This window comes from Sorangium sp. So ce1335 (assembly GCF_051521615.1).
Classification (GTDB): Bacteria; Myxococcota_A; Polyangia; order Polyangiales; family Polyangiaceae; genus Sorangium.
The window spans coordinates 3,333,701-3,391,371 of the sequence record NZ_CP150363.1 but is presented as its reverse complement, the minus strand read 5'-3'; the positions used below and the strand labels follow the sequence as shown (position 1 = coordinate 3,391,371).

Here is a 57,671-nt window from a genome sequence, read left to right as displayed (position 1 = left end):
GCACGCGCAAGGAGCTGGAGGACATCTACTTCGTCACCAAGGAGATCTTCCCCGGCGGCCTGAACCCGCGGCTCGAGGACATCATCCAGGCGGCGAACCCCTACTGGGAGGTGATGCAGGTGAACACGCGGCGCGAGCACTACCAGCGCACCACCGCAGAGTGGCTCCGCCGGCTCAGGCTGAACGAGAAGACCATCCGGTCGACGTGGGGGGACAAGGTCTTCGACGACTACGATCGTTACCTGTCGACGTGCGTGAACGCGTTCGACAAGCACTACAGCTCCCTCGCTCAATACGAGCTTCGCAGGATCGACTGAACCATGACGGACAAGACCAATCTGCTCGAGATGTTCAAGACGGTTGCCGCGCGCGTGGACAAGCGCGAGTTCCCCAACGTCACCGCGGCGTCGGTGATCACGGAGCTCGGCATCGACTCGCTCTCGATGATGCAGATCGTCGGAGAGATGGAGACCGAGCTCGGGATCATGATCCCGGACGAGGATCTGGTCGAGCTCATCACCGTGGGCGACCTCTGCAACAAGGTCGGAGAGCGGCTGGAGGCGAGCGCATGAGCCGGCTCGAGGAGAAGATCTTCCGGGAGTACATGACGTTCTTCGAGAAGGCGGAGCGCGAGCGCCGCTGGAACGTCTTCCAGGACATCCCCTGGGATCGCGTGAACAAGGAAGCGAGCGAGGAGCTCGCGCTCTGCGCGGAGACCTTCTGCTCGGTCGAGATGTACCTGCCCGACTACGTGTCGAACGGCATCAACCTCGTGCGGAGCTACTTCGGCCAGGCGTGGTTCCAGGCGAACTGGGCCTACGAGGAGTCGAAGCACTCGCTCACGCTGATGCAGTACCTCCTCCGTTCGGGCAAGCGCACCGAGGAGCAGCTCACCGACCTGCAGCACAATATCTTCGCGAAGCAGTGGAACCTCCCGTTCCACACGCCGCGGCAGATGACGTTCTACGGCTGCGTGCAGGAGATGGCGACGTTCGTCATCTACGTGAAGCACCGGGAGCGGGCGGCGGTGGAGAACGACGAGTGCCTGCGGACGATCTACGACTACATCGCCCGCGACGAGATCGCCCACTGCCGCTTCTACCAGAGCGTCATCAAGGTGCTGCTCGAGGAGGACCGGCAGGGGACGCTCGCGGACATGGCGCACGTGTTCGCGAACTTCGAGATGCCGGGCGTCGGGATCGTCCCCGATTACGACTCGCGCATCCTGAAGATGCGCGAGGCCGGCGTCGATCGAAACGTGTTCATCCAGAAGGTCTACATGCCGATCCTGAAGTACCTCGGCGTGGGCCGGCACGAGATGCTCGCCGCCCAGCGCGCCGCGCTCGACCTGCGCCGCGGCGGGGAGCGCCGCCGCGACACGTCGATCGAGGGCCTCGCAGGCGCCCCGAGCCTGAGCGACGCCCCCCAGGCGCTCTCCGCCTGAGCCCCTCTCCCTGGCCCTTTCCCCCCGACGTAGAGAGAAGAGCATCCCGATGCGAAGGCGCGTCGTCGTGACCGGTATCGGCGCCGTCTGCCCGCTGGGCAACGACGCCGCGACCACCTGGCAGAACCTCCTCGCCGGTCGCTCCGGCGTGGACTACATCCGCGACTTCCCCGTCGACAAGCTCCGCAGCGACATCGCCGCCAGCGTGAAGGGGTTCGACGTCGGGCAGTACCTGTCGCCCAAGGAGGCGGACATCTACGGCCGGGTGACCCACCTGAGCCTCGCGGCGGCGGTGGAGGCGCTGCGCGAGGCGGGCATCGCGCCGATCCAGCGCGCCCCTGCGGCGGAGGATGAGGGCGCGCCGTCGCCGGGCTCGGCGGCGGGCTCCGCGGCGTCAGCGGCGGACGGCGGGCTCGACAGGACCCGGGTCGGATGCCTGATGTCGACCGGGATGGGCTCCGTCGAGATCTTCGAGGAGCAGGTCGCCCGCAGCGCGGCCCGCGGACCGCGGGCCGTGTCGCCCTACTTCATCCCGGGCGTCATGCCGAACGGCGCGGCGGCGCTCATCTCCATGCGCTACGGGCTCATGGGACCGTCGTACAACCTCGCGAGCGCGTGCGCGACGGGCACGCACTCGATCGCCACCTCGGCCCTCATGATCGAGGCGGGGGAGGCCGACGTGATGGTCGCCGGGGGCGCCGAGGCCGCGACGCGGCTCAACACCGTGGCGGGGTTCGGCAACGCGAAGGCGCTCGCCCGGGCCATCGACGGCGACCCGACGCGCGCGAGCCGCCCGTTCGACCGGCGCCGCCAGGGCTTCGTGATGGGCGAGGGCGCCGGCGCGCTCGTGCTCGAGGAGGAGCAGCACGCGCGGGCGCGCGGCGCGAGGCCGCTCGCCTACGTGGCAGGCTTCGGGATGACCACGGACGCGGAGCACCTCACGCGGCCGCACTCCGGCGGGGTCGGCCTCGCGCTCGCGCTGGAGCGCGCCCTCACCCGGGCGGGCGCCGCGCCGGAGGCGATCGGCTACATCAACCCGCACGCGACATCGACGCCGCAGGGCGACGCCGCGGAGGTGCTCGCGCTGCGGCGCGTCTTCGGCGAGCGCCTCGCGCGCATCCCCATCTCGGCGACGAAGTCGATGCTGGGGCACCTGCTCGGCGGCGCCGGCGCCGTGGAGACGATCGCTGTCGTGTGCTCCCTCCGCGATCAGCTCCTGCACCCGTCGATCAACGTGGAGGAGATCGATCCGGGCTGGTCCCTGGACATCGTGCGGGAGCGGCGAGGGGTCGACCTGCGCTACGCGGCGAAGTGCTCGGCGGGGTTCGGCGGGCACAACTGCGCGCTCGTGCTGGAGCGCGCGTAGGCGCTCCGGCGCCCCGGCCGCCCCGGCTGGCGGTCCCCTCCGCCCGGCGCTAGGTGGGCTCCATGGCAGCCCACACGAACCGCCTCGCGAACGAGTCGTCGCCATACCTCCTGCAGCACGCGCACAACCCGGTCGCGTGGTACCCGTGGGGCGCCGAGGCGCTCGACCTCGCCCGGAGGGAGGACAGGCCGATCCTCCTGTCCATCGGCTACGCCGCCTGCCACTGGTGCCACGTGATGGAGCGCGAGTCGTTCGAGGACGAGGCGATCGCCCGTCGCATGAACGAGCTCTTCGTGAACGTCAAGGTCGACCGGGAAGAGCGGCCCGACCTCGATCACATCTACCAGCTCGTCGTGCAGCTCATGGGCCGGAGCGGCGGCTGGCCGCTCACCGTGTTCCTCACCCCCGATCAGCGGCCGTTCTTCGCGGGCACGTACTTCCCGCCGAAGGACAAGCTCGGCATGCCCGGCTTCCCGAAGGTCCTCGACGCGGTCGCTGACGCGTACAGGAACCGGCGCGACGAGGTCGAGCTCCAGGCGCAGGAGATCACCGAGGCCATCGAGCGCACGCAGCGCGCGCCCGCGCGCGCCGCGGGGACAGCGAGCGCGGCGAGGCCCGCGATCGACGCCGAGCCCGCCTCGTCGGACCTGCTGCGGCGCGCGTCGCGAGCGCTCCTCGCGCGCTTCGACAACCGCCACGGCGGCATCGGCACGCGACCGAAGTTCCCGAGCACGATGTCGCTCGACGTGCTGCTCCGCCGCGGCGCGCTGGAGGGCGACCGCGTCGCGGCGGAGAGCGTCGAGCTCACGCTCGACAGGATGCGTGACGGCGGCATCTGGGATCACCTGCGCGGCGGCTTCCACCGCTACTCCACGGACGAGCGCTGGCTCGTGCCCCACTTCGAGAAGATGCTCTACGACAACGCGCTCCTCCTGCGCCTCTACGTCGACGGCTACCGCGCGTTCAAGAAGCCCATCTACGCCGAGACGGCGCGCGAGATCGTCGGCTACCTGTTCGCCGAGATGCGCGACCCGGAGGGCGGGTTCTACGCGTCGCAGGACGCAGACTCCGAGGGGAGCGAGGGCAAGTTCTTCGTGTGGACGCTCGACGATCTGCGCGCGGCGGTCGGCGAGGATCAGCTCGCGGTCGACATGGCCCGCCTCGTGTTCGACATCACCGAGGAGGGCAACTTCGAGGACACCGGCGCCACGGTGCTCTCGCAGCACCGCACGGTGGAGCAGGCCGCGGCCATCCTCGACGCAGACGACGGCGCCGCGACGCACCTCGATCGGTGCCGCGAGGCGCTCGCGCGCGCCAGGACCAGGATGCTCGCCGCGCGCGAGGCGAGGCCCAGGCCGGCGCGCGACGACAAGGTGCTCGCGAGCTGGAACGGGCTGCTCATCGGCGCGCTCGCCGACGCGGGCCGCGCGCTGGATGAGCCCGCCTGGGTCGACGCCGCGGCGCGCGCCTTTGCTGTGCTCGAGCGGAAGCTCGTGCGCGGCGGGCGCGTCGGCCGTTACCTCAAGGACGGCGCGCCCGGCGGCGCGAGGGCCGAGCGCAGCGGCGCTGCAGCGGGCGACGTGCGGCCGGGGTTCCTCGACGACCAGGCGTACCTCGGCAACGCGGCGCTCGACCTGTACGAGGCCACCTCCGATCCGCGCTACGTCGGCGTCGCGCGCGCGATCGCCGACGCGATGATCGCGCACCACTGGGACGAGGCGGCGCGCGGGTTCTTCTTCACGCCCGACGACGGCGACGCGCTCATCGCCCGCACGCAGGACATCTACGACCAGGCCGCGCCGTCCGCCGTCTCGATGGCGGCGCAGCTCTGCCTGCGCCTCGCCGAGATCGCCGACGAGCGCTACCTCGCACCGGCCGAGCGGCAGCTCGAGGCTCTCGCGCCGGCGGCGCACGAGAACCCGTTCGGCCTCGGCCAGACCGTGTGCGCGCTCGACCGCCTTGCGCGCGGCAGCGTCACGGTCGTCGTCGTCGGCGAGGCGAGCTCGGCGGCGACGGGCGACCTCGCCCGCGAGGCGTTCAAGGTCTACCTGCCGAACCGCGCGGTCGTGGTCGTGGATCCGGCGCGTCCGGAGAGCGCCGCGGCGGTGAAGGTCGTCGCCGAGGGGAAGCCGGCGCGCCCCGGCGCGGCCGTGGCCTACGTCTGCCGCGGCCGGACGTGCTCGGCCCCGGTCGCGGGGCCGGCCGAGCTCAGGGCTCTCTTGGGGTAGTGCGGCACGCGCGGAGCTCACACGCCCCGCGCCCCGGGATGCTCTTGCACGAGCACCCGGACACGGGGCCCGGCGCGTGGGTCTGCGCGCACCCGCGCCCGAGGCCCTCGGCGCGCTCCTCGCTCGGCGCGCAGATCTCCACGTCCAGCCTCGAGTCGTCGTCGAAATCGGTGACGAAGGTGCACTCGCACTGGTAGGGCGCGCCCTGCTCGGGGCGGCACGCGAACGAGAGGACCGCGAACAGCAGAGCTCCCGCGCGCGCCGCTCCGACCCGGCAGCTACGGCGTGACCGTGCCGCCACTTCCGCCGCCGGCGTTGTTGCCGCCCGTCTTGTCGCCGCCGCCCGTGTTGCTCTCCCGGATGTGGAACTCGACGCGGCGGTTCTTCTGGCGCCCGGCCTCCGTGTCGTTCGTGTCGATCGGCCGCCTCGGCCCGAAGCCCGCCGCCGTGAGCCGGGCCGGGTCGATGCCGCCACGCTCGATCAGGTACGTCCTCACCGAGTGGGCGCGGTCGTTCGAGAGCCTCTCGTTGAGCTGGTCCGGGCCGCGGTTATCCGTGTGGCCTTCGATCGCGACGAGCGTGATCTCCGGGTTCACCTTGAGCAGCCGGACGACCTCGTCGAGGATGCCGTAGCTGTTCGGCAGGATCCGCGCGCTGCCGGTCGCGAACTGCACCTGCTTCAGGATCTGGATCTCGCTCGACCCCGTGATGCGGCGGATGAACTGCGGGCAACCGTTCTTCGTCGGCTCGGGGCTCGGCTGGCCCGGCTCCTTCGGGCAGGCGTCCTTCGCGTCCGCGATGCTGTCCTCGTCGGCGTCGTCCTCCGGACAGCCGTCGGCGTCGTTGATCTTGTCGAAATCCTCGGGCTGATCCGGGCACTTGTCGCTGACGTCCGGGATGCCGTCGCCGTCGCGATCGGGCAGCGCCGGGCAGCCGTCGCTCGGGTTCGGCGGCTTGCCGTCCTCGGGATCGGTCGGGCAGAGATCGATGTCGTCGGGATAGCCGTCCTTGTCCGTGTCCGCGGCGCGCGGCGGGGGCGCCTGGAAGCGCCTGCCGGGCGACGCGGGCTCGACGTCCGAGATGCCGAACGCGTAGCCGATGACCCCGACCAGGCGGAAATCCGGCGCATAGCCGCCGCTGAGCCGCGTGCCGCCGCCGAGGCCGAGCCACCCCTTCTTCTTCTCGTCGAGGGCGAGCCGCCCCTCGGCCATCCACTCGAGCGGGGTGTTGTCTCCGGTGAACGTCGTGCTCCGGCCGAGGCCGGTGGATCCGAAGATCTGCGCGCCGAGCCGCAAGGTCCCGTTCCGCAGCGGAACAAAGCCGCCGACCCCCCAGCGCCACTCGCTCGCCACGTTGAAGTCGTTGAGCGAGGAGAACGGACGGAACTGCACCCCTGTGTTGAGGACGAAGAACATCGACTTGAGGTCGATCTCGCCCGAGAGCCCGACCAGCGCGCTCGTGCTCTTGTCGCCGGAGAACGAGTACCCGTGGCCCGTCGGCACCCACGCCGCCGCGTTGACGCCCAGCTTGAAGGAGCGATCGTCGGAGCGGTACAGGATCGCCCGCCCCTCGAGCCGCATGTCCATGATCGCGGCGGTCGACGGGCTCGCCGCGTCCCGCGCGCCGGCGATGGACGAGTCGTTCGTCTGGTTGCTCGTCTGGAGGGCGATGAACGGCAGCCCCACCTGGACGCTGAAGCGGTCGAGGAACTCGACGCCTCCGTTGAGGTACCCGATGAACTGCGAGGAAACCGGCGCGCCGTGCTCTCTGCTGAACCGCTCCGCGGAGCGCTCGTCGTTCAGCATGTTCTCGACCCGGAAGGGGTTCAGGCCGAAGCCCAGCCCGAACTGCCCGAAGAAGCGCGTCTCGGGCGCCACCTGCGGCCGCCAGAGTGCGATCGAGTCCTCGGGAGCGCCGGCCATGGTGAGCCGGTCCAGGTAGAACGTTCTGGTCTGTGCGCTCGCAGGGAGCGCGCCAAGGAACAACGCTCCCGCCGCAGCAGCGCCCAGCGCGCGGCGCTTGACGCTCCGCGCAGTCACGTGCGGCTTTTCCCCCTTGTGTCCTCCGGTGCGCGCCAAATTCCCTCCTGTGACCCGTCTAGAACGGCCGTCGCGGTCGATCGGAGGCTACACGCTAACCCAGGTACCTAGAAAGGTGAGAGAGAACGGCGAAACGGGGCCGCGCCGCGTCGTCTGGTGTTGACCTGAGCCGTATGCCGTGCTTTCTTGCGCGCCCGCTTGACGTGCGGCCAGGACGCCGCCGTTCGCGGTCCAGAACGCCAAGGGACCACCAGCCATGAAGCGCACCTACCAGCCCCATAACACCCGCCGCGCCCGGACCCACGGCTTCCGTGCGCGTATGGCGACCGCCGGCGGTCGCAAGGTCATCAACAACCGCCGCCGCAAGGGCCGCGCCCGGCTCGCGCCCACCATCTACAAGAAGTAACGCGGCGTGGCGACGCCAGCGCGCCTGCGCTCGTCGGCGTCCGCCGCTTCCTTCCCGCGCGCGAAGCGCATCCGCAAGCGGGCCGATTTCGTCCGCATCCAGAACGGCGGCCACCGCGTCACCACCCGCCATCTGCTGATCCTCGTCGCGGCCCCCGTCGCCGCGAGGCCTCGCGGCGGGCCCGCTTGCGGAGCTTCGCTCCGCGACGCGGCCGCGTCGCCGGTGACGCCTCGCCTGGGCCTCGTCGCCTCGCGCAAGGTCGGCGGCGCCATAGCCCGCAACCGCGCGAAGCGCCTGCTCAGGGAGGCATTCCGGAGGTTTCCGGAGCTCTTCCCGGACCACGTCGACATCGTGGTGATCCTGCGCACCGGCGCCGGCTCGCTCGGCCTCGAGGACGTCCTCGCCGAGCTGCGCAGCGTGGTCCCGGTGCTCCGCCGCCGGGCGCGTGACGCGGTCGCCGCCGCGCCGCCGAGCGCCGGCGCGCCCGCCTCCGGGACGCGCGGCGCGGACGAGCGCGGCGCGGAGGATCCGGCTGGGCCGGCGCGCCCCCGATCCCGATGATGATGCCGCGCAGCCTTGCGCCGTGGTGCGCCGAGCCCCAAGCTCCCTGCTCTCCCACGGGTCACCGCATGCTGGCGAAGCTCCTCCTCGCGCTGATCCGCGTCTACCAGATGACGCTCTCCAGGGTCATCGTGGCGTTGATGGGGCCGGTCTGCCGGTTCGAGCCGTCCTGCTCGCGGTACGCCGCGGCCTGCATCCAGGGGCATGGCGCCCTTCGGGGGAGCTTGCTTTCGCTCAGACGACTGTGTAGGTGTCACCCGTTTCATCCGGGCGGGTTCGACCCTCCTCCTCCACCTCGTCTCCGCCGTGGTGCGGCGGCCCAGGCGCTGCCGCAACGGGACGCTGACCGGCGGGATGCGGCGCGCTGTTCGTCTGCTTGCACAGATCGCACAGAGTGCACGGAGCTCGCCTCGCACGCCTCGCCTGCCCGGCAGGCGGGCTTCAGCGGCCGGGTCAATCTCATGGACTGATCCCGCGCGACCGTCGACTCGGCCCCGGCGGCGCGGCGCCCGACACGTCACGGAGCGAAGCCCATCCGGAGCGACCCTGGGCGGCCTCGTGAGGCGTCACGAGATCCAGGCCGCCAGGGGCGCGGGTCGAGATCCTGGGACCGACGAAGGACTTCATGGAACGCAGCAATATCGCCAAATGGCTGTTCCTCGGCCTCGCCATCTTCCTGTTCCTCCAGTACGGCAGGCCGCTCCTCTTCGGCAGCGCCGAGGAGCAATTCCAGCCGCTCGACGTCAACGACAGCACGGCCCCCGCGGAGCGCGCTCCCGCGGAGACATGCGTCATCGATGGACCTCGCTTCAAGGCCGAGCTGTCCACGCGGGGCGCGTCGGTGCGGCACCTCTGGATGACCGACCCGAAGTACACGGTCGGGAACGGCGAGCCCAGGCCGATGGACCTGGTCACCACGTCGCTCGAGTCGAGGATGCCTCTCAGGACGGACCTGCGCCTGCCCGGCGGCAACGCGCAGCAGGTGCCGTACGATGACCTGGACTGGAAGCTCTCGGCGCAGGACGGCAAGAGCTGCACGTTCACCTATACCGACGACGCGACGCGGCTGACCAAGGTCGTCGCCGCCACCAGCCGCCCCTTCGAGCTCACGCTGCAGGTCACTGTCGAGAACCTCGCGCAGGAGCCGCGCAGGCACCGGTTCGCCGTCGAGCAGACCGCGTGGCGCACCCAGAAGGAGACCGAGGGCCACCTCGGCCTGATCTCGGAGTGGATCACCGAGACGGTCGCCGCGACAGACCAGAAGACGGAGCGCCAGCACCCCGACGCCTTCGAGCCGGAGGATTTCAAGGACCCGGAGTTCACCCCGGAGCGCTGGCGGCGCACGCCCGGGAACGCGCGCTTCGTCGCGGTCTCCAGCAGCTACTTCAGCAAGATCGCGGTCCCGCTGGAGGGGCCCGGGCAGCCGGCGGCAGAGACGCAGATCGAGGAGGTCTGGGACACGTCGAAGCACCCGCAGAAGGCCCAGGATCCGAGCTTCGGGCACGTCTACCGCGCGCGGCTCGCCTATCCGGAGCACGAGCTCGCGCCCGGCGGCGCGGTGACCTACAAGGTCCTCTCGTTCACCGGCCCGAAGGAGCGCGACCTGCTCGCCGCCGTGGGCCATGAGACGAGCGAGGTCATCAACCTCGGCTGGTTCTCGCCGATCGCGAAGCTGCTCGTCTCGTACCTCTACGTCCTCTACCGCGCCGTCGGGAGCTGGGGCTGGGCGATCTGCCTGCTCACGATCACCGTCCGCATCCTGCTCTTCCCGCTGAGCATCCAGCAGATCAAGAGCGCCGCGGCGATGCGCAAGCTGAAGCCGGAGATGGACGAGCTCAACGCGAGGTACAAGGACGACGCCACCCAGCGCGGCCTCGCGATGCAGGAGCTCTGGCGCAAGAACAAGGTCGCGAACCCGGTCATCGGCTGCTTCCCGATGCTGCTCCAGATGCCCGTGTGGTTCGCCCTCTACACCGCGCTCCAGACGGCGGTCGAGCTCTACCACACCCCGTTCGGCCCCGTGATCCCGGACCTGTCGGCCCCGGGCAAGTACTTCATCATCCCCATCGTCCTCGGCGCGTCGAGCTTCATCCAGCAGAAGCTCATGCCCCCGCAGGGCGACCCGGCGCAGCAGAAGATGATGCTCTACCTGATGCCCGGCATCTTCACCGCGATGATGCTCTTCCTCCCGGCGGGCCTCGGCGTTTACATGCTGACGAACACCTGGCTCGGCATCGGGCAGCAGGTGCTCGTCGAGCGGTACCTGAAGGCGAGGGACGAGCGCGCCGGCGGCATCGAGGTGCGAGAGGTCGCGACCGCGGAGCCCCAATCCGCGATGAAGAAGACTCCCGGCGACGACGACAAGTCGGCGCCTGCTCTCGGAAAGGGAAAAGCACGTGTCCGTGGATAGTGAAGCTGCCGAAAGGGGAATCGACGCGGCGGACGTCGATGTCGACGCAGAGGCGCAGGGCGCAGGCGACGCGGCCGAGTTCGTGGAGGACGGGCGCGCCGACATCGCGCTCGACTTCGTCATCGACGTGCTCGCGGCGATGGGCATGGACTGCACCGTCGACCTCCTCGAGAACGAGGAGGAAGATCCGCCCGAGGAGATCCGCCTCGAGATCGAGGGGAAGGACGCTGGCCGCGTGATCGGCAAGAAGGGGCAGACGCTCTCGGCGCTGCAGTTCCTCGCCAACCGCGTGATCAACCGGCCCGGCAAGAAGCGGCGCCACGTGATCATCGACGCCGAGGGGTACCGGCAGCGCCGCGAGGACACGCTCTCTTCCATGGCGCGCCGGCTCGGCAAGCAGGCGGTCGAGGAAGGCAAGATCATCACCTTCGAGCCGATGAACCCGCAGGACCGCCGCGTCGTTCACCTGGCCCTGGCGAAGTTCCCCGGCGTCGTCACGAAGAGCGACGGCGAGGGAGAAGCCCGCCGCGTGCAGATCATCCCCGTCCGTCGCTGAGCCCGCCCGGACAGAACGCGACGCGCATCCGCGCTGTTGCCGCCGTTGACAGCAGATCGCCCGCATGCATAATGCCGCACCTCTCCGGTACCCCCCGGGGAGGTGCGCGAGCATGCGCTCGCGTCCATGCTCCCGGAACCGCAACCGGGCTGCATCTGCGTTCATCGCGTGAAGCACACGGCCGCGCGCGGCCTCCGCTCCGCCGGACGCAGCCAACGAACGGCGGCGGCCCTGCCCCTAGAGCAGGGGACCGCGAAGACGGATCCCCGACCCTTTGAAGGATTGACCGACCATGCAGACCTCGAACATCCTCGCGAAGATCGAAGCTCCCCTGTTCCGCGAGGGGATCCCGGATTTCCGGGTCGGCGACACGGTGCGCGTCCACTACCGGATCGTCGAGGGTGAGAAGGAGCGCATCCAGGTGTTCCAGGGCGTCGTGCTGAAGCGGCACCGCGCCGGGGTCCGGAGCACCTTCACCGTGCGCAAGGTGAGCTTCACGGTCGGCGTCGAGCGCATCTTCCTCCTCCACAGCCCCCGCATCGACAAGGTCGAGATCGTCTCGCGCGGCGTGGTCCGCCGCTCGCGGCTCTTCTACCTGCGCAGCCTCGCCGGCAAGGCCGCCCGCGTCCGCGACGCGAAGGACTGATCCTCACCGGCCGGCGTCCCGGTCGCAGAGAGACCCCCGCAGATCGCGCTGCCCTGCGGGCAGCCGCCCTCTGGTATCGCGCGCGTCCGCTCCGGCGGCGCGGCGCCGGGGCCGTTGCGCGCTGCGCGGCGATATGCGCTCGCGCGCGGGCCGCATTGGCGGCCGTCAGCAAGGATTCCCGCATACTTCTTCTTGATCCTCGGCCGAGCGCCCACGGTATGCTCGCGGCGGCGGTGCCCCCGGCGCCGCGAAACCCGAGAAGGATCACCATGCTCTGTCCGCGTTGCGGTGCGCCCGCGACCCCCGCCGATAAGTTCTGCGCTGTCTGCGCCTCGCCGCTCGCCCCGTCCGGGCCGGGAGCGTTCGGAGCGCCGCCGCCTCCGCCGCCGCCCCCGCCGCCCGCGTTTCCTGCTCCGGGCTTCGGCTCGCCCCCCGAGCCTCCCAACTTCGGTTCGCCGAGCGGCGGTTTTGGTCCGCCCCCGCCGGCGCCGCCCTTCGGGGCTCCGGCTCCTCCTGGCTCGCCTCCCGGCTTCCCGCCGCTGCCGCCCGAGGGCGGCGGCTCCGGCTTCGGGCCGCCTCCCCCCTTCGGGCCGAACGCGGGCGGCTTCGGCGGCCCCCAGCCGCCTCCTCCGCTGCCGTTGAAGCCGCCGCCGTTCCCGCCGGAGCCGCCCGCGTTCGGCCCGCCGGCCGGCAGCTACGGCTCGTCGCCGGGATTCCCGGAGCAGCAGCAGGGCGGCTATCCGGGAGCCCCTCGGCCGCAGCAGGGCTTCGGCCCGCCGCAGCCGCAGGGCGCGCGCTGCGTCCAGGGGCACGCGATCCCGGCAGGCGGCTCGTTCTGCATGGAGGGAGGCCACCCGATCGCCCTCGACGGCATCCAGATGAGCGGCGACGCCTTCAACCAGACGGCCTACCCGCCCAACCAGGGCGGGGCCTACCCGCCCAACCAGGCCGGGGCCTATCCGCCCAACCAGGCCGGGGCCTACCCGCCCAACCAGGCCGGGGCCTATCCGCCCAATCAGAGCGGGCCGCCCGCACCGCCGCCCCTGGGGCAGCCGGGCGGCCTCGGCGGGGCGTACGAACCCCCGCCCCCGCCGCCTCCGCCCCCGCCGCCCCACCAGGGCATGCCGCTGCCGGCGCCGCCGCCGCCGTACGTGTCCGCGCCGCCGGCGGTGCGCCAGCCGTCCGTGCCGCCGCGGGCCGGGAGCATGGGGCAGGAGCGCCGCACGCTCGCGGGCTTCCTCGTGAGCTTCCAGGACGACCCGCTCGGCAGGTTCTGGCCGCTCTGGCAGGGAAAGAACGTCGTCGGCCGCGCCGAGACCGGGCAGAAGGTCGACATCGAGATCGCGCACGGGACGACGTCGACGCACCACGCGACGATCGAGGTCGACGGCGGTCGGCTCCTCCTCGCCGACCTCGGCTCCACCAACGGCACGTTCCACAACGAAGAGGCGATCGGCTTCCAGGGCCGACGCGAGCTGCGCGACGGCGACAAGATCCGCTTCGGCGGCTTCAGCGTCATCCTGTTCAGCGTGGCCGCGCGCGCTTGACGGGCCCCATCGCACGAGGAGAGCCGTTGCCACGCCCGGCCCCCTTCCCCCGCGACGTTCGACCGGCACCTGGCGCCCCGGCCAGGCTGCGTGAAAACCAACCGGATAGCCGCCGCCAGCGCGCGGCGGCCGCCCCGCTCGCGCGGGGAGCGCTCCTCTGCTCCCTCGCGCTCGCTGGAGATCCCCACGCATGATCCCCTCTCATGACGCGACTCGCCCGATCCACTCCATGAGCGCCCCCGCCCGTCGCGGGGGGCGCGGGGCAAGAGCCACGCTCTGCGCCCCGCTCCTCGCGCTCGCGGCCGCCGTCCTCGCGCTCCTCGCCGGCCAAGGCCGCGCCGAGGCCGCCCCCGAGGCGCACCTGCTCCGCGTCGACCCGCGCGCGAGCACCGTGGACGGCTCGCCCGTCCTCACGACCGTGCTCGAGGTCGTACAGAACAAGCGCCTCAGCGACCTCACCCGCAACTGCGCCGCGCTCACGGGCGACGCGAACCTCGACTGCGTCGCCGACGCCCTCGAGCAGCCGTCGGCGCTCTACTCGTCCTTCGACTTCCCGGACAAGAACGCGATCTTCTCCGTCACGGTCGACGGGACGGATCTGCCGGCGAAGTTCGAGTCGAAGGCGCGGTGGGGCGACAGCGCCGGCCAGCCGGGCGTCGGGACGGCGTGGCTCATCCTGATCGACGCCGCGTCGAGCATGGGCGCCCGCTTCGACGAGGCGAAGGCGGTCGCGAGCGCGTTCGTGAACGCGATGCAGCCGAACGACATCGTCGACGTGATGTTCTTCAACGATCGCGGCGTCGTCGAGGACTCGAAGTGGGTGAGCAACAAGCAGACGGCGGCGCAGTCGATCGCCGGCGTCACGCGCACGTACCCGACGCAGGGCCGCACGCGCCCGCTCTTCACGATCATCAAGAACGCCGCGACCGACGCGTTCAAGGAGCTCGGCAACGCCGGCCAGGGGGTCCAGGTGCCGATGCACCAGGCGATGGTCGTCCTCTCGAACGGCTCCGCGGGCGCGGATCCGAGCTCGAACGCCGCGGCGGCGACCCTCCTCCGCGACTACCTCACGAAGGGGCGGTTCCCCGAGAACAACGACGTCCTGCCGAAGACGCCGGTGCCGATCGTGTCGATCTGGTTCCCGAGCCGGCTCGTCGAGGAGTTCTCCGCGAACGCGCGCGAGTTCATGGAGGCGCTCGCGAACACCGAGATCGGCGGCTTCTTCAGCGTGGTGCGCGACGGCCAGCAGCGGCGCGCGGCCAACATCGTCAACGCGATCCGCACCCGCTTCAACAAGATGCACATCGTGAAGTGGCGGGTCTCGTGCGTCGCGCCGAGCATCACGCAGACGTTCAAGCTCGCGTTCATCAACACCGATCCGCCGATCGCTGGCGACGCCACGTTCCAGAACGTCCCCGTCGGCATCGATCCCACCGCGTGGCCGCTCGACATCGACCGCGAGGCGACCGATCGCGCCGCGAAGAAGGACCCGCTCCACCCCGGCGGCACGGTCAAGATCTTCGGCAACTTCTGCTGGGGGGGCAACACGCAGCGCGCCGAGATCTACATGGTCCCGAAGAACCAGGCGGCGCCGCAGTCGCTGCAGGGCGGGAACATCGAGGACGCGAAGAAGGCCCAGCGGACGCTGATCGAGGGCGGGATGCGCGGCAAGGCGATCTCGGCGGGCGACAGCGTCGTCGAGTTCGAGCTCCCGGACACGGACAAGTTCCTCGTGGGCAAGGGCGACCAGATGACGGCGCGCCTCATCGTCTACGACAACCAGGCGCGCCGGACGAGCGCGGTCACGGCCGACAAGATCCTCACGCTGAAGGCGAAGGAGGCGCCGCTGCCGTACCTGCTCATCGGCGGCGTGACCTTCGGCGGCGTTGTCATCGTGCTGCTGCTCGTCTCCATCTTCCGCGGCGGCGGCAACCGTCGCCGCGGCGCGGTGGCCGCCGCGCCGCCGCGGCCCATCGTGGCCGGCGGCGGGCCCGCCATGCCGCCGTACGCGCCCGCGCCGCCTCCGCCGGGCGACTTCGGCTACGGCGGCGGGCCGATGATGCCGCTCCCGGGCGGGGCCAGCCGGGCGACGCTCTCGGGCCCGGCGGGCATCTTCACCGTGCTCCCCGGCCCCGAGGTGCGCGCCGGACGCGACGGCGCCGCGTGCATGATCGCGCTCTCGGAGCCGCGCGTGTCCGGCACCCACGCGAGCCTGAAGCTCGAGGCCGGCCAGCTCTTCGTGCGGGACGAGGGGTCCAACAACGGGACCTACGTGAACGGCCAGCGCGTCGCCGCGGCGGTGTGGACGCCCGTGCCTCCCGGCGCGTCCTTGCGGTTCGGCCCCGTCGAGTTCAGCGTCCGTTTGGAGTAGCGTGTCCGAGGCCCGGCCTCACGCCCCGAGCGACGCTCCCCCATGATGCCCCCGACCGAGTCCTCCCTGCACCTCAAGATCGAGTTCGCCCAGGCCAGCGATGCGGGTCGAGATCCAAACAAGCAGGTCAACGAGGATGCGTGCGGTTACGCCGAGACCCAGTTCGGTCACCTCTGCGTCCTGTGCGACGGCATGGGGGGGCATTACGGGGGGAGCGAGGCGAGCCGCACCGCGATCACGACCATCTTCGAGGTGATCGAGCAGACGCCGCCCACGGTGGATCCGCGGGCGGCGCTCAAGGTCGCGATCGAGGAAGCGGGGCGCCGCGTCTACCAGCTCGGCGGGCCGGCGGAGAACCGCGCCCGGCCCGGCTCGACCGTCGTGGCGATGGTCCTGCACGACAGGGGCGTCGACATCGCGCACGTGGGCGACAGCCGCGCGTACGTGATCCGGAGCAACCAGATCTATCCCCTCACCCGCGACCACTCGATGGTGCAGGGGATGCTCGACGCGGGCATGATCACCGAGGCGCAGGCGATCGGCCACCCCGACGCGAACAAGATCACGCGCGCCCTCGGGATGAAGCCGGAGGTGGAGGTCGAGGTCCGGCCCGAGCCGATGGAGCTGTACCCGGGAGACGTGCTGATCCAGACGAGCGACGGGCTCACCGATCTCGTGCTCAGCGCGGACATCCTCGGGTGCACGCGGCAGGCGCTCGCGTCCGGCTCGGTGGACCACGCGTGCAGGATGCTCGTGCAGCTCGCGAACCACCGCGGCGGCCACGACAACATCACCGTGCAGATGGCGCGGGTCATCGAGACCGGCAGCCGCTCGCTCACGATCGCGCAGGGGCCGCCGGGAGCGAGCGGCGCCGGGGGCGATGAGCCGCGCCCGTCGGGTCCGCAGGAGACCGTCGCGATGACGGCCGGCAGCACGCCCCTCCCTGGCCTCGCGGCCGCCGGCAGCACGCCCCTCCCTGGCCTCGCGGCCGCCGGCAGCACGCCCCTCCCTGGCCCCGCGGCCGCCGGCAGCGCACCGGCCCCCGGGGGCAGCGCGCCTGCGCCGCGTCCGACGCCGACCAGCAACGCGCCCACCGTGGTTCCGACAGGCAGCACGCCCACGCCGCATCCGGTGGCGGCGAGCGACGTGATCACCGTCGTCCCGACGGGCAGCGACCGCAAACCCCCCGTGGCCCCGCAGGCCGCCGGCAGCGCGCCGCAGCTCCACCCGACGCCCCTCGACAGCGCGCCCGCCGCTCCCGCGGTCCGCCCGACGGTCACCGACGACGTGCCCGGCGTGGCCCCGCAGGCGGCCAGCGGCGCGCCGCAGATCCTTCCGACGACCATCGACAGCGAGGCTGGCGTTGTCGCGACGATCACCGACAACCTGCCCCCCGTGGCCCTGCAAGCTGCTGTGGCCCCGCAGGCTCCCGGCGGCGCGCCGCAGGTGCACCCGACCCTCGACAGCGCGCCCGCCGTGCATCTGACGGCCAACGACGGCGCGCCCACCGTGAGCCCGACAGCGGCGGACGCCGCCTCGGCGCTGCCGCCGACCGTGCCGGGAGCGCCTCCGCCGGCGCCACACCTGAGCGCGCCCGACGCGCCCGCCGTGCTGTCTCCCCTGCCCGTGAGCGCGCCCGCCGCCCCCGCGCCACCTCCGATGGCGCACGCGCCGCCCCCGATGGCCCACGCGGCGCCTCACCCAGGCCCCTTCGGCGCGGCGCCTCACCCAGGCCCCTTCGGCGCGCCCCCTCACCCAGGCCCCTTCGGCGCGGCCCCTCACCCGGGCGCCGTCCACGGCGCGGCGCCTCACCCGGGCGCCCCCCCTCACCCTGCCCCGTTCGGTGCAGCCCCCCCTCCGAGCCCCTTCGGCGCGCCCCCTCACCCGGGCGCCGCCCATGGCGCGGCGCCTCACCCGGGCGCGCCACCTCACCTTGGTCCTTACGGCGGGGCGCCTCACCAAGGCGCTCCCCACGGCGCCGCGCCTCACCAAGGCGCTCCCCACGGCGCCGCGCCTCACCAAGGCGCTCCCCACGGCGCCGCGCCTCACCAAGGCGCTCCCCACGGCGGGGCGCCTCACCAAGGTGCTCCCCACGGCGGGGCGCCTCACCAAGGTGCTCCCCACGGCGCCGCGCCTCACCAGGGCCCCTACGGCGCCGCGCCTCACCCGGGTGCCGCCTTCGGCCCGCCCCCTCCCACGATCGCCGCCCAGGACGCTCCTCCCGTGTCGGTGGGCTTCGCGGGGCATCACGCGGCGGCACCGGGCGGCCCCCTCGCCGCCGCCCCGCACCCTCACCACGCCCCCGCGCCGCCCAGCGCGCACGGCTACGGCGCGCCTGCGCCGAGCTTCTCTGGCCCCGTGTCTTCGTCCGCAGCGCCAAGCGTCCCGACCACCGTGCGCGCCCAGCGAAGCGTCACCGTCGCCGCCATCGCCGCGCTCTCGGCCGTGATCGTCGTGCTGCTCGTCATCCTGCTCTGGAAGCTCACCGCCGGCTGAGCGCGACGACGGAGACACGTCCGCACGCTCGCCCGTACGCCCCGATCGCGCCAGGTCACGCCCGATCACGCGCGTACACGCGCGCGATCACCCAACGACGGTCGGTGTCGCCGGATGAGCACCGCGCGCGGCGATCTCGGCCACGGAATGCAATTGAAGAAGGGCCATATTCCGGATTAACCTGGCTCTCCGGAGGTCCCTCCATGCCTGGAGACCAAGAGCTCGAGTACGGACACGACATGGATGGCACACCTGCGGACATGGACGACGAGCCCGCGTCGACCCGCACGCCCTCTCTCGAAGAGGCGCGCGCCGGCTTCATGCTCCTCGATCTGTGATGCGCCGAGCCGCCCGGCTCCCGCCGCCCCCCCGCTCCACGCTGAAGCGCTGTCCGCCCGGAAGGCGAAACCCTCTCACCGAGCCATGATCACCGCGCCGCGCCCGTCGAAGCAGGCGCGACGCTCTCCCCAGGTTCCTGCGCGGCTCCCCTCCCCACGTCCCGGCGCACTCCACGCGCCTGGCGCGCGCGAGCGCCGTCGACGGCGCGCCTCTTTCCTTGCTCTCCCTGGCGGCCTGTGGTGAAACGCGGCCCGCATGATCCCGGGGCTAGGTAAACAAAGCATCACGATCGGCAGCGCTCCCACCTGCGACGTGGTGCTCGTCGCTCCCGGCGTCCTGCCCGAGCACGCGCGCATCCTCAACCAGGGCGGTGGCAAGCTGCTCTTCGTCTGCGCGCAAGGGCCCGCGTCGGCGAACGGACGCCCGCTCGCGCCGGGAGAGCAAGTCCCGTTCGACTTCCGCACCCAGTTCGTCGTCGCGCAGGCGCCCGTCCCCCTCGATCACCCGGCCATCACGCTGATGCTGGCGTCGCCCGGCACGCTCGCGCCCGCGCCCGGCCAGGTCGTGATCGGCCGCGACCCCGCGCGCGCGTCGCTCGTGCTCCAGCACCCGAGCGTGTCGAGCCAGCACGCGACCGTCACGCTCGATCGCATGATGGTCATCGACCACAACTCGACGAGCGGCACGTACGTGAGCGCGCAGCGCATCGCGCCCGGCACGCCGACGCCGATCGATCCGCGAGGCGCCGTCGCCTTCGGGCCCGTCCCGGTCCAGATCAACCTGCTCGTCCAGTTCGCGCAGGCGCCCCGCATGTCGGCGCTGCCCGCCGCGCCCGGCGCGAGCGCCCTGCCGCCCCAGCCCTCCCCGGCCGGCTACGCCCCGCCGCCGCAGCCGGCGGGCGGCTACGCGTCGCCGCAGCCCGCCGCCGGCGGCTACGCGTCGCAGCCCGCCCCCGCCGGGTACGCGTCGCAGCCCGCGCACGCCGCGTCGTCCCTGCCCGCGGCCGCGGGCGCGCCCGGCAAGAAGAACAAGACCGTCCTCGGCCAGCTCGACTTCTCCGGCGGCGGATCGAACGTCAAGAAGATCGGGCGCACCCCCGACAACGACATCGTGCTCGCCCACCCGCAGGTGTCGAGCCACCACGCCCTCCTCCACTCGATCAGCGGGCAGCTCTACGTCGAGGACCGCGGCAGCGCCAACGGCACCTACGTCCGCGGCAACCGCATCGCGCCCGGCCAGAAGATCGCCGTCCAGAGCGGCGAGAAGATCTACATCGGGCCCATGCCCCTCCAGATCGAGATGGGGGGCGCGGGCGCCGTCGAGGTCGTCCAGGAGGAGTACTCCGCCGATCGCTGGGCAGGGCGCCCGCTCTACGAGATCGAGGCGTGGAGCCTCTCGCTCCAGGTCCCCGACCGCGACAACCCGCAGGAGCAGAAGACGCTCCTCGACAACGTGTCGTTCAAGGCGCTGCCGGGCGACATGATCGCGCTCATGGGGCCGTCGGGCGCCGGCAAGACGACGCTCCTGCTCACCCTGAACGGCTACCTGCCGCCGACGAGCGGCGTCGTCCGCATCAACGGCGAGGACCTCTACAACATCTACGACACGCTCCGCGGCTCCATCGGCTACGTGCCGCAGGACGACCTCGTCCACCCGGAGCTCACCGTCTTCGAGGCCGTCCGCTACAGCGCCAAGTTCCGCCTCCCGCCCGACTACACGGAGGCCGAGATCGACGCGCGCGTCGAGCAGACGATCAAGGACCTCGGCCTCGAGGGCGTCAAGAACCTCCAGATCGGCAAGCCCGAGAACAAGATCCTCTCGGGCGGGCAGCGCAAGCGCGTCAACATCGCGCTCGAGCTCGTCACCGATCCCGTCATCCTCTTCCTCGACGAGCCGACCTCGGGCCTCGCCGCCGACGACACGACCGCGCTGATCACCTTGCTGCACGACCTGACGAAGGCGACCGGCAAGACGATCATCATGACGATCCACCAGCCGGCGAAGGACGAGTTCGAGAAGTTCAGCCACGCGCTCATCCTCGGCTACGGCGGCATCCCGACGTTCTTCGGGCCCACCCGGCCCGACGCGTACCGCTTCTTCGGGAGCTGGAAGGAGCGGCACGGCCAGGCGAACGACGTCGACAACCCGCGCGACATGTTCGAGATGCTCGCGATGCGCGAGCGGCCCATCTTCGACCAGCTCCGCGCGCGCGACCCGAACGTCTCGCGCGGCGAGGCCCGGAAGCTCGCGGCCATCGAGTGGCGCAAGGAGTTCTTCAACGACGCCAACCCGACGTACCGGCGCATGTACTCCGGCCGGCGGGAGATCGGCACCGGCCAGGGCCAGCGCGGCATCCCGGCCGGCCGCGCCACGACGAAGGGGCAGCTCGGCCTGCTCCTGTCGCGCTACTTCAAGGTCAAGATCCGCGACATCGGCGGCACGCTGATCATGCTCCTCCAGGCGCCGATCATCGGCATCCTGCTCGCGATCGTGTTCGGCGGGCAGGAGAAGGCGATCCCGGCCTGGTGCCTCGGCGCGCTCCAGGAGCTCGGCCGCCGCGCCGGCGGCGGGGACCAGAGCAGCGAAGTGCTCAAGGGCATGGAGGCCACCACCGATCACACGGCGGCGATCTTCTTCCTCGTCGTCGCCGCGGTCTGGTTCGGCACCTCGAACGCCGCGCGCGAGATCGTCAGCGAGCGGGCCATCTACCTGCGCGAGCGCATGGTCAACCTGGGGCTCGTCAACTACGTGCTCTCCAAGTACCTGCTGCTCGCCGTCTTCTGCGTCATCCAGTGCACGGTCCTGCTCGCGATCGTGTTCTTCACGCTCGGCTTCCACGGCGGCGCGCAGGCGTTCGCCATGCAGCTCGCGGCGCTGACCGCGACGTCGCTCAGCGCCGTCGCGCTCGGGCTGCTCCTCTCCACGGTGGTCGCCTCGTCCGAGGCGGCGATGGCGCTCACGCCGATCGCGCTCATCCCCCAGGTCGTCCTCGGCGGGCTCATGGTGCCGATGACGACCGTGCCGCACCTCCGGCCGCTCATGTACATCATCCCCGCGCGCTGGGGGTTCGAGGGCGCGATCGCGCCGGAGCGGAACGCGATCGCCGAGGACCCGGCCTGGGTCATCGATCTGCACCGCGCCGACTCGATCCCCGCGGAGTTCATCGAGACCGGCAAGTTCAAGTGCGCCATCGCGCAGATGGCGGCCGACAACTACGCGGGCGCGTGGGGATTCACCACGTACGACCAGACCTGGCTCCCCTTCGCGGTGCTCGCCGGGATGACCGTCATCATCCTCGTCACGCTCTGCGCCATCCTCAAGCGGCGCGACCCGGTGTGACCTCGCGATGACGCAGGAGCCCGCCCCCATCCGCGCCGGAGGCCCGCTCCCGCGCCGCTCCCGGGCGCCGCGCGCCGCCGCGCTGGCGGCCCTGCTGGCGGCCGCGCACGCGCCCTCCCCGGCGCGCGCGCAGCAGCAGGGCCAGCAAGGCCAGGGGACGCCGCAGGCGCCCGCGGAGCCGCCGAGCGTGCCGCGGGGCGCGGGCGGCGCGCTCGTCACGCCCCCCGCCCCCCCGGCCGCGCCGGCAGGGCAGCCGACGCCGCCGCGGGCGCTCAACTACACGCCGCCGGAGTACCCGCCCGAGGCCGAGAAGCAGGGGCTCGAGGCGTCGGTGACCCTCCAGCTCGACATCGATCGCGACGGGCGCGTGAAGCAGGCGGTCGTCGTCGAGAGCGCCGGGCACGGCTTCGACGAGGCCGCCGTGGCCGCGGCGCAGAAGCTCGAGTTCGAGCCCGCCCGCCGCGCCGACGGCGCCCCCGCCGCGGCGCGCATCCTGTACCGCTACACGTTCACCCTGAAGACCGCCCCGTCGACGGCGTCGCCGGCCGACGGCGCCCCCCCGGCGGCCGCCGACAACCTCCGCGGCGCCGTGCTCGCGAGCGGCGGCGACGTGCCGCTCGCGGGCGCCACCGTCTCGGTCGCGCGGGCGCCCGAGGCCGGAGGCGGCGCGCGCGAGCGGGACGCCTCCGCCGCGGCGCCGCCGGCCCCCGCGGCGACGGAGGCCACCACCGACGAGCGCGGCAGCTTCGCCTTCCTCGGCCTGCCGCCGGGGCGCTACAAGGTCACCATCGCGGCGCCGGGCTTCGAGCCGCTCACCGTCGAGGAGGACATCGCCGCGGGCGAGCAGCTCGAGGTGAAGTACCGGCTCCTGCCCCGCGGCGACGGCCTCGAGGTCACGGTCCGCGGCGACCGCCCGCCGCGCGAGGTCACGAAGCGCACGCTCGAGCAGCGCGAGATCAACCGCATCCCCGGCACGAACGGCGACGCGCTGCGCTCGCTCCAGAACCTGCCGGGCGTGGCGCGCCCGCCGGCGCTCGCCGGCCTGCTGATCGTGCGCGGCTCGGGCCCGCAGGACACGCAGACGTTCGTCGACGGCACGCAGGTGCCGCTCATCTACCACTTCGGCGGCCTCTCCTCGGTCGTGCCGACCGAGATGCTCGAGAAGATCGACTTCTACCCCGGCAACTTCAGCGCCAAATACGGCCGCGTGCAGGGCGGCATCGTCGACGTCTCCCTGCGCTCGCCGAGGGACGACGGCAAGCTCCACGGCCTCGCGCAGATGGATCTCATCGACGCGCGCTTCCTCCTCGAGGGCCCCGTGCCGTTCCTCGAGAACACCCGCTTCATGGTGGCCGGCCGGCGGAGCTACATCGGCGAGACGTTCGGCCCGGCGCTCGAGGCCGCGGGCGCGGGCGTGACCCAGGCGCCCGTCTACTACGACTACCAGGTCCTCCTCGAGACCGAGCCGACGCCGTCGTCGCGCCTGCGCCTCACGTTCTTCGGCGCGGACGACGCCCTCGAGCTGCTGCTCGCCGATCCGCAGCCCAGCGAGCCGGCGCTCTCCGGCGACGTCGGCCTGCACACCGCGTTTCAGCGGCTGCAGCTCCGCTACGACCACGAGCTCACCGACCGCGATCGGCTCGACGGCGTGCTCGCGATCGCGCGCGACGACGCCGACTTCGGGATCGGGCCGATCTACTTCCAGATCGATCTGAAGACGCTCTCCGGCCGCCTCGAGTACTCGCGGCGGATGTCGAAGGGCGTCGTCTTCAACGCGGGCGTCGACGTCTTCGCCGGGCTCTACGGGGTGAACTTCCGCGGCCCGGCCCTGAACCGCCCCGGCGAGCCGCCGAACCAGCCGTTCTCGACGCGCGCCCTGCAGGAGTTCTCGCGCGAGGGCGAGTTCTTCTACCCCGCGGCGTACGCCGAGCTCGAGCTCGCCCCGAGCCCCCGCGCGAAGATCGTCCCCGGCGTGCGCCTCGACTACCAGGACCTGAACCAGCAGGCGACCGTGAGCCCGCGCGTCAACGGGCGCGTCGACGTGGTCCCGGGGTTCCCGCGGACGACGCTGAAGGGCGGCGTCGGCGTGTTCCACCAGCCGCCGCAGTTCCAGGAGGTGATCCCGCCGCTCGGCAACCCGGGGCTGCGGTCGACGCGGGCGCTTCACTACGCGGCCGGCGTCGAGCAGGAGGTGACCCGGAACATCGAGGCGTCGGCCGAGGGGTTCTACAAGCAGCTCGACGAGCTCGTCTTCGGCGTGAACCAGCCCGGGTCGGTGCAGCTCGACTACCAGAACGTCGGGTCCGGCCGGGTCATCGGCGGCGAGTTCCTCCTCAAGTACAAGCCCGACGATCGCTTCTTCGGCTGGGCCGCGTACACGCTGTCGCGCAGCACGCGCGTGCCCGGCCCCGGCGAGGCGGAGCGGCTCGTCTCGTTCGACCAGACCCACATCCTGACGGTGCTCGGCAGCTACCGCCTCGGCGACGGCTGGGAGTTCGGCGCCCGCTTCCGCCTCGTCTCCGGCAACCTCGTCACGCCCAACGTGTGCAACGTGAACGAGCTGAGCTGCGATCCGTACCGCACCAACGCGCTCTTCTACGCGCCCACCGGGACGTACACGCCGATCCCGTTCTCGACCCCGTACAGCGAGCGGCTGCCGGCGTTCCATCAGCTCGACGTGCGCCTCGACAAGACGTGGAAGTTCAGGCGCTGGAAGCTGTCCGCCTACCTCGACGTGCAGAACGTCTACAACAACGCGAACAGCGAAGCGATCCAGTACAACTACAATTACACAGCCCGGCAGTACGTCAGCGGGCTGCCCATCCTGCCGAGCTTCGGGCTGCGGGGAGAGTTCTGAGATGCGATCGACGCGATCGGCGCAACCGACGCAACCGACGCAACCGGCGCAACCGACGGGCGGCGCGGCGAGGCACGCCGGCGCGGGTCGCTGGCGCAGGTGGCGGCGGGCGCTGCTCGGGACGCTCGCGCTCGGCGCGATCGCCGCGCCGGCGATCTCCGCCGGGTGCGTCGCTGGCTTCGATCCGCCGAGCCTCGTGGACGGGCTCCGCGTCTTCGCCGTTGTCGCCGACAAGCCGTACGCCGACCCCGGCGAGGAGGTCACCTTCCGGATCCATTACCAGGACGGGCTCGGCGGCCCCGAGGACGGGTCGCGGCCGGTGACCGTCTACTGGTTCGGCGGGTGCGAGAACCCGATCGGGGACGACTACTACGGCTGCTATCCGCAGTTCGCGGAGCTCGCCGAGAAGTTCGACGCGTGGCAACGCGCCGGCGACCCGACGGCCCCGCTGCCCGATCTCAACGGCGTGCGCCCCGGCATCGGCGACACGTACACGATCAAGATCGGCGAGGGCATCCTCGATGGCCGCGTGCCCCCGGTCTCGGGCCCGGCCTACGGCAGCGCGTACGTCTTCTTCGTCGCCTGCACCGGGACGCTCGGCCCCGTCGAGGACCAGGGCACAGGGCGCGCCGGGACCTTCCCCGTCGCCTGCTTCGACAGCGAGGGGCGCCGGCTCGGGCCGGACAGCTTCGTCCCCGGCTACACGCAGGTCTACGTCTTCGAAGCCGAGGCTGCCGCCGAAGGCGGCCCGGACGTCGGCCCCAGAGGCGGCCGGAGGAACGCGAACCCCGCGCTGAACGGGCTCGAGCTCGACGGCGCCGAGATGTCGGAGGACATCTCCTCGCTCGCCGAGGCGACCCCCTGCCCCATCGACGCGGAGGAGCGGCGCGAGGTCGGGTGCAACGCGAAGGACCCGCTCGACGCGTGCCGCACCTACACGATCGAGGCGATGATCCCGGAGGACGTCGCGGAGCCCGATCCCGACGCGAAGCTGGAGCCGCTGAAGGAGATCGTCTGGGTCAACTACTTCGCCGACATGGGCGACATCGACGGCGGCATCAAGCTCGTGAGCGACGCGTCCAGGGGCTACCTCGGCGGCCACGCGGTGACGTGGATCCCGCCGGCCGAGCCGGGCATCGCCACGATCACGGCGGTCGTGCGCGACGCGCGCGGCGGCGCGTCGGTGATCCAGCGCCTTGTCCGCGTCGAGTGACGGCGGCCCCCGGCGCGACGCCGCCGGGGCCGATCCGCGCGCGGCGCCTCGCGCCCCGCCGGGGCCGACCCGCGCGGCGCCGCGGGGCCGCCCCCGTCAGCCGCATCCGGCCTCGATCTGCGCGAGCTGCTCGATGAGCTGCGCCGGACCGCGCGCGGCGCACAGCACGTCGGCGGCGTTGCGGCTCGCGAGCCGGGCCACCTGGGCGAGCAGCTCGAGGTGCGCGCGGCCGCCCTCGCCGCAGACGAGCACGACCAGCAGCCGGAGCGGGGCGCCGCCCGGCGTGGGCACGGCGAGCGGCTCGGCCAGCGTCGCGACGACGGCCGCCGGGCGCGCGCCGGGGACGATCGCGTGCGGGACCGCGACGCCGTTGCCGAGCGCGGTCGGCGACTCGCGCTCGCGCCGCAGGATCTCCTGGGCGAGCGCGCTCGCGGTCGGCGCGCCGCCCGGCGCGGCGAGCCGGGACGCGGCGACGTCGATGACGTCCTCGATGTGCGCGCACGAGAGGTGCTGCACGATGCGCTCGGGCGTGAGCAGCGCGCTGAGCCGCCGCGCGGGCGCCTCGCCGAACGGCGCGCTCAAAGGGAACTCGGCGTCGATGAACGCCTTCACGCGCGCGAGCTGCGGGCCGCTCAGGTTGCGGCGCGCGAGCTCGACGAACAGCGCGTTCGCCGCCGGGACGCGGTCGAGGTAGCGGGAGACGAGCGGCTCGACCTGGCGGCCGAGCTCCAGGAGCAGCGCCGGGGGGAGCTCGAGCGCGCCCGCGATCGCCGTGAGCCGGTCGGGCGTGGGGATGGCGTCGTGCCCGTGCTCGACGCGGCTCAGGTAGGCGCTGGAGACGCCGATGCGGTGCGCGAGGGCGCGCAGGCTCAGGCCCGCCTCGACGCGGAGGAGCCGCAGCGCGGCCCCGAACTCGGCGAGCGCGCGCGCGCGTGACGCGCTTTCAGCGTCGGAGAGGGCGGGCATGGGATGTCAGGTGCGGTCGGGCTCGGCCCGGAGGGCGGCCGAGAGCATGGGCTGCGAAGGCGCAGGCGCCGGGGCGGGCACCGCCGCGGGCTCGTAGCGGCGCACGACGAGCAGCGAGGTCGGGCACCCCTGGATGATGTGCTCGGCGCGGATGCCGAACCGGCGCTGCGCGAGGCCCCACTCGGGCCCGGCGCCGACGAGGACGAGATCGTAGCCGCGCTTCGACTCCTCGAGGGCCGCGTCCGCGGGCGACTCGTGCTGGACCACCTTGAGCGTCACCTTCGCCTTCCGCAGCGCGCCGCCCTCCTCGCCCTCGAACACCTCGTCGACCGTCTCCTCTGCGCCGAGCGCGTCGTCGGCGCGGCGCTTCGGGTTGACGACATGGAGGATCGTCACGTCGGCGCCGACCTGCTGCGCGAGCCGGCGGGCCAGGGCGAGCGCCGCCTTGTCGTGCGCGGTGCCGTGGAACGGCACGAGCAGCTTGCGGACCGCGGAGAGCCCGCGATCGATCAGCACGCCGACGTCGGTGCGGGCGCAGCGCATGACCTCGTAGACGGTGCCGCCGAGCACGGTCTGGCCGAGCAGCGGCTTGTGCCAGCCGACGAGCACGAGGTCGGCCTGCTTCACGTCGGCGACGTTGCAGATGTCCTGGCTCGGCTTGGGCGAGACGAACGACAGCGGCCGGACCTCGACGTCGAGCTCCTTGGCCCGCGAGAGGAGCGGCGAGAGCGCGGCCGCGCCCTGGCGCTCGGGCCCCTGGTCCAGGCAGAACGAGGCGCGATCGGTGGGCGGGAGGAGGCGGAGCGCGTAGAGGCGCCGCGCCTCGGGGCCGCGGCCGGCGAGCGCGCTCGCCAGCGTCACCATGCCCGGGCCGGAGCGCTCGTAGGAGACGCACATCAGCACGGTGAACACCTCTGCCGCCGTGGGCAGCGGCGTCCGCTCCGCGGTGTCGGCGAGCTCCTTCGCGAGCTCCTCCGGCGGGTAGATCCAGCGCAGGAGGGGCGAGGTCATGAAGGTGGTCACCAGCGCCATGAGCACCATCATCGTGAACAGCTTGGGCGAGATGATGCCGAGATCGAGCCCGAGGTTCAGGACGATGAGCTCCATCAGGCCGCGGGTGTTCATCAGGATGCCGAGCGCGCTGGCCTCGCGCCATCGCAGGCCGGTGAAGCGGGCGGCCACCGCGCTGCCGCCGAACTTGCCCGCGCAGGCGACCGCGATGATGAGGCCGCACATGATCCAGCCGTCGGCCGAGTTCAGCAGGCCGATGTGGGTGCGCAGGCCGCTGTAGGCGAAGAACAGCGGCAGCAGGAAGACAACGGCGAAGTCCTCGAGCTTCTCGGCCAGGCTCTGCGCGAAGCCGGTGCCCTTCGGCATGATCGCGCCCAGCATGAAGGCGCCGAACAGCGGGTGGATGCCGATCATCTCGGTCATCCAGCTCGACACGATGAGCAGGAGGAGCGTGACGGCGACGAGGTTCTGGGAGGGCCCCTCCTTGCTGGATCCGCGCTCGCCGAGCCGGGCGAGGAACGGGCGGACCAGGAACAGCATGCCGGCGATGTAGGCAACGGCGAAGACCGTCGTCCACACGGCGCCGACGAGGCCGGTGGCGCGCGCGATCGAGACGACGAAGGCGAGGACGCACCAGGCGGTGACGTCGTCGACGGCGGCGCACGTGATCGTGAGCGCGCCGACCTTCGTGCCCAGCAGCCGCTTGTCGGTGAGGATGCGCGCGAGCACCGGGAAGGCCGTGATGCTCATGGCCACGCCCATGAAGAGCGTGAACGACATGAACGGCACGGAGCTGGGGGAGAGCCGGGGATACAGGTAGAGCGCGAGGAGGCCGCCCAGCGCGAACGGCACGACGATGCTCGTGTGGCTGATGATGACCGAGGCGTGGCCGCGCCCGCGCAGGAGCTTCGGGTCGAGCTCCAGGCCGATGAGGAACATGAAGACGATGAGCCCGACCTCGCTCACCAGCTTGAGGAGCGGCAGCGACTCCTGAGCGAACACGGCCGCCGATACGTCGGGGAAGAGCCAGCCGAACAGCGAGGGGCCGAGCAGGATGCCCGCCGTCACCTCGGCGATGACCATCGGCTGCTCCAGCCGGCGGGCGACCAGGCCCACCAGGCGCGCGCACGCGATGATCAGGAACGCCTGGATGAGGAAGCGGGCCAGCGGATTGTGGATCAGGGCCTCCATGGGGACGCTCCCTCCTGGTAAGTGTTAAGTGATCGCTTATCAGCGGGCCGTCTCGGCTGTCAACAACAAGGATGCACAGCGTCAAAGCAGAGCTCGCGCCGGGGGCAGCGGGGGCGGCACGGTCGGAGGAGGCGCGCATTCCAGGGGGCGCGCGCAGCCGTCCCGCCACGGAACGGCGCTCCGGCGAGTCGGCGGCTGCTGCTGAGCTTGCTGAAAGGCGGGCGCCTCCCGTGGGCGGCGCGGGCCGGGGCGAGACGGCGCGAGACGGCGCGAGACGGCCGACCGGCGCCGGCTGCGCCTACCAGTCGGTCGGCATGTAGTCTTTGAGGAACTGGCCGTGCATGTGCTGGCCGCTCAGCAGGCCGGAGAAGATCGGGTCGCAGATGCGGGCGGCGCCGTCGACGATGTCGAGCGGCGGGTGGAAGCCGTGCTCCTCGAGCTTGCGGGCGGCGAGCGCCGCGGGGTCCTCGTCGGTGACCCACCCGGTGTCGACGCTGTTCATGAAGATGCCGTCCTTCGCGTAGTCGGGCGCGGAGGTGCGCGTCATCATGTTGAGCGCGGCCTTCGCCATGTTGGTGTGAGGGTGCCTGTCCGTCTTGTAACGGCGGTAGAACTGCCCCTCCATCGCCGACACATTGACGATGTGCTTGTCGAAGGTGCGGTGTCGCAGCATGAGCGGCTTCAGCCGGGAGTTCAGCACGAAGGGGGCGACCGCGTTGACGAGCTGGACCTCGAGCATCTCGACGGTCGGGACCTCGGCCAGGGTCAGCCGCCAGCTGTTCATCGTGCGGAGATCGACCTGCTGGAGATCGGCGTCGTAGCGGCCCTTCGGGAAGAGCACGTCGTCGAGCGGCTCGTCGCCGGGGCCGGGGATCTGCGAGAGGAGCGCGGGCTCGCGGAGGCCGGCGGAGGGGTCGCCGCCCGCGATGAGGGGGAGCGCGCCGCGCGCGCGGAGGGCGTCGTACTCCTGGAGGGGCGGCCGCGCGGCCTCGGGGAGGGCGTGGACGGGCACGGCCTCGCCCTCGATGAGGTGCGCGTAGAAGCCCGGCGGGCGCCGCACGGTCTGACAGGCGTTGTTGATGATGAAGTCGAGCCGATCGAGCGTGTGGAGGAGGTGGCGCGTGAAGCGCTCGACGCTCGGCGTGTGGCGGAGGTCGAGCCCATAGATGGAGAGGCGCGAGCCCCAGACGTCGAAGTCGCGCTCGGCCGAGAAGCGGCGGGAGGCGTCGTGCGGGAAGCGGGTCGTGACGATCACCCGCGCGCCGGCGCGGAGCAGCATGATCGCGGCCTGATAGCCGATCTTGACGCGGGCGCCGGTGACGAGCGCGACGCGGCCGTCGAGCGGCGCCGTCTGGTTGCGCTTCCGATGGTTGAAGTCGCCGCAGGCGCCGCACATGGAGTCATAGAAGAAGTGCACCTTGCGGAACTCGGCCTTGCAGACGTAGCACTTGCGCGGCTTCGCGAGCTCCGGCGCGCCCGGATCGACCGGCGGCGCGGGCTCTCCGGCGGCGGGGCCGGAAGCGGGCGCCGGCTCGGCGGCGGGGGCGGCGGCGGGCGCCGACTCGGCGGCGGGGGCGGCGGCGGGCGCGGCGAGCGCAGGCGGGCCGGGCGCAGCCGGAGGGGCGAGCGCGGGGGCGTCCGGCGTGCGGAAGACGGGCTCGCGGCGGGCGGCGCGGATGCCGACCGCGTCGAGGAGCGCGGCGTCCGCGGACCTCTGGGCGCGCCGGTCGTTCTTGCGGAACGCCCGGGCGAGCTCCCGCTGCTCGGCGCGCTCGGGGCGCGAGACGCGGCCGGCGGCGAGCAGGAGCCGGCGGCGGTCCTCCGCGCCGACCGAGGCGAGCAGCGCGCGATCGGCGACCATGGACTCGAGCACCTTCAGGCAGGCGTCGAGCTCGGCGGCGGTGAACGGCCGGCCTGCGCCGGCGGACTGGCTCTCGGAGCTCATCGAAGCGGCGGTGCATAGCACGCGGGCGCCCTCCCGCGAACCGGCGCGCCGGGGCCGCGGCCGGCCGAGGCGCTTGACTCGGCATCGCGCCCGCGTTTTGACCCGCAGGGCGGCTCCGGCGCGAGGGAAGAGCTCGACTGGCGCGGGGCGCTCGCGTGGCCGGCTGGGTCCAGCCGGAATCCGTATCTCCTTCAGCAACGAACGGCTCACTTGACGGAGGGGCAGGTCACATGGACTGGGACAGAGCGCTCGCCACGCTCGACGAGACGAAGGCACCGAGCGGCTACGAGCTGATGCAGCTCCGGCGAGCCGATGTCCTCGCGCTGGTGGAGGACCTCCGCGGGTGGTACCCGGACATCGTCGTCGGCGCCGAGTCATGCCACCTGACGCCGGAGTTCTATCACGAGCAGACGATGCTCGCGGAGGTCGCCGAGGACCGGCCGATCCTCCCGATCATCGCGAGGCACCAGGGCGCCATCGTGGCGATGATCACCTTCGAGAAGAACGCGAGCGCGAGGACCATCTCGTCCCGGATGGGCGCGATCGCTCCGGCGCATCGCGGCGCGTCCCTCGCGCTCCTCGGGCCCATGCTGCTCGAGAGGCTCGGGCGCGCGATCGGAGCAGAGCTCGCGTACTACTTCGCGACGTTGAAATCACCCCATCAGCAGGTCCTGGCCGAACGGCAGAGATACAGGCTGGTCGGGATCATGCCGGCTCACGATCGCGACATGGTGCGGCCGGGTGAGGTGAAGCGGGTGTACGAGGCGATTTACGCCAAGGTGCTCGTCGCCGACGACGCCATCGAGGTGCCGGCCGCCGACGCGCTGACGGCCCGGACGCGCGCCGTGTGGGCGTCGCTCTTCGGCTCGCTTCCAGCGTGACGGCGGGGCGCCGGCCGGCACCTCCGACGCTCCGGCCGAGCGGCGCCGCCCCCGAGCTCCATGCGCCGGTGTCCCTGGGGAGCGCGCCTATCGGCCGGCGCGCTTGTAGGAGCAGGCCGCGCCGCCGTCGCCCGCCTCGACGAGGGCGTCCGTCGACGGATCCACGGTGAGCGTGGTCGGGAATGGCTGGCCGCTCGGCCCGTGCGACGCCTCGGTGACCGAGAGCGAGACGGTGTTGCCGGAGCGCTTGAACGCCCCCTTGCGGTGGATGATCCCCGACCAGATGCACGCCACCCGCGGCGGGCAGGGGGAGACGCGATCCTCCGCGACGAACGTGCCGCCCTGCGCGAGGGCCAGCACGCGCTCGTACTTGCGCGCGCCGCACGCGGCCGACGTCCACGAGCCGAGCAGCGCCTCGTCGCCGGACACGGCGGGCGACGACGCGGCCGGCGACGGCGACGCCGACGCTGGCGTGGTCGGCGCGTCCCCGGTCGGCGCTGGCGCCGTCGGCGCCGACGGGGCCGGGGTCGCCGGCGGGGCCGGGGCCGTCGGCGGGGCCGGGGCCGCCGGCTCGGTCGACGGCTCGCGCGGCCCGTTGCCGGTGCACGCGACGAGCGACGTCAGCAGCGCGACGAGGGGGAGCGTGAACGTTCGCATCACGCCCCGCTCATCCCATGATGGCGCGGTGCCCGCAACCGCGCGCCACCGCGCCCTCCTGCGGCGTCCAGCGCCTGGTCGCCGCGTGCGCCGGGAGCCCGCCGGGTCGTGAACGACCGTCGCGGAGCGCGCCTCGGCGCGCGCTACTGCAGAAGCGCGAGCAGGTCCTCCCGCGTCAGCGAGACCGCCCGGTCCGCCTCGCCCAGCGCGGCGCCCGCGATCGCGCGCTTGCGCTCCTGCAGCGCGAGGATGCCCTCCTCCACCGTGTCCTTCGCGACGAGCCGGTGCACCATCACAGGGCGGTGCTGCCCGATGCGGTGCGCGCGATCGGCCGCCTGGTCCTCGACCGCGGGGTTCCACCAGGGGTCGAGGAGGAAGACGTGGTCCGCCGCGGTCAGGTTCAGGCCGGTGCCGCCCGCCTTGAGCGAGATCAGCATCACCGGCGGGCCGCCCGACGACTGGAACGCCGCGACGACCCCGGCGCGATCGCGCGTCGCGCCGTCCAGCCGGTTGAACGAGATCCCCGCGGCGGTGAGGTGCGGCTCGACGAGGTCGAGCAGCGACGTCCACTGCGAGAAGACGAGCGCCTTGTGGCCGTCCGCCACGCACTCCTCCAGCGCCTCGAGCAGCCGCATCACCTTGGACGACGGCGTCGTCCGCGACGCCGGCGCCGCGCCCGCCTCCGCGACGCCCGATCCCGGGATCAGCGCCGGATGGCAGGCCGCCTGGCGCAGGCGGAGCAGCGCCTCCAGCGCCGCCATGACGCTCGCCCCCTCCGCGAGCCTCGCCACCACGTCCTTGCGCGTGGCCGCGCGCACGGCCTCGTAGAGCTCGCGCTCGGCCTCCTCGAGCTCGCAGTAGAGCACCATCTCCGAGCGCGGCGGCAGCTCGGGCGCCACCTCGCGCTTCAGGCGCCGCAGCACGAAGGGGCGGATCTTCTGCCGCAGCTCGGCCGCGACGCCCGCCGCGCCCTCGGCGATCGGCCGGCCGTAGCGGTCCTGGAAGGCGCCGCGCCCGCCCAGCAGGCCGCGGTTCGTGAAGTGCATCAGGCTCCAGAGCTCGTCGAGGCGGTTCTCGACCGGCGTGCCGCTCAGCGCCACGCGCAGCTCGGCGCGGAGCGCGAACGCCGCCCGCGCCGCCTGGCTGTCGGGGTTCTTGATCGCCTGCGCCTCGTCCAGCACCACGACGTCCCACGCCTGCGCCGCGAGCAGCTCGACGTCGTTGCGGAGCACGGCGTAGGTGGTGAGCGTGATGTCGGCCGCGGCATCGAGCGCGCGCCGCGCGCCGTGGTAGATCGCGAACCGGAGGCCGGGGCGGAACCGCCGGATCTCGTCGGCCCAGTTGTGGACGACGCTGCGCGGGCAGACGACGAGCGTCCGGCCGCGCACAGCGCAGAGCGTCTGCAGCGTCTTGCCGAGGCCCATGTCGTCGGCGAGCACCGCGCCGAGCCCGGCGTCGCGCAGGAACGACAGCCAGTCGACGCCGCGGCGCTGGTACGGGCGGAGCGTCGCGGTCAGGTCGGCGGGCAGCGGCGCCTCGGGGAGCGACGCGAAGCCGTCGAGCAGCGGCATCAGCCTGTCGAAGCCGGACGGGCGCGGGTGCTCGATCTCGTCGCACAGCGCGGCGAGCGCCGGGAGCGCCGCGGGCGGCACCTCCCTGTCGTCGCGCCGCGCCGCGAGCAGGTCGGCGACGCGCGCGCCGTACCTCTCGAGCCACGCCGCGGGCAGCGGCGCCCAGCCGCCGCCGAGGAGCGGCACGAGCGGCAGGCCGTCCTGCCACGCCCGGATCACGGACGCGGCGTCCGCGCGCCTCCGCGGGGCGCCCGCGCCCTCGCCGTCGTCGGCGCCGTCCTCCTGCCCGGTCGCGAGCTCGAACTCGACGTCGAAGGTGCGGTCGTCGATGACGAAGCGCGGCACGAGCTCGGCCCTGCCGAAGAGCTCGCCCCGCGCCTCGGCGAAGGCGCGGCCGTCCCACGCCTCGAGGCGCGTGGCGAAGCGGACCGCCTCGGCGCCGTCGAAGTCGACCCGGCGGCCCGGGATGAGGTGCAGCTCGTCGCGCAGCCGGGCGAGCAGCGCGCGCTCGGCGGCCTCGTCGCGGACGGGCACGGGGCCGGACAGGTGGACGAGCCGGCCGTTGTCGATGCGCGCCTCCGGCGGGTCGCCGTAGACGAGGCTGGGCACGACGGAGAGCGTGTGGTCCTTCTGGCTGAGCTCGAGGAGGATCCGCGGCCGGGACGCGCCGCCCGGCCGCGGCAGGCGCTGGCTCTGGACGGTGACCGGGACGCGCTTCGTGAGCTCCGGCAGGACGTCGGTCACGAGCTTGCCGAGGTCGCCCCGCGGGAACACGCGGCGGAGCGGGAGGCGATCGAGCTTCGGGCCCGTGAGGTCCACCTCGCGGAGCAGGTGCAGCGTGCCCCCGCAGCGGACCACGCCCGACGCGATCACCTCGTCGATGCGCGGGTCGCGCTCGACGACGAGCGCCACGCCGTCGTCGTGATCGCGGACCGTGGCGCGGGGGCCGATCGCCTCGCCGGAGACCCGGACGGGCGCGCCGTCGAGCTCCACGTCGGCGACGCCGGACAGCGCGGCGAAGAGCTCGGGCTGGCGATCCGAGGGGAAATACCCGTGCTGCTTCGTGCCGACGAGCCGGTCGATCGCGAGGTCCTCGTGCGTCGGGTAGAGCTCGGGGAGCCTCGGCCCGGGCCGGTCGGCGCTCGCCGGCGCCGCCCTCACGCCGCGCCCCGCGAGGCTGGCGAGCGAGATCCGGAGCGGCTCCTCGGCGCCGCTCGCGTGCACGACCATCCGCTCGAGCGAGAGCACGAGGCCCTTGCGCCGGAGCCGGTACCGCAGCCGCGCGGGCTGGGCCTGAGCGCCCGGCGCCGCCGCCTGCGTGGCCTGCGCGCCCGGCGGGCTCGGCGCGGCCGGCGCGCCAGGCTGGGCCTGCGCGGCCGGCTGGGCCTGCGCGGCCGGTTGCGAGAGCGCGATCGCCGCCGCGACGGCGTGGGCGCACGGATCGACCTTGCCGCCGCAGTCGCACGTCCACTCGGCGTCCGCTGGATAGAGGGTGACGGTGGGCGCGACGGGCTGGCCCGCCGCCTTGACGCGGATCACGACCGACTCGCCGCGGTCCTCCCGGCCGAAGGCGGCGCCCTCGCGGGCGAGCTTCACGCCCTGGGACCAGAGGCCCGGAAGACAGGCTTTTCTGATGGCTTCGAGGAGACCCTGCACAGACACTCCAGACGCCGACGCCGGCTCCGTTGCGCGCTCGCGCGCTCTCGCTGGACCGGCGCCGCTTCTTGTTTCTTGCTTCTTTTCGATGTCCCAGGAGGCGGAGAGATCGTGAAGACTATCAGGCGTCCTCTTCCGCCGCCTCGTGTTCCAGATCCCCGGAGCTCGCCCGGCGAGCGCGGTGCGCTGCTGTAGCAGGAATTCGCGGGAGCGCGGCCCGACGCGGAGGGCGCTACCGGCGCGTCAGGTGCTCGCGATAGCGGGTGGTGAGCTCCATCCAGCGCAGCGTGAGCATCGGCTCGCGCTCGAGCCGGTCCTGCCAGCTCCGATCGACCGCCTTCCACAGGTCCCGGTCCGCGATGCCGTGGCGCAGGAGCGCCTGCTCGAACGACGACGCCGCCCCGACCGACGACTCGGCGCAGAGCATCGCGTACTCCTGGAGGCTGAGCGAGGGCACCGCGCGCCGCGCGCCGTGCAGGTCCGGCGCCTGGGCCGGCCCGGAGGCCGCGGCGCCCGCGGGCGCCGGCGTGGCCGGGGCGGCGCTGCCCTCGCCGGCCTCACCGGGGGGCCGCCGCAGGGTGACCCCCGACCTCGCGCCGCCGCCGTCGAGCTCCAGCAGCTCGGCGTCGCGCGGGAGCTTGATCGTGGGGAGCGGCATGGCCCGCGGCACCTGGATCGCCTCGTCGGCCTCCGACGGGCCCCCCTTGGCGCTCGCGAGCGGGACGATCGCGGACTGCGGCACCCAGGTCGCGCGCCGCGGCGGCATGGAGGACTCGGCCCCCCAGGCGCCCGGCTGCGCGCCGGCGCGCTCGCCGCTCGGCTCCGAGAACGACAGCACCGGACCGGCGTCGGTGATCTCCATCTGCAAGAGCAGCTCGCCGTCCCTGCCGCGGACGACCAGGCGATCGCCCGACGCGGTCGCCGCGATCTCGTAGCGGCGCCCTGACGAGAGCGAGACGGTCGCGGACGGGACCAGCGCGTCGCCCGGCGCCCCTCCCGAGCCGGCTTCTTCCTGAGGACGTGGCGCCGGGCGCTGGGGCCCGGGCTCGGTAGCGGATGGATCCCCACGCATCTGGATGCTGAGCCTAACGCAGCAAGCGCGGGCGTCGCGAGCGCTTTCCACGGCCGGCCAGAGGCGCCCGCGCGCGTCGTTTCGCATGGTTCCGCATCGTTTCGCATCGTTTCGCATCGTTTCGCATGGTTCCGCATGGTTCCGCATGGTTTCGCGTGGTTCCGGCGGGCGCGCGGCTCGCCTGTCGACCCAGCAGGCCGCGCCTGCCCCGCGTCGCGGCGGTGACCGAGGCGGTTGCGTGCGGTTGTGTTCCCTTGCGCCCGGTTGTGTTCCCTCGCGCTCGGCGGCGTCGAGGGCGTCCCGCGACGCTCCGCGGCGTCCCGCCGTGCTCGGCGAAAGTGCGCATACGGCACGCAGCGAGTCTCCGTTTCGGAAAATGCATTCCTGCGCCCAACCCCGCGCCGCGCGGGCAGACACTGCCCACATCCACGACCGCTTAGAATTCACCGGCCCGAACCGCAATGGGCCCTGCGGCGTCATTCCTCGTCGCGCTCCGGCGCGTCTTCGCCTGAAACGGTCTGACCTGTAGTAAGCCGAGCAAGCCGAGAGCCCGTCGGGGGCTGCGAGCTCTTCGCCGACAAGGAGATCTCATGAAGAGGACCCGTCTCGCGCTTGCGCTGCTGTTCGCCGCGTGCCCCGGAGGCTGTAACCTGAGCGGAACGTCCGTTTATCTGGCGTGCCCGGAGAAGTGCAAAGACGATCCCGATCCTGACGCGTGCATCGCCGAATGCGGCACGTGCAAGGGCCAGTGTGTCGACCCGACGCCGGAGGGCTTCGACGGCCCTGCCCTGCTCTGGGTCGGCAGGACGGTGGATGAGCCGCAGTGCCCTGACTCCGCCCCTGTCACGGTGTACACGGGGCACGAGACCCTCGACGATCCCATCGTGTGCAGCCCGTGCCGGTGCAGCGAGTCGATCTGCGCGTTGCCCGAGGGCCTCACGATGGCGCCGTCGGCGAGGTGCGAGGGCGCGGGGATCCCGCTGAACAGGACCCTGGATGTCCTGAACGGCGCCTGCGTCGTGCCCAGCGAGCACTTCGTGAGCGACCACAAGGCGCTCCTGCTCGGGTCGCCGAGGTTCATGCCCTGCAAGGCCAGCGTCGAGCCGCCGCCCGTTCCGCGCATCCTCTTCCCGCGGTGGTATCGCTCCGGCAAGGCGTGCGCCGGCGTGACCCGGAAAGAGACCTGTGGCGCCCCGAAGACGTGTGTGCCGGCCGAGCAAATGCGGGAATTCTCGCTGTGCATCATGCACCTCGGCGAGGGCGAGGTGACCTGCCCCCAGGACTACCCGGAGCAGGTCGTGCTCTACGACGGTATGGAGGACGAGCGCCGCTGCACGCCGTGCGAGTGCGGCCCCCCCACGGGCGGCGAGTGCTCGCTGGCGCTCCTCTCCTACCGGGACGCGGCGTGCAGCGACCTGCTCGGCGCCGGCGCGGCGTCGGAAAAAGATCCGGGCTGCCTCGCCCCGACGCCCGGGGTCCAGCCCAAGAGCATGAAGGCGGTATGGCACATCAACGAGCCCGGGCGCTGCGAGCCGAGCGGCGGCGAGCTGGAGGGGGAGGTCATCCTCACCGGGCCCAGCACCTTCTGCTGCAAGACACGTCCGGACAGGAACAACAACTGAACGCCACCTCGCCTGCGCTCGACAGGAGCGCCGTCAAGGTCGCGAGATGGGGGGCTCCCTGAACCGGCGTCAGGCATCGCCAGAACAACGAGCAAGGCAAGCGTCGTCCGCGGACGACCCCATGGCACGACCGAACGCAGGACGAAAATTCGCGCAATGAGGAGAAATTGACAGAGCAAAACGCAATGCGTCCCTCGTGCGCTCGGGCGCGCACACAAAAGGCTTTACGGACGCGCCAAAGTCAGTATCTACAAGATTGCGACGTGGGAGCGATCTCGCCGAGCCCACCTCCGCCGCAAGGCCGAGGTGCAGTGTCCCACGGGCGCGGGAGATGGTGAGGAGGGGGCCATATGAGGGGGTATAGCGGCCGGAGGGGAGGCGGCGGGGTGCTTCGTGTCGAGGCGTTCACTCCGCCCGGTGCGGCAGAGATCCCGCCCTAGCCGGGACGCCGATGTCACGCGCCGGTTGCGCCGCCATGCTCGTTGCCTCCCTGGCAACGGCCACGGCGCACGCGGATACGCCTCGGTCTGAATCACGACGGGAACCGCAGCAAGCGCAACGGGAGACGCAGGAGGAAGATCAGATGGTGCGCGGCGAGCTCTCCGCGTCCCCGCTGCTCGCGGCGGGACTCCTGCCCGCGATCGCCGGAGGGGCGTCGTTCGCGACGACGTTCCGCTGGCCGAGCCTGTCGATCTCCGTCGAGGCGCGCATGCTCACCTCGCTGGCGGACACCTTCGCCGATGGCGTCGTCGTGCACGCGAGCCTCGCGATGCCGGCGCTCGACCTCTGCGGTCACCGCGGGGTCCTCTCGGTGTGCGCCGTCTTCGACGCCGGCGAGCTGCAGATATCGAGCGATCCGGATGTCCGCATCCAGACGCGCAAGCCGTGGGTCAGCTCGGTCGGGCTGCGGGCCGCCGGAGACTGGCCGTTCTCCGACCACCTGTCGCTGCGCGGGTTCGCCGAGCTGCGCACGAACCACAGCCGTCCATCGCTGTGGGTGAACAACAGGGAGATATGGCAGGTCCCGCCGCTCTCCGCGGTGGTGGGCGTCGGGGTGGTGCTGCCCGTGGACGCGCTGTAGCGGAGGCACATGGCCGCGTCTCCGGGGGGGTGATGCGGCCGATTCGTTCTCGAACCCTGGCCTGGACGAGCGCGTCATCACGCCGCGATGAGCATCATGTCAGCAACACCAGCGAGGAACACCGGGACCGGCAGAGCAGCGCCGAGGCGGCCGAGGGCCCTCGGGCCGGCGTGCCTGGCCGTGGCGGCCACAGCCCTGCTCTCGCCGTGGCGCGCCGCGGCCGCGCCGCCGCGGGTCGCGGTGGAGCTCGAGGTGCGGCGCGCGCCGGGGACCGAGCGCTGCCCCGGCGAGGAGCTCTTGCGCGAGGAGATGGCCCGGCAGCTCGGCTACGACCCGGTGGAGCCCTCGGCGGCGCTGCAGGCCAGGACGCTCATCTTCCGCGGCCCCGGCCGGGAGGTGCACGCGACCCTGGAGATCCACGACGCGGAGGGCGCCGTCACCTGGTCGCGCCACCTGGTCGCCTACAACGACGATTGCACGGAGCTCGTCATGAACATGGCGCTCTCGCTGCGCGTCGCGCTCGATCCGCGCCTGCGCGTGCAGCCCGCGCTCGACCCAGCGCTCTCGCCGTCCGCGCCGCCCCTGCCGCTCTCGTCGCCCGTGGAGGCCGCGGCCGAGCTGCCCCCGCCCGCCGCAGGGCCCGACCTCACGGCCGGGCTCGCGCTGGCCTCGGTGTTCGGGCTCCTGCAGGACACGACCCCGGGAGCGGGGCTCCACCTCGCGCTCCGCTATCCCTCCTTTTCGCTCGGCGTGGAGGGCAGCGCCCAGTGGCCCGCCGAGATGAAGGTCGACCGGGGATCCGTCGCGACCTGGCTCGCCACGGCGAGCGCGGTGCCGTGCACCCGGGCGAGTCACCTCTTCGCGTGCGCCTTCGTGTCGATCGGGGTCGTGACGACCGCCGCCACGGACGTCGCGATCAACGAGGCATCGGCGCTCTGGCTCGCCACGGGGCCGCGCGCCGGCTTCGAGATGCGGCTCAGCCGTCTGTTCACCGTCCAGGCCTACGGAGACATCGTGCTCCGTCTCTCGGAGTTCCGCATAGAGACCCCGACAGCCGTCCTCTGGGCGCCGCCCGCGGTTGGCGGGCTCGTCGGTCTCCGGCTCGACGTCAGCCTCAGCGCGGTGCGCGGGGCGCGCCCGCCGCGCGCTGAGCTCGCTCGGGGGCCGTGGGCACCGCACTGACAGGCTTCTTCGCGACGGCAGCGCCTCGGCGCTCGAGGGGGGAACGAAAGGGAACGAGGGACGAGGGGGAAACAGATGGGGGCAGCGTCACGCAAGAGCACGTCCGAGGAACCTTCCCACGCCCTGATGGCGGCGATCACCGACGAGCACTTCTCGTTCATCGCCCGCTACCTCGCGCGCCTCGGGGTCCGCGCGCAGGACATCGACGATGTCGCCCAGGAGGTGCTCGCCGGTGCCTACCGCGCGCTGCCGCGGTTCGATCCGAGCCGGGGCAGCGTGCGGTCGTGGCTCATGGGCATCGCGACCCACCAGGCGTCGAACCACTTCCGGCGAGCCCACCGCCGGCGCGAGCGCCTCCGGCCGCTCGACGACCTCGAGGCGCTCCCCGACGCGACCCCCGACTCCGAGCAGCGCGCGATCGCGAGGGACCGGCGCGGCGTGCTCGACAAGCTGCTCGAGGAGGTGCCGCTGGAGCGCCGCTGCGTGTTCGTCGCCCACGAGATCGAGGAGATCGACATGGCCGAGATCGCGCAGCAGCTCTCGATCCCCCTCAGCACCGCGTGGAGCCGGCACCGGCTCGCCTGGCTCGACATCGAGGCGGCGATGCGGCGGTGGCAGGCGCGGCAGCGCGGCCGCGGCCTCGCGCTCATCCCCTTCGGCGCCGGCGCGCTGGTGCAGGAGGCGCGCGCCGGTCGCGACGCCGCGGGCACGCTGCTCGCGCGGCTCTACCGCCGCGCCCGCGGCGCGCTCTGGCCGCGGCGGTCCGCCTTCGCAGGCGGCGCCCCCGCGCGGGCCGGCGCGCTCCACGCTGCCGCGGGCGTGGCCGTCCCGCTGGCAGGCGCCGCGGTGTCGCTCGCGATCGTGCTGGGCGCGCTGTACGCCGCCGTGCCCCGGGCCCCCGCCGGACCGCACGGCGCGACCGCGCCCGCCATGGCCGCGGTCGCGCCGCCGCCCGCAGGCGCAGCGCCGCCGCCCGCAGGCGCAGCGCCGCCGCCCGCAGGCGCAGCGCCGCCGCCCGCAGGCGCAGCGCCGCCGCCCGCAGGCGCAGCGCCGCCGCCCGCAGGCGCAGCGCCGCCGCCGAACGCCGCGGCGGCGCTGGACGTCCCGCGGGGCGGCGCAGGCGCTGGCGTTGCGAGCGCCTCCGCCGCGGTCGCGCGAGCGGGCGGCGCGGCGCTCTCCGCGCGAGGGGCCGCGCTCCGTTCAGCCGGCGGCGCGGCCCCGCCCACGGCCGCTGCGCGCGCCGCCGCCGCGAGGGATCAGGAGATCGCCGCGGAGCGCGCCCTCATCGACGGCGCGATCGCGGCGTTCGCGAGAGGACACCACGCGGAGGCGAACCGCCTCCTCATCGAGCATGGGAATCGGTTCCCCGTCGGCCGCCTGACCGCCGAGAGGAACGCGGCGTTGCGCGCGCTCCGCGCGAGGGCCGCGACGAGTCCGCCCTCCACGGCATTCTAGATCGACGCGCGGCCGCGTCCGGCGCAGCGATCCAGATCAGAAGACCGCCATGACACCAGGAGAGCGCCGAGCCCTCTTTGCCGGGCGCCCTCACGCTCCTCCGCGCTGTCGCGCGGAGGTCACACGTCCATGGCGATTGCGGGGGGAAGCGCCGGCGATCGGGCGCGCACAGAAGGACCTTTTTCAGGGGGTGATGACGTTTCTTTGAGATGGGAGATCGGCTCCACCTAACCAAGCGGGCATGGGACAACCGCACCGCACCTCCGCTCCGCTGATGCCGCTGGATCGACAGCGCGCCTTCGTCCGGCTCTTCCGGGGCAAGACTTACGACGCTGTCTGGAACTGGCTCAAGCGGCTCGGGGTCCCCCGCCGCGACAGGCGAGACATCCTCCAGGACGTTTTCCTTGCGGGATACCAGAGCTTCCCCACGTACGATCCGCTGCGCGCGCGGCCGGAGCGGTGGCTCAACAGGATCACGGTGCACGTGGCCGCCCACTACCGCGACCGGGCGCACCACCGGCGCGAGGAGCTGTCCTCCGGCGGGCCCCCGCGCGTCGCCGATGAGCGGCCGAACGCCGAGGAGCAGATGGACGCGGAGCAGACCCGCTCGCTCATCCTGTCGCACCTCGGCTCGCTCCAGGCGGAGGAGCAGCGGATCTTGATCGAGCACGACATCGAAGGCGTGCCGATGGCGATCGTCGCGGAGCAGCACGGCATTCCCCTGTCGACGGCCTACAAGTGGCGCACGCGCGCGATCGCCGCGCTGCGCGCGGAGCTGGAGGAGCCGCGTGCAGAGCCGAAGCGCCGGCGACCGCCTCGCCCCGAAGCGCGCGCCGCCGGAGAGCCCGCAGCGCGCCCCGCAGGTCGCACCGCCGGCGAGCCCGCAGCGCGCCCCGCAGGCCGCACCGCCGGCGAGCCCGCAGCGCGACCCGCAGGCCGCACCGCCGGCGAGCCCGCTGCGCGACCCGTAGCGCGACCCGCAGGCCGCACTGCCGGCGAGCCCGGAGCGCGACCCGCAGCGCGCGCCGCCCGCGAGCCCGCCGCGCGATCGGCCGCGCCGCCCGGGCGATCCGCCCGCGCGACCCACGCGACCCCAGGGCCCGCCGCGGCGCCCCGCCAGCCGTTTCCGGGCGGCGGCCCGCTCCGCCCGAGGCGCGGCGCCGAGCAGCTGCACGCGCCGGCGGACGCGTGAGCCGCCGCGCACGGCGACGGCAGGCGCGCCCGCCCGCTCCGGCCGGGATCCGGCCGAAAATCACCAGAACCCGCCAGAACCGGCAAAAATCGGCGCGATCCGGCGACGAACCGAGCGCCAGGGACGCGCCGGCAGCCCGCGGGCGCCCCGAGAAATCTTCAGGCGGATCGGAACCGCTCGGCCCCGATCGAGACCGGGCGACAGACAGAAGACAGTCGGGCGACGACCGCCAGAAAGCGCGTCCGTCCAACGCGCAGGTAGTCGGGGCATATCGCAACGCGCTATGCTGGAACCTCAACGATGTACTACTCGACCGACGACCTTCGTATTGCAGGGCTGAGGCCCTTGATCCCCCCCGCGATCCTTATCGAAGAGATCCCCGTCAGCCCCGCGGCCTCGGAGACGGTCGCGTTCGCGCGCAAGGCCGCCGAGCGCATCATCTCGGGCGAGGACGACCGGCTCCTCGTGGTGGTGGGCCCCTGCTCGATCCATGACCCCAAGGCCGCCCTGGAGTACGCCGCGCGGCTCCGCGAGCAGCGCGACCGGCTGAGCGACGACCTGCTCGTGATCATGCGCGTCTACTTCGAGAAGCCGCGCACCACGGTCGGCTGGAAGGGGCTCATCAACGACCCCGACCTCGACGGGAGCTTCTCGATCAACAAGGGGCTCCGCGTCGCCCGCGGCCTGCTCCGCGACATCGCCGAGCTCGGGCTCGCGAGCGCGACCGAGTTCCTCGACACGATCTCGCCGCAGTTCATCGCCGACTTCATCTCCTGGGGGGCGATCGGCGCGCGCACGACCGAGAGCCAGATCCACAGGGAGCTCGCCTCCGGCCTGTCGTGCCCCGTCGGCTTCAAGAACAGCACCGAGGGCGACGTCCAGATCGCCGTCGACGCCGTGCGGGCCGCGCGCGAGGCGCACCATTTCCTGTCCGTGACGAAGCAGGGGATCTCGGCGATCGTGGCCACGCGCGGCAACCCCGCGTGCCACGTGATCCTGCGCGGCTCGCAGCGCGGGCCGAACTACGCGCCGGAGCAGGTCCGCGAGGCCGCCGACCGCCTGACCAAGGCGGGCCTGCCGCGCCGGCTCATGGTCGACTGCAGCCACGGCAACAGCCAGAAGGATCCGGCGCGCCAGCGGTCCGTGGCCGAGAGCCTCGCCGACCAGCTCCGCTCCGGCTCGCGGGACATCCTCGGCGTGATGATCGAGAGCCACCTCGTCGGCGGCAGGCAGGATCTCGCGCCGGGCAAGCTCCCCACCTACGGCCAGAGCATCACCGACGCGTGCCTCGGCTGGGACGACACCGTGCCCGTGCTCGATCTGCTCGCCCAGGCGGTGCGCGACCGGCGGGCCAGCAAGGCCGCCTGATCCCGGCGCGCTGGCCTGCGCCGCGGCCCGCCCGGGTCGCTGCGCGGCCCGCCGGGGTTGCTGCGCGGCCCGCCCGGGTTGCGGCATCATGGGGCATGCGGTTCCCCTGCCCCGACCTCGATCCCCCCTACTACGCCGTCATCTTCACCTCGCGCCGCACGCCCGGAGACGACGGCTACGGCGCGACGGGCGAGCGCATGGAGGCCCTCGCCCGGGAACAGCCCGGCTTCCTCGGCATCGAGAGCGTGCGCTCGGCCGACGGCCACGGGATCACGGTCTCCTACTGGCGCGACCTCGAGTCGATCCGGGCGTGGCGGCAGCACGAGGAGCACCGCGCCGCGCAGGCGCGCGGGCGCGCGGACTGGTACGAGGCCTACGAGGTGCGCGTCTGCCGCGTCGAGCGCGCGTACGGCGCCGACCGGCAGCGCGCCTGAGCCGGGCCGAAGGCGGCGCGCCGGCCCCGCGCGCCGGCCCCGCGCGCCGCGGGCCAGGGAGCCGGGCGGCGCGCGCCGGATCCGTAGCGCCCGCCTGTCGCGTGGACGGACGCATGGACGGCGCTGTGCGCTCGCGGCGCGGCGCGGCGCGCCCAGCCACGGTCGCTCGCCGACGCGCGCGCCCCCTGCCGCGCCGGCGCACGACTTGCTATGCACCCGGAGCATCTTGGAAGGAACCGCCATCGCCTCGGAGCTCCTCGTCATCCTGGCCCTCGTGCTCGTGAACGGCATCTTCGCGGGCGCCGAGATCGCGGTCGTCACCCTCCGCAAGACGCGGCTCGACCAGCTCGTGCAGTCGGGGAGCCGCCGGGCGCGCGCGGTGAAGCGGCTCCGGGACAACCCCGAGCGCTTCCTCGCCACGGTGCAGATCGGCATCACCGTCGTCGGCGCGACCGCGAGCGCCTTCGGCGGGTCGACCCTGGCGCGGGAGCTCACGCCGGTGCTCCAGGCCGTGCCGTGGATCGGGGACGCCGGGGAGGAGCTCGCGCTCGCCGCGGTCGTCGCGCTCGTCTCTTTCCTCTCGCTCGTCCTCGGCGAGCTCGTCCCGAAGTCGCTCGCCCTCCGGAGCGCCGAGCCGTACGCGATGCTCGTCGGCCCGCCGCTCCGCGGTCTGTCGTCGCTCGCCCGCCCGCTCGTCTGGCTGCTCACGGCGAGCTCGAACCTGGTGCTGCGGCTCTTCGGCGACCGCACGAACTTCGTCGAGGCGCGCATCTCGCCCGAGGAGATCCAGCAGATCGTCGACGACGCCGCCGAGGCGGGCTCCGTCGACAAGCGCGCCGGCGAGATCGCCTCCCGCGCCCTCGATTTCGCCGGGCTCACCGCGCTCCAGGTGATGCTCCCGCGCGGCCGCGTCGTGGCGCTGCCGCGCGGGGCGACCGCGGCGGAGGTGCAGCGCACCGTGCTGGATCACGGCCACACGCGGATGCCGGTCTACGAGGGCTCGGCCGACAACGTGATCGGCTACGTCACGATCCAGGAGGTGCTCGCGCTCCTGTGGAGCGACGGGCAGTTCTCGCTGGAGAGCGTCCTCCGCCCCGCGTACTTCGTGATCGGGTCGATGCCGGCCGTCGATCTGCTCGCCGAGATGAAGCGGCGCCGGCTCCAGCTCGCCGTCGTCGTCGACGAGCTGGGCGGCATGATCGGCATCGTCACGATGGAGGACCTCGTCGAGGAGCTCGTCGGCGAGATCTTCGCCGAGAACGAGGCGCACGCGCGATCGCAGGAGACGATCCAGCGCGAGCCGGACGGGTCGGCGCTCGTGCCCGGGGACATGCCGGTCCACGAGCTGAGCCGGCAGCTCGACATCGCGCTGCCGGACGACGCGCGCTGGTCCACGGTCGCCGGCCTCTGCATGGGGCTCGCCCGGCGCATCCCCGCGCCGGGCGACGTCGTGACGACCCCGGACGGGGCGGAGCTCCACATCGTCGACGCGAGCCCCCGGCAGATCCGCACGGTGCGGGTCCGCGTCCCGCCGCCGCCCCCGGACGACCTCGACGACGAGGCGCGCGGCGGCGAGGGCTGAGCGCGTCAGGCGGCGGGCGCCGGCGCGGCCCCGGCGGACCTCCGCTGGAAGTAGTCGACCACCACGTAGCGCCGCGCGAGGAGCCCGAACACGACGGCGGCGACGAAGATGAGCGCCGCGAAGAACAGGTACTGCATCGCGCCCGTGAACACGTTGAGCGCCGCGACGCCCGCGGTGATCAGGTTGCCCACGGTCACGGTGAGGTTCCAGAAGCTCATGATGGTGCTCTTCATCTCGCGCGGCGCCTGGGAGTAGGCGAACTCGAGGCCCGTGGTGGACACGAGCACCTCGGCGAACGTGATGAGCACGTAAGGCCCGGCCTGCCAGAGCACGCTGGGCCGGCCGCCCGAGGTCATCGCGAGCTCGATGGCGGCGACCGCGACGAACGAGAGCCCCGCGGTCGCCATGCCCGCCGTCATGCGGCCGAGCGCCGAGAGCCGGAACCCCCGCCGCTCGAGGGCCGGGTACAGGATCATCGTGTTGAACGGGATGATCAGCATCACGAGCAGCGGGTTGAGCGCCATGAGCTGCGCCGGGGCGAGCCGGTGGCCGAGGACCTCGAGATCCATGCGCGTCGCCTGCACGACCCAGGTCGACCCCTTCTGGTCGAACAGCGCCCAGAACACGGGGATCGGGGCGAAGATCGTCATCACCCGCAGGACGGCCCTGGCCCCCTCGATCGCGCCCTCGGGGTGCCTGCCGCGCGCCGCGTCGAGGAAGTGCCCGCGCCCGGCGTCGCCGTCCCCGTCACGCCGGCCCCGGGCGGCGTCCCGGAGGACGCGGAGGAACGAGTGCGGGTTCTTGCCGGTCGGGGGCACGTGGACGTACCTGTCGCGCCCCATCCAGAACACGAGCGTCGCGACCAGCATCAGCCCGCCGGGGATCCCGAACGCCACCCGCGCCCCGAACCACTCGAGCGTCTTCGGGATCAGCGCCGAAGCGAAGAACGATCCGAAGTTGATGATCCAGTAGAAGAGGGCGAACACGTGCTTGACGAGGTGCTTGTTCTCCTCCGAGAACTGGTCGCCGACGTGCGCCGAGACGCACGGCTTGATCCCGCCCGAGCCGAGGGCGATGAGCGCGAGCCCAGCGTAGAAGCCGGTGGGGCTCTCCTCGAAGATCGCGAGGCACGCGTGCCCCGCGCAGTAGACGAGCGAGAGCCAGAGGATCGTCCGGTACTTGCCGAGGAAGCGGTCGGAGAGGAAGCCGCCGAGGAGCGGGAAGAAATAGCAGGCGCTCACGAACAGGTGGTAATTGGCCTTCGCCACGTGCTCGTGGATCAACATGTAGTTGATCATGAAGAACGTTAAGATGTTCTTCATGCCGTAGAAGCTGAAGCGCTCGCACCCCTCGTTGCCGATGATGTACTTGATCTGCGGGGGGAACTTGTCCGTGCTCGAAGCGGTTTGCGTCATGGCAGGCCCTCGCGCGCGCCTCGCCGTGTAGACCGCCGCCCGCGCCCCGGCAATCCGCGGCCCCCGCTCCCGTCCCGGAAAGAGCCGTTGTGGGCGGCGAGCGCCGCGCACGGCGGCGGACAGAGCGGCGGGCGTGGAGCGGCCCTCACGGGCGCGCCGCGCCTGCCCGCGTCGCCGCGTCGGGGCGCGCTCTCCAGATGTTCCCGCGCCCACAGCGCGACCCCGCGGCCCGGTGCGAAATGCCCCGCTGCGGCGCCACGCCGCGGAGACGCCGCCGCGCCCCGGCCTGCGGCGCCGTGAAGCGCGGTACGCGCATTGCTTTTATCACCCGAGGATCGTCGAGCAGGCATCGAGAGATTTCATGACCAGGCGACGCGGCCGACCGCCCGGCGCGCGGTCGTCGGCGTCTCCCGCTCCGTGACGCGCCGCTCGCGCGCATCCAGCAGGAGCCAGACAGATGAAGTGGTCATTCAGGGTCGCCCGGGTCGCCGGAATCGACGTCAACGTGCACGCGACGTTCGGCCTCATCCTCGCCGTCGGCGCGCTGCAGTGGAGCGGCCGCCACGGCGCCCGGGGGGCGCTGTTCGGCGCCGCGCTGATGCTGGCGCTCTTCGCCTGCGTGGCCCTGCACGAGCTCGGTCACAGCCTCGTGGCCCGGCGCTTCGGGCTCACGGTGCGCGAGATCCTGCTCCTGCCCATCGGCGGCGTCGCCATGCTCTCGGGCCGCCCGCAGAAGCCGCTCCACGAGCTGCTCATCGCGCTCGCCGGCCCCGCCGTGAACGTCGTCCTCGCCGCGCTGCTCCTCGTCGCGAGCGGCCTCTTCGGCTTCCTCCCGGCGCTCTCGGAGCTCGGGTCGGCGGCCTCGACCCCCTCGCTGCCGACGGCGGTCCTCTGGCTCCTCGGCGCCAACGTGGCGCTCGCGCTGTTCAACATGATCCCCGCCCTGCCCCTCGACGGCGGGCGCGTGCTCCGGGCGGGGCTGTCGATGGCCGTCGGCCAGGCGCGCGCGACGTCCGCGGCCTCCGTCATCGGGCAGGTCATCGCCGTCGGCCTGTTCGCCGTCGCCGTGTTCACCGGCCACCTCGTGCTCGCCTTCATCTCGGTGATCGTCTTCCTCGGCGCCGCGCAGGAGCGGGCCGCGGAGCGCGCGAGCTCGGTCCTCGGCGGCGTCCCCGTCGGGCGCGCCTACAACCGCCGCGCGATCGCCCTCGCGCCCTGCGACCGCGTTCACGACGCCGCCGAGCACATCCTCACGACGTACCAGTCCGATTTCGCCGTCCTGCTCGAGGGGGAGCCGATCGGCGTCCTGACGCGCGCCGACGTGATCCGCGCGCTCGCCGAGGGCGCGGGCAGCGCCTACGTCGCCGGGATCATGCGGCGCGACGTCGTCCGCGTGGACGCCGAGCGCTCGCTCGACGAGGTGGCGCGGCTCATGTCCGAGAAGGGCGCCCCTGTGGTCGCGGTGTACGACGGTGAGCGATACCTGGGCCTCATCGGCCGCGACGACGTGGCCGAGGCGCTCACGCTCCTCCAGTTCCTTCCGGCCTCGCGGCTGGGCGGCGCGGCGTCGTCGGCGGCGCCGCGCACGCAGTGGACCTGAGGCGCGCGCGACGCGAGACAGCCGCGGGGCCGCCGCGGCCGTGACGCATGACGGCGAGCGCCGCGCGCGAGCCGTCTTCGCGCGCCCGCGAGCCGCGTTCGCGCGCCCGCGAGCATTGACAGCCTGGAAGGCCATCGGCGTATCCTCCCGGTAGCTGCTCTTCACGACCCCCGTCGCCGGCATCTCTGCCGAGGGAAGGCTCATGCAAAAGGTCAGATCGCGCTCCAGGCTCGCGCCGACGTACACCCTGCTCTGGCTCGCCGCGGCGGTGCTCGCCTCCGTGGCGTCGTGCTCGGACGGCGGCATCACCACCCCGCCCACGTGCGCCGCGCCGCTCGCCTCGTGCGATGACGTCTGCGTCGACACGTCGTACGATCACGACCATTGCGGCGGCTGCGGCATCGCCTGCGAGGACGGCCAGACCTGCGTCGAGGGCGCCTGCGTCGGCTGCGACGACGGCCAGACGGCGTGCGGCGACGGCTGCTTCGATCTCGAGAGCGACGAGGCGCACTGCGGGGGCTGTAACAGCGCCTGCGACGACGGGCAGACCTGCGAGGACGGCGTCTGCCAGGACGAGGACGAGTGCGGCTCGGGGCTCACGACCTGCGGCGGCGCGTGCGTCGACACCGAGACCGCCGAGGCGCACTGCGGCGGCTGCGGCAACGCGTGCGACGACGGGCAGACCTGCGAGGACGGCGTCTGCCAGGACGAGGACGCATGCGGCTCGGGGCTCACGACCTGCGGCGGCGAGTGCGTCGACACCGAGACGGACGAGGCGAACTGCGGCGAATGCGGCACCGAGTGCAACGCCTCGCAGGTCTGCCAGTCCGGGATGTGCGCGTGCACGGTCGGCCCGGGCCGCGACCTCGGCAGCGCGGTGCCTCAGATCGTGAACGGCACGACGGCCGGCGGGTCGAGCACCTACGCCCCCACGTGCGTGGCCACGAGCTCGAGCGAGCGCATCTACTCGTTCACCGCCGCGACCGCGGGCGTCTACTCGTTCGACAGCACGGGCTCGGGGTACAACGTCGTCCTCGCCCTGCTCGACGCGGCGGGCTGCTCCGAGCTCGCCTGCAGCGCCGACCCGGGCGCCGCGGTCGTCACGGCCGACCTGGCCATGGGCCAGACCGTCTTCATCGTCGTCGACGGCGCCGACGGCGAGACGGGCACCTTCGAGCTGAGCATCACGCGGCAGAGCGCCCCGAGCTGCCCGGCGGGCACGCTCGAGTCCGCGGTGCCGCTGACGATCACCGGCAGCACGGTCGGCCGGCCCAACAGCGCGAGCCCGACCGCGACGGCGGAGTGCGGCGTCGCGGAGAGCCCCGACGCGGGGTACGCGTTCACGGCGCCGGTCACCGGCGACTACGTGTTCGACACGTATGGCTCCGCGTTCGACACGGTGATCCACGTGCGCGACGGGTTCTGCCGGGGGCCCCAGCTCGGGTGCAACGACGACACCGAGGTCGAGCAGTCGGAGGTCACGGTGCGGCTCGAGGCGGGCCAGACCGTCGTGGTCATGGTGGACGGCTCCCGCGACACGTCGGCGGGCGCGTTCACGCTCAACATCCGGCGGGCCGTCCCGCCGCCCGTCTGCGACGGCAGGGGCGTGTGCGGCGATTCCACCGAGGGGTGCGTGGCGTGCGCGTTCGAGGGCAACTGCGCGGACGAGCTCCGGGCGTGCACCGACAGCGAGGCCTGCCTCGAGTACGTGAGCTGCATCCGCACGTGCCGCCCGGGCGCGGAGTGCGACGCCTGCAGGACGGGGGACCCGGAGAGCGCCGCGATCTTCGACGCGGCCCTCACCTGCGCCCTCTGCAACGAGTGCCCGCTCGACTGCGCCGGGACCGACGAGATCGCGTGCCCGTGAGCGCGCGGACGCGTTAGAAGCGCTGCGCCGCCCGTGGTAGGACCGCGCCGATGCGGCGCATCCTCCACGGGCACTTCTGGACGATCGCTCCCTGGCTCAAGCATCAGCTTCGCGCCCCCGCGCTCCCCCCGTCCTCCCCCTTCTCGGTCCACGTCGACGAGTCTCCTGCGGGGCCCGTCCGGCTGCTCGGCAGGATCCGCCACCGGGACGGCGCGCGGGCGATCCTCGTCGTCGTGCACGGGCTCGGCGGCACGGCCGAGAGCTACTACGTGGTCTCGGCCGCCGCGGAGGCCGAGCGCGCCGGGCTCGCGTCGCTCCGCATCAACCTCCGCGGCGCCGGCGGCGACGGGGCCGGCATCTACCACGCCGGCCTGTTCTCCGACCTGCACGCCGCCATCGCCTCCCCCGAGCTGGCCCGGTACGAGCGCGTGCTCCTCGTCGGCTACTCGATCGGCGGGCACCTCGCGCTCCGCTACGCCGCCTCCGGCGCGCACGACCCGCGGCTGCGCGCCGTGGCGGCCATCTGCCCGCCGCTCGATCTCGCGCGGTCCGTCGCCGCGATCGACAGGCCGGAGCGCTGGCTGTACCGCCGCCACGTGCTGTCGGGGCTGAAGGAGATGTACGCGGCCGTGGCGTCCTGCCGCGACGTGCCCCTGCCCCTGCGCGAGGCGCTCGCGATCCGCACGATCCGCGAGTGGGACCGGCGCATCATGACGCGCTGGTTCGGCTACGAGAGCCCCGAGGCGTACTACGCGCGCGAGAGCGCGGCCCCGCGCCTGCGCGATCTCGGCGTCCCGTCGCTGCTCGTCGCCACCGAGGCCGATCCGATGGTGCCGCTCGACACGGTGCGACCGGTGCTCGAGGCCTACCCGGTGTCGCCGCTCCTCGACGTCCAGTGGCTCGAGCTCGGCGGGCACGTCGGCTTCCCGCAGACGCTGAGCCTCGGGTTCGGGGCCGTGCCGGGCCTGGAGTCCCAGGTCATCCACTGGCTCGAGCGGCACTGAGCCGCGAGCGCGCCGCACCGACGCGCGAGCGCGCCGCACTGAGCCGCGAGCGCGCCGCACTGAGCCGCGAGCGCGCCGCACCGACGCGCGAGCGCGCCGCCGCGGAGCGGGTCCCGGCGCCGCTTCACCCAGGCGGCGCGGCGGGCCCGAGCGCGAAGATGTCGACGTCGACACCAGGGCTGTAGAGCACGTGCGGCGCCCCCTCGGTCGCGGGCAGGCCGGCCGCGGCGACGACGCTCTCCTCGACGTGGCTCACCTCGGCCCGGTGGAGCGGATAGGGCGCGTGGTGCACCTGGCCGACCCGGAGCTCGCCCCGGTGCGCGGCGAACAGCAGGTAACGCTCGGCGAGGAAGTGCTCGAACGTCCCAGGCGCCGCGGTGCCGATGGGCTCGCCGACGCGGTAGCGCGCCTCGAAGCGCGCGGGCACGGGGCCGGGCCAGCGCCGCTCGCTTCGATACTGGACCTCGCCGCCCCGCGCCTCGATGTCCATCGAGGCGAAGTGATACGGCAGATGCCATCCCGCCCGGGCGATCATCACCGCGATCGCCTTGGCCGCGTCCAGGCTGAAGAACCACACGCCGGGGTCCCGGCCGTCCCGGTGCACGTAGGTGCGGACGTTGAGCTCGTGAAAGTTCGAGATCCCCGGCACGCTCGGCGACCACCACGGGGTGACGTCGCGCATCGTGAAGGCGACGACGCCGACGTAGGCCCTGCCCTCGAAGGTGTCGAGCGTGAGGCCGGGCGGCACCACGGCGCGGAGCGCGGCGACCGGCGTCTCCCAGTGGAGGAAGAGCAGCTCTCGCCAGCGCTGGAAGCCTGCCGGGCGGCCGCGAGGGCGCAGCGTGGGAGCGAGCCGATCCATGGCCTGGAGGATAGGGCAGCGCGGGCCAAAGATCCCCCCTCGCGGCGGGCGACGCCATGGGGATATCCTGCCGGCGGAAGCACACGAAACACGAAGCAGACCCAGCAGACGAAGACGGCCGGCGGCGGCAGCGGTCGACGCCGGCGGCGACCAGGCGGACGGAGCGGAGGGCAGGATGAAGAAGCTCATCAACGCGCCGGAAGATCTCGTCGGCGAGGCGGTCGAGGGCATGGCGCTGGCGCACGCCGATCTCCTCCGGGTGAACACCGCGCCGCTCTTCGTCACGCGCGCGGCGCCGAAGGAGAAGGGCAAGGTCGCCCTCGTCTCGGGCGGCGGCAGCGGGCACGAGCCGCTCCACGCCGGGTTCGTCGGGCGCGGCATGCTCGACGCCGCCTGCCCGGGGGCCGTGTTCACGAGCCCGACGCCGGATCAGATCGCCGAGGCGACGCGGGCGGTCGACGCCGGCGCCGGCGTGCTCCACATCATCAAGAACTACACCGGCGACGTGATGAATTTCGAGATGGCCGCCGAGCTCGCGCGCGAGGAGGGCATCTCGGTCGAGGGCGTGCTCGTGAACGACGATGTGGCGGTCGAGGACAGCCTCTACACGGCCGGGCGGCGCGGCGTGGGGACGACCGTCCTCGCCGAGAAGATCTGCGGCGGCGCCGCCGAGGCGGGGCGGCCGCTCGACGAGGTGGCGGCGCTGTGCCGGCGCGTCAACGCGCGCGGCCGCAGCATGGGGATCGCGCTCGCCGCCTGCACCGTGCCGCACGCCGGCAAGCCCTCGTTCGAGCTCGGCGCGGGCGAGATGGAGGTCGGCATCGGCATCCACGGCGAGCCCGGCCGGCGGCGCGCCCCGATGGAGCCCGCGGACCGCGTGGCCGAGCTCCTGATGCAGCCCATCCTCGACGACCTGCCGTTCAAGCCCGGCGACGACGTGCTCCTGTTCGTCAACGGCATGGGCGGGACGCCGCTCATCGAGCTCTACGTCGTCTACCGCAAGGCGCACGCGATCGCGCGCGAGCGCGGCCTCAACGTCGCGCGCAGCCTCGTCGGGCCGTACATCACGTCGCTCGAGATGGCCGGCGTGTCGGCGACCCTCCTCCGGCTCGACGACGAGATGATCCGCTGGTGGGACGCGCCCGTGCACACGCCGGCGCTCCGCTGGGGGGCGTGAGCCATGCAGACCCTGAGCGGCGACCACATCGCGGCGTGGCTCGAGCGCGCGGCCGACGCGATGGAGCGCGAGAAGGTGTACCTGACCGAGCTCGACGCGGCGATCGGCGACAGCGACCACGGGGTCAACATGGCGCGCGGCTTCACGGCGGTGCGCGCCCGGCTCGACACCCTCGATCGCGGCGACATCGGCGCGCTGCTCAAGGCCGTCGGGACGATCTTGCTGTCGACCGTCGGCGGCGCGAGCGGGCCGCTCTACGGCACGCTGTTCCGCGACGCGGGCCAGAAGGCCGCCGGCGCCGCGGCGCTCGACCTGGCGGCCCTGACGTGCTGCCTCGAGGCGGGCCTCGACGGCGTGCGGCGCCGCGGCAAGGCGTCGCCCGGCGAGAAGACGATGGTCGACGCGCTCGTCCCCGCGATCGAGGCGCTCCGGGCGGCCCAGGGCGCGCCGGGGCCCGACGGGGCCGAGGGCGGGGGTGACGGCGGCGGCGGCGCGCCGATCGCCGAGGCGCTCGCCCGCGCCGCGGAGGCGGCGAAGGCCGGGGCGGAGGCGACCGTGCCGCTCATCGCCCGCAAGGGCCGGGCGAGCTACCTCGGGGAACGGAGCGCCGGGCACCAGGACCCCGGCGCCACGTCGAGCTGGCTGCTGCTGCGGTGCCTGGCCGCGACGGCAGGCGCATGACCGGCGCGGCGGGCCACGTCGGGCTCGTGCTGGTCTCGCACAGCCGCGCGCTGGCGGAGGCCACCGAGACGCTGGCCCGCCAGATGACCGGTGAGTCGGTCGCCATCGCGTGCGCGGCGGGCGCTGGCGAGGGCGGCGCCGAGCTAGGCACCGACGCGACCGCGATCGCCGCGGCGCTCGAGCGCGTCTGCGGGCCGGCCGGCGCCGTCGTGCTGATGGACCTCGGCAGCGCGATCCTGAGCGCCGAGACGGCGCTCGAGCTCGTCGATCCGGAGCTCGGCGCGCGCACGCGCCTCAGCGCCGGGCCGATCGTGGAGGGCGCCGTCGCCGCCGCGGTGCGGGCGGCGGCCGGCGGCACGGTCGATCAGGTCGCCGCGGACGCGCGGCAGGCGCTCGCGGCGAAGATCGCGCAGCTCGGCGAGGTCGAGCGCCCCGCCGCGGCAGAGGCGGGCGCGGCAGCGGCCGCGCCCGCCGGCAAGGCAGCGGCCGCGACGGCCGGCAAGGCAGCGACCGCGACGGCCGACGTCGCGATCGCCGACCCGAGCGGCCTGCACGCCCGCCCGGCGGCGCAGCTCATCGCGCGCGCCGCGAGCTTCGACGCGGCGATCACCCTGGAGAACGTGACGAGCGGCCGCGGCCCGGTGCCGACGGCGAGCCTCATCGCGCTCGCGTCGCTCGGGGCGCGCCGCGGCGACGTGCTGCGGCTGCGCGCCGCCGGGCGGCAGGCGGCCGCGGCGGTCGACGCGCTCGCGGCGCTCCTCCAGCGCAAGGCGCCCGCGGCCGCGCCCGCGTCGATCGCCGTCTCGGGCCTCGCGATCCCTGTCGCCCCGGGCGTCGCCCTCGGCCCGCTGGTCCGGCTCGAGCGGTCGATCCCGGACGTCCCCGACACGACGGTCGACGACCCCGCCGCCGAGGCCGAGCGGCTGCAGCGCGCGATCGAGCTCGCGGCGCAGGACCTCGCGAGCGCGCTGCGCGGCAGCGACATCCTCGAGGCCCACCAGGCGCTGCTCTGCGATCCGGCGCTCGTCGACGAGGCTCTCGCGCGCATCGCGCGGGATCGCTGCAACGCGGCCTGGGCCTTTTGCCAGTCGGTCGACGCCGCGGCCGCCATCTACCGGCAGCTCGAGGACCCGTACCTGCGGGCGCGCGAGGCGGACGTCCACGACGTGGGCGAGGCCGTCGTGCGCGCGCTGCTCGGCGGCGCCCCGGGCACGCTGCCCGAGGGGCCGCCGGCGGTCGTCGTGGCCGACGACCTCACGCCGTCGGAGGCCGCGCGGCTCGACGCGGCGCGCGTGCTCGGCGTGATCGACCGGCGCGGCGGCCCCACCTCGCACGCGGCCATCCTGCTGCGCGCCGCCGGCATCCCGGCGGTGGCCGGGGCCGCGGCGCTCGTGCCGGAGGGGGGCGGCGCCCGCGCCGGCCTCGACGGCGCGACGGGCGAGGTCTGGATCGATCCCGATCCCGAGACCGCGCTCGCGATCGAGCAGCGGCGGGCGATCCAGCGCGCGTCGCGGCGGCCGCCGGCCGCGCGCGACGGCCGCCTGCGCCTCGCGTGCGGCCGCGAGGTCGAGCTCTGGGCGAACGTGGCCGGGCCGTCGGACGCGCGCGCCGCGCGCGAGGCCGGGGCGCGCGGCATCGGGCTGCTGCGCACCGAGATGCCGTTCCTTGGCCGGCTCGACGAGCCCGGCGAGGACGAGCAGGCGGCGCTGCTCGCGGACACGTTCGCCGTGTTCGCCGGCGCGCCCATCGTCGTCCGCACGCTGGACGCGGGCGGCGACAAGGCGCTTCCGTACCTCGCCCTCGAGGCCGAGACGAACCCCAGCCTGGGCGTCCGCGGCGTCCGCCTGTCGCTCTCGCGGCCGGCGCTTCTCGAGGCCCAGCTCCGCGCGATCCTCGTCGCGGGGCGCGGCCACAGCGTGCGCGTGCTCATCCCGATGGTCTCGACCGCCGCCGAGGTGACCGCCGTGCGCGCCGCGCTCGGGCGCGCGCACGAGGCGCTCGCGGCCGCCGGCAGGCCGCACCTCTGGCCCGTGGCCACGGGGATCATGGTCGAGGTGCCGTCGGCGGCGCTGATGGCCGAGCGCCTCGCGCGGCAGGCCGACTTCTTCAGCATCGGGACCAACGACCTCACGCAGCACACGCTCGCGGCCGAGCGCGGCCACCCGCGGCTCCACGCGCTGGCCGATCCGGCGCACCCGGCCGTGCTGCGGCTCGTGCGCGCGGTGGTGGAGGCGGGGCACGCCGCGGGGCGGCCGGTCTCGGTGTGCGGCGAGGCCGCGGGCGATCCCGACGTCGCGCCGCTGCTCGTCGGCCTCGGGGTCACGCAGCTCAGCATGTGCCCCTCGGCGTTCGACGCGGTGGAGGACGCGCTCGCCGGGGCC

General features: G+C 73.2%; 42 protein-coding genes and 1 pseudogene (2 of these 43 running past the window's edge). 34 read left to right on the top strand and 9 right to left on the bottom strand.

Translation table 11 applies throughout. From position 1 onward, the window contains the following. The 6 genes from WMF24_RS12715 to WMF24_RS12690 form a co-directional block, all read left to right on the top strand. Window positions 1–317: the 3' end of a class I SAM-dependent methyltransferase gene (locus WMF24_RS12715; protein ID WP_437736657.1), read on the top strand. 568 nt of this gene lie to the left of the window's left edge; only the last 317 of its 885 coding nucleotides appear in the window; its start codon lies off the left edge, out of view; it ends in the stop codon at window positions 315–317. Window positions 318–320: 3 nt separating this feature from the next. Next, a complete protein-coding gene (locus WMF24_RS12710; RefSeq protein WP_437736656.1) occupies window positions 321–572 on the top strand; it encodes an acyl carrier protein in 252 nt (83 codons plus the stop codon). Beyond that, window positions 569–1,444 (top strand): acyl-ACP desaturase, encoded by an 876-nt coding sequence (locus tag WMF24_RS12705; RefSeq protein WP_437736655.1) that lies wholly within the window; start codon window positions 569–571, stop codon window positions 1,442–1,444. Before WMF24_RS12710 ends, WMF24_RS12705 begins: the two co-directional genes overlap by 4 nt. A 49-nt stretch (window positions 1,445–1,493) precedes the next feature. Continuing rightward, complete coding sequence (locus WMF24_RS12700; RefSeq protein WP_437736654.1) at window positions 1,494–2,810, top strand: beta-ketoacyl-[acyl-carrier-protein] synthase family protein; 1,317 nt, start codon at window positions 1,494–1,496, stop codon at window positions 2,808–2,810. A gap of 62 nt (window positions 2,811–2,872) precedes the next feature. Next, window positions 2,873–5,038 carry a thioredoxin domain-containing protein gene (locus WMF24_RS12695; RefSeq protein ID WP_437736653.1) on the top strand — a complete coding sequence of 722 codons (2,166 nt, stop codon included), beginning with the start codon at window positions 2,873–2,875 and terminating at the stop codon, window positions 5,036–5,038. A 38-nt stretch (window positions 5,039–5,076) separates the two neighbouring features. Beyond that, window positions 5,077–5,235, top strand: coding sequence for a hypothetical protein (locus WMF24_RS12690; RefSeq protein WP_437736652.1), 159 nt, complete (start codon window positions 5,077–5,079; stop codon window positions 5,233–5,235). Between the two features lie 81 nt (window positions 5,236–5,316). Here WMF24_RS12690 and WMF24_RS12685 read toward each other — a convergent pair whose 3' ends face one another. Continuing rightward, on the bottom strand, window positions 5,317–6,960 hold the full coding sequence (locus WMF24_RS12685; protein WP_437736651.1) for an OmpA family protein: 1,644 nt from the start codon (window positions 6,958–6,960) through the stop codon (window positions 5,317–5,319). Between the two features lie 373 nt (window positions 6,961–7,333). Between WMF24_RS12685 and rpmH the strand changes: the two genes are divergently transcribed. From rpmH to WMF24_RS12620, 13 genes and pseudogenes are all read left to right on the top strand, one after another. Continuing rightward, window positions 7,334–7,483, top strand: coding sequence for a 50S ribosomal protein L34 (rpmH, locus tag WMF24_RS12680; protein WP_012235155.1), 150 nt, complete (start codon window positions 7,334–7,336; stop codon window positions 7,481–7,483). 6 nt (window positions 7,484–7,489) lie between these two features. Further along, window positions 7,490–8,044 (top strand): ribonuclease P protein component, encoded by a 555-nt coding sequence (gene rnpA / locus WMF24_RS12675; protein WP_437736650.1) that lies wholly within the window; start codon window positions 7,490–7,492, stop codon window positions 8,042–8,044. A gap of 68 nt (window positions 8,045–8,112) precedes the next feature. Further along, window positions 8,113–8,334: pseudogene (gene yidD, locus WMF24_RS12670) on the top strand (membrane protein insertion efficiency factor YidD); the annotation flags it as partial. 335 nt (window positions 8,335–8,669) lie between these two features. Further along, entirely contained in the window at window positions 8,670–10,454 is a 1,785-nt protein-coding gene (gene yidC / locus WMF24_RS12665) for a membrane protein insertase YidC (RefSeq protein WP_437736649.1), read from the top strand. Next, a complete protein-coding gene (locus WMF24_RS12660) occupies window positions 10,447–11,010 on the top strand; it encodes a protein jag (RefSeq protein WP_233561023.1) in 564 nt (187 codons plus the stop codon). The genes yidC and WMF24_RS12660 overlap by 8 nt, the downstream gene beginning before the upstream one ends. Before the next feature lie 292 nt (window positions 11,011–11,302). Then, window positions 11,303–11,656: a 50S ribosomal protein L19 gene (gene rplS, locus WMF24_RS12655; RefSeq protein ID WP_437639017.1), complete on the top strand. Its 354-nt coding sequence runs from the start codon at window positions 11,303–11,305 to the stop codon at window positions 11,654–11,656. Between the two features lie 269 nt (window positions 11,657–11,925). Beyond that, complete coding sequence (locus WMF24_RS12650) at window positions 11,926–13,203, top strand: FHA domain-containing protein (RefSeq protein ID WP_437736648.1); 1,278 nt, start codon at window positions 11,926–11,928, stop codon at window positions 13,201–13,203. A 229-nt stretch (window positions 13,204–13,432) separates the two neighbouring features. After that, complete coding sequence (locus WMF24_RS12645) at window positions 13,433–15,574, top strand: FHA domain-containing protein (protein ID WP_437736647.1); 2,142 nt, start codon at window positions 13,433–13,435, stop codon at window positions 15,572–15,574. Window positions 15,575–15,616: 42 nt separating this feature from the next. Beyond that, window positions 15,617–18,070, top strand: a complete 2,454-nt coding sequence (locus tag WMF24_RS12640; RefSeq protein WP_437736646.1) for a protein phosphatase 2C domain-containing protein — start codon at window positions 15,617–15,619, stop codon at window positions 18,068–18,070. Window positions 18,071–18,273: 203 nt separating this feature from the next. Beyond that, window positions 18,274–18,408: a hypothetical protein gene (locus tag WMF24_RS12635; RefSeq protein ID WP_437736645.1), complete on the top strand. Its 135-nt coding sequence runs from the start codon at window positions 18,274–18,276 to the stop codon at window positions 18,406–18,408. A gap of 313 nt (window positions 18,409–18,721) precedes the next feature. Then, on the top strand, window positions 18,722–21,748 hold the full coding sequence (locus tag WMF24_RS12630) for an ATP-binding cassette domain-containing protein (RefSeq protein ID WP_437736644.1): 3,027 nt from the start codon (window positions 18,722–18,724) through the stop codon (window positions 21,746–21,748). Window positions 21,749–21,755: 7 nt separating this feature from the next. Further along, entirely contained in the window at window positions 21,756–24,605 is a 2,850-nt protein-coding gene (locus tag WMF24_RS12625; RefSeq protein WP_437736643.1) for a TonB-dependent receptor domain-containing protein, read from the top strand. Between the two features lies 1 nt (window position 24,606). Continuing rightward, window positions 24,607–25,818: a hypothetical protein gene (locus WMF24_RS12620; RefSeq protein WP_437736642.1), complete on the top strand. Its 1,212-nt coding sequence runs from the start codon at window positions 24,607–24,609 to the stop codon at window positions 25,816–25,818. 96 nt (window positions 25,819–25,914) lie between these two features. Here WMF24_RS12620 and WMF24_RS12615 read toward each other — a convergent pair whose 3' ends face one another. The 3 genes from WMF24_RS12615 to WMF24_RS12605 all read right to left on the bottom strand — a co-directional run bounded on the left by WMF24_RS12615 (window position 25,915) and on the right by WMF24_RS12605 (window position 30,931). Further along, window positions 25,915–26,784 (bottom strand): PTS sugar transporter subunit IIA, encoded by an 870-nt coding sequence (locus WMF24_RS12615; RefSeq protein ID WP_437736641.1) that lies wholly within the window; start codon window positions 26,782–26,784, stop codon window positions 25,915–25,917. Between the two features lie 6 nt (window positions 26,785–26,790). Further along, window positions 26,791–28,986, bottom strand: coding sequence for a cation:proton antiporter domain-containing protein (locus WMF24_RS12610; protein ID WP_437736640.1), 2,196 nt, complete (start codon window positions 28,984–28,986; stop codon window positions 26,791–26,793). Window positions 28,987–29,284: 298 nt separating this feature from the next. Further along, a complete protein-coding gene (locus tag WMF24_RS12605; protein WP_437736639.1) occupies window positions 29,285–30,931 on the bottom strand; it encodes an SDR family NAD(P)-dependent oxidoreductase in 1,647 nt (548 codons plus the stop codon). 230 nt (window positions 30,932–31,161) lie between these two features. Between WMF24_RS12605 and WMF24_RS12600 the strand changes: the two genes are divergently transcribed. Then, a complete protein-coding gene (locus tag WMF24_RS12600; RefSeq protein ID WP_437736638.1) occupies window positions 31,162–31,812 on the top strand; it encodes a hypothetical protein in 651 nt (216 codons plus the stop codon). 87 nt (window positions 31,813–31,899) lie between these two features. Here WMF24_RS12600 and WMF24_RS12595 read toward each other — a convergent pair whose 3' ends face one another. The 3 genes from WMF24_RS12595 to WMF24_RS12585 all read right to left on the bottom strand — a co-directional run bounded on the left by WMF24_RS12595 (window position 31,900) and on the right by WMF24_RS12585 (window position 36,768). Next, window positions 31,900–32,472: a hypothetical protein gene (locus WMF24_RS12595; protein WP_437736637.1), complete on the bottom strand. Its 573-nt coding sequence runs from the start codon at window positions 32,470–32,472 to the stop codon at window positions 31,900–31,902. Window positions 32,473–32,612: 140 nt separating this feature from the next. Next, window positions 32,613–35,696 (bottom strand): DEAD/DEAH box helicase, encoded by a 3,084-nt coding sequence (locus WMF24_RS12590; RefSeq protein WP_437736636.1) that lies wholly within the window; start codon window positions 35,694–35,696, stop codon window positions 32,613–32,615. A gap of 232 nt (window positions 35,697–35,928) precedes the next feature. After that, window positions 35,929–36,768, bottom strand: a complete 840-nt coding sequence (locus tag WMF24_RS12585) for a hypothetical protein (RefSeq protein ID WP_437736635.1) — start codon at window positions 36,766–36,768, stop codon at window positions 35,929–35,931. Window positions 36,769–37,358: 590 nt separating this feature from the next. Between WMF24_RS12585 and WMF24_RS12580 the strand changes: the two genes are divergently transcribed. The 8 genes from WMF24_RS12580 to WMF24_RS12545 all read left to right on the top strand — a co-directional run bounded on the left by WMF24_RS12580 (window position 37,359) and on the right by WMF24_RS12545 (window position 46,684). After that, window positions 37,359–38,390: a hypothetical protein gene (locus WMF24_RS12580; RefSeq protein WP_437736634.1), complete on the top strand. Its 1,032-nt coding sequence runs from the start codon at window positions 37,359–37,361 to the stop codon at window positions 38,388–38,390. Window positions 38,391–38,973: 583 nt separating this feature from the next. Then, window positions 38,974–39,471: a hypothetical protein gene (locus tag WMF24_RS12575; RefSeq protein ID WP_437736633.1), complete on the top strand. Its 498-nt coding sequence runs from the start codon at window positions 38,974–38,976 to the stop codon at window positions 39,469–39,471. Window positions 39,472–39,651: 180 nt separating this feature from the next. Next, a complete protein-coding gene (locus WMF24_RS12570) occupies window positions 39,652–40,653 on the top strand; it encodes a hypothetical protein (protein WP_437736632.1) in 1,002 nt (333 codons plus the stop codon). A gap of 75 nt (window positions 40,654–40,728) precedes the next feature. Further along, window positions 40,729–42,108 carry an RNA polymerase sigma factor gene (locus WMF24_RS12565; protein ID WP_437736631.1) on the top strand — a complete coding sequence of 460 codons (1,380 nt, stop codon included), beginning with the start codon at window positions 40,729–40,731 and terminating at the stop codon, window positions 42,106–42,108. A gap of 241 nt (window positions 42,109–42,349) precedes the next feature. Further along, window positions 42,350–43,300 carry a sigma-70 family RNA polymerase sigma factor gene (locus WMF24_RS12560; protein WP_437736630.1) on the top strand — a complete coding sequence of 317 codons (951 nt, stop codon included), beginning with the start codon at window positions 42,350–42,352 and terminating at the stop codon, window positions 43,298–43,300. A gap of 300 nt (window positions 43,301–43,600) precedes the next feature. Continuing rightward, window positions 43,601–44,668 (top strand): 3-deoxy-7-phosphoheptulonate synthase, encoded by a 1,068-nt coding sequence (locus WMF24_RS12555; protein WP_437736629.1) that lies wholly within the window; start codon window positions 43,601–43,603, stop codon window positions 44,666–44,668. A gap of 95 nt (window positions 44,669–44,763) precedes the next feature. Further along, on the top strand, window positions 44,764–45,102 hold the full coding sequence (locus WMF24_RS12550; RefSeq protein ID WP_437736628.1) for an antibiotic biosynthesis monooxygenase family protein: 339 nt from the start codon (window positions 44,764–44,766) through the stop codon (window positions 45,100–45,102). 226 nt (window positions 45,103–45,328) lie between these two features. Beyond that, window positions 45,329–46,684 (top strand): hemolysin family protein, encoded by a 1,356-nt coding sequence (locus WMF24_RS12545; RefSeq protein WP_437736627.1) that lies wholly within the window; start codon window positions 45,329–45,331, stop codon window positions 46,682–46,684. Between the two features lie 5 nt (window positions 46,685–46,689). Here the strand turns inward: WMF24_RS12545 and WMF24_RS12540 are convergent, their stop codons facing one another. Then, window positions 46,690–48,099: a POT family MFS transporter gene (locus WMF24_RS12540; protein ID WP_437736626.1), complete on the bottom strand. Its 1,410-nt coding sequence runs from the start codon at window positions 48,097–48,099 to the stop codon at window positions 46,690–46,692. Window positions 48,100–48,556: 457 nt separating this feature from the next. On the opposite strand from WMF24_RS12540, the gene WMF24_RS12535 reads away from it, so the two are divergent. The 3 genes from WMF24_RS12535 (at window position 48,557) to WMF24_RS12525 (ending at window position 52,570) form a co-directional block, all read left to right on the top strand. Next, a complete protein-coding gene (locus WMF24_RS12535; RefSeq protein ID WP_437736625.1) occupies window positions 48,557–49,699 on the top strand; it encodes a site-2 protease family protein in 1,143 nt (380 codons plus the stop codon). A gap of 202 nt (window positions 49,700–49,901) precedes the next feature. Beyond that, on the top strand, window positions 49,902–51,566 hold the full coding sequence (locus WMF24_RS12530) for an MXAN_6577-like cysteine-rich protein (protein WP_437736624.1): 1,665 nt from the start codon (window positions 49,902–49,904) through the stop codon (window positions 51,564–51,566). Window positions 51,567–51,616: 50 nt separating this feature from the next. Further along, complete coding sequence (locus tag WMF24_RS12525; protein WP_437736623.1) at window positions 51,617–52,570, top strand: alpha/beta fold hydrolase; 954 nt, start codon at window positions 51,617–51,619, stop codon at window positions 52,568–52,570. Between the two features lie 124 nt (window positions 52,571–52,694). Here the strand turns inward: WMF24_RS12525 and WMF24_RS12520 are convergent, their stop codons facing one another. Further along, complete coding sequence (locus tag WMF24_RS12520; protein WP_437736622.1) at window positions 52,695–53,432, bottom strand: YqjF family protein; 738 nt, start codon at window positions 53,430–53,432, stop codon at window positions 52,695–52,697. Between the two features lie 175 nt (window positions 53,433–53,607). On the opposite strand from WMF24_RS12520, the gene dhaK reads away from it, so the two are divergent. The 3 genes in view from dhaK to ptsP are tightly spaced (at most 3 nt apart) and all read left to right on the top strand, a layout consistent with a single transcriptional unit that may run on beyond the window. After that, window positions 53,608–54,609, top strand: a complete 1,002-nt coding sequence (gene dhaK / locus WMF24_RS12515) for a dihydroxyacetone kinase subunit DhaK (RefSeq protein ID WP_437736621.1) — start codon at window positions 53,608–53,610, stop codon at window positions 54,607–54,609. A 3-nt stretch (window positions 54,610–54,612) separates the two neighbouring features. After that, window positions 54,613–55,290 carry a dihydroxyacetone kinase subunit DhaL gene (gene dhaL, locus WMF24_RS12510; RefSeq protein WP_437736620.1) on the top strand — a complete coding sequence of 226 codons (678 nt, stop codon included), beginning with the start codon at window positions 54,613–54,615 and terminating at the stop codon, window positions 55,288–55,290. Further along, on the top strand, window positions 55,263–57,671 hold the 5' portion of the coding sequence (gene ptsP / locus WMF24_RS12505) for a phosphoenolpyruvate--protein phosphotransferase (RefSeq protein WP_437736619.1). It continues 99 nt past the right edge of the window; only the first 2,409 of its 2,508 coding nucleotides appear in the window; its start codon is at window positions 55,263–55,265; its stop codon lies off the right edge, out of view. Before dhaL ends, ptsP begins: the two co-directional genes overlap by 28 nt.

Coding starts and splice junctions, on each gene's coding strand:
- rplS (WP_437639017.1), top strand. CDS start 11,303: ATGCAGACCTCGAACATCCTCGCGAAGATCGAAGCTCCCCTGTTCCGC.
- WMF24_RS12615 (WP_437736641.1), bottom strand. CDS start 26,784: ATGCCCGCCCTCTCCGACGCTGAAAGCGCGTCACGCGCGCGCGCGCTC.
- WMF24_RS12520 (WP_437736622.1), bottom strand. CDS start 53,432: ATGGATCGGCTCGCTCCCACGCTGCGCCCTCGCGGCCGCCCGGCAGGC.
- WMF24_RS12620 (WP_437736642.1), top strand. CDS start 24,607: ATGCGATCGACGCGATCGGCGCAACCGACGCAACCGACGCAACCGGCG.
- WMF24_RS12565 (WP_437736631.1), top strand. CDS start 40,729: ATGGGGGCAGCGTCACGCAAGAGCACGTCCGAGGAACCTTCCCACGCC.
- WMF24_RS12585 (WP_437736635.1), bottom strand. CDS start 36,768: ATGCGTGGGGATCCATCCGCTACCGAGCCCGGGCCCCAGCGCCCGGCG.
- WMF24_RS12530 (WP_437736624.1), top strand. CDS start 49,902: ATGCAAAAGGTCAGATCGCGCTCCAGGCTCGCGCCGACGTACACCCTG.
- WMF24_RS12690 (WP_437736652.1), top strand. CDS start 5,077: ATGCTCTTGCACGAGCACCCGGACACGGGGCCCGGCGCGTGGGTCTGC.
- WMF24_RS12525 (WP_437736623.1), top strand. CDS start 51,617: ATGCGGCGCATCCTCCACGGGCACTTCTGGACGATCGCTCCCTGGCTC.
- WMF24_RS12640 (WP_437736646.1), top strand. CDS start 15,617: ATGATGCCCCCGACCGAGTCCTCCCTGCACCTCAAGATCGAGTTCGCC.
- WMF24_RS12575 (WP_437736633.1), top strand. CDS start 38,974: ATGGTGCGCGGCGAGCTCTCCGCGTCCCCGCTGCTCGCGGCGGGACTC.
- WMF24_RS12605 (WP_437736639.1), bottom strand. CDS start 30,931: ATGAGCTCCGAGAGCCAGTCCGCCGGCGCAGGCCGGCCGTTCACCGCC.
- WMF24_RS12555 (WP_437736629.1), top strand. CDS start 43,601: ATGTACTACTCGACCGACGACCTTCGTATTGCAGGGCTGAGGCCCTTG.
- dhaL (WP_437736620.1), top strand. CDS start 54,613: ATGCAGACCCTGAGCGGCGACCACATCGCGGCGTGGCTCGAGCGCGCG.
- WMF24_RS12635 (WP_437736645.1), top strand. CDS start 18,274: ATGCCTGGAGACCAAGAGCTCGAGTACGGACACGACATGGATGGCACA.
- WMF24_RS12610 (WP_437736640.1), bottom strand. CDS start 28,986: ATGGAGGCCCTGATCCACAATCCGCTGGCCCGCTTCCTCATCCAGGCG.
- WMF24_RS12705 (WP_437736655.1), top strand. CDS start 569: ATGAGCCGGCTCGAGGAGAAGATCTTCCGGGAGTACATGACGTTCTTC.
- WMF24_RS12625 (WP_437736643.1), top strand. CDS start 21,756: ATGACGCAGGAGCCCGCCCCCATCCGCGCCGGAGGCCCGCTCCCGCGC.
- WMF24_RS12540 (WP_437736626.1), bottom strand. CDS start 48,099: ATGACGCAAACCGCTTCGAGCACGGACAAGTTCCCCCCGCAGATCAAG.
- yidC (WP_437736649.1), top strand. CDS start 8,670: ATGGAACGCAGCAATATCGCCAAATGGCTGTTCCTCGGCCTCGCCATC.
- WMF24_RS12700 (WP_437736654.1), top strand. CDS start 1,494: ATGCGAAGGCGCGTCGTCGTGACCGGTATCGGCGCCGTCTGCCCGCTG.
- WMF24_RS12650 (WP_437736648.1), top strand. CDS start 11,926: ATGCTCTGTCCGCGTTGCGGTGCGCCCGCGACCCCCGCCGATAAGTTC.
- WMF24_RS12560 (WP_437736630.1), top strand. CDS start 42,350: ATGGGACAACCGCACCGCACCTCCGCTCCGCTGATGCCGCTGGATCGA.
- WMF24_RS12550 (WP_437736628.1), top strand. CDS start 44,764: ATGCGGTTCCCCTGCCCCGACCTCGATCCCCCCTACTACGCCGTCATC.
- rpmH (WP_012235155.1), top strand. CDS start 7,334: ATGAAGCGCACCTACCAGCCCCATAACACCCGCCGCGCCCGGACCCAC.
- WMF24_RS12710 (WP_437736656.1), top strand. CDS start 321: ATGACGGACAAGACCAATCTGCTCGAGATGTTCAAGACGGTTGCCGCG.
- dhaK (WP_437736621.1), top strand. CDS start 53,608: ATGAAGAAGCTCATCAACGCGCCGGAAGATCTCGTCGGCGAGGCGGTC.
- WMF24_RS12535 (WP_437736625.1), top strand. CDS start 48,557: ATGAAGTGGTCATTCAGGGTCGCCCGGGTCGCCGGAATCGACGTCAAC.
- WMF24_RS12685 (WP_437736651.1), bottom strand. CDS start 6,960: ATGGCCGGCGCTCCCGAGGACTCGATCGCACTCTGGCGGCCGCAGGTG.
- WMF24_RS12600 (WP_437736638.1), top strand. CDS start 31,162: ATGGACTGGGACAGAGCGCTCGCCACGCTCGACGAGACGAAGGCACCG.
- WMF24_RS12695 (WP_437736653.1), top strand. CDS start 2,873: ATGGCAGCCCACACGAACCGCCTCGCGAACGAGTCGTCGCCATACCTC.
- WMF24_RS12645 (WP_437736647.1), top strand. CDS start 13,433: ATGAGCGCCCCCGCCCGTCGCGGGGGGCGCGGGGCAAGAGCCACGCTC.
- WMF24_RS12580 (WP_437736634.1), top strand. CDS start 37,359: ATGAAGAGGACCCGTCTCGCGCTTGCGCTGCTGTTCGCCGCGTGCCCC.